Below are 51,897 nucleotides of genomic sequence, written 5' to 3'. Positions count from 1 at the left end.
AGGACACCGCCCTTTCACGGCGGTAACAGGGGTTCGAATCCCCTAGGGGACGCCACTTCGCTGCACATTCTTAATCATCACACATTTGCTAACAAACTCATCCTTGAGTGTTTAGCTATTCTGTTTCAAACTCCGCCAACAGTTTACCAACAAATTCGCTAATCTGCGGTTGCGCTTTGCTGTTCGGATGTATGCCGTCCTGTAACATCAGCTCGCTGTTAATCGCTATGTTATCCATAAAAAATGGCCATAGTGTTATTTGGTGTTGTTCTGCCAGTTGCGGATAAATATTGCTGAATTGTTGGCCATAACGTGGTCCATAGTTTGGTGGAATGCGTATTTGCATCAGTACCGGCGTGGCATTATGCTGCTTTACTAAGGTAATAATCTCGCTCAGGTTGGTTTGTATTGATTTAACAGTAAAGCCTCTTAAGCCATCATTGCCTCCCAATTCTATCAAGACAGCGTCTGGCTTGTGTTGGCGTAGCAATTCCGGTAGCCTGGCTAAACCACCGGCAGTGGTTTCACCGCTGATGCTGGCGTTGATAAGTTGCCATTGTTGCTGTTGTTGTTGCAATAAATGCGGCCAGCCCTGATGTTGCTGCATACCATAAGCAGCACTTAAGCTGTCGCCGAGAATAAGCAGTTTTTGCGCAGCGGCGGCCTGACTGAATAATCCAATTAACAGAAGTAAGATAATACGCATGATTAAAGCACCTGAAGTTCATATAAAAGCGACTAAGCTGGCTAAGAGTGTCAAAGTCACTGATGGTTCCTTAACTATCCTGCATGATATCAGTTTGACGATCAATCGTGGTGAGTCGGTTGCGATAGTCGGTGCGTCCGGCTCGGGTAAATCTACGTTACTCAGTTTGTTGGCCGGGCTTGATACGCCAACGGCCGGCGACGTGTATCTGGCAGGACAGGCTTTACATGATTTATCTGAAGATCAACGCGCGGCGATAAGAGCCAAAGATGTCGGCTTTGTATTTCAGTCGTTTTTACTGCTGCCGGGATTAACTGCTCTGGAAAACGTGACGCTGCCGGCAGAGCTGGCTGCAGATAAGCAAGCTAAGCAGCGAGGCCTGGCGTTATTGCAACAGGTTGGCCTGGCAGAACGGGCGGATTTTTTCCCGGCGCAGTTATCCGGCGGCGAGCAGCAGCGGGTTGCTATTGCCAGAGCCTTTATTACCAGCCCTGCGGTGCTATTTGCCGACGAGCCTTCTGCTAACCTGGATGCGGCGACCGGGCAGAAAATTGAAGACTTGCTGTTTAAGTTAAACAGCGAGCAGGGCACCACACTTGTTCTGGTGACCCATAACACCGAGTTGGCTGCGCGTTGTCAGCGTCAGCTGCGGATGCAAGCGGGGCGCTTTGTTTACGACGATGTAAAGGATATGGCTGATGTGGGCTAGTATTGCATGGCGTTTATTTTGGCGTGAGCTAAGCCGTGGTGAACTCTGGGTTATCGCTTTTGCGTTATTTCTGGCAGTTGGCTCTGTTGTCAGCTTAAGCGGCATTACCGAAGGCGTAAAAAGTGCATTGATGCAGCGCAGTGCCCAGTTTAACGCGGCAGATAAAGTACTGCGATCCAGTCAGCCGTTTGACCCGGCAGTGCCTGAACTTGCGCAGCAAAATGGCCTGAGCACGGCACAGCAAATGCAGTTTGACTCTATGCTGTTTGCCGGGGATGCAATGCAACTGGCAACGATTAAAGCCGTCAGCGACAGCTATCCGCTGCGTGGCAACCTTGAGTTAAAACGCTCTGCCGACCTTGTTTCAGGTGAGGAGGCGCAGTTAGCGCAAGGCCAGCTGTATTTCGAAGCCAGATTATTCGATTTACTCAATGTTGCCCCCGGCGATACTGTTGAGCTTGGTGTGGCGCGTTTTACCGTAGCGGGGGTGATTGTCAAAGAACCGGATGCACCGTTAAGTGTGTTCGGTGGGGCGCCAAGAGTGATCATGCATTTGGCTGATGTGGCTGCAACGCAAATTGTGCAGCCGGGCAGCCGTATTGGTTACCGGTATTTGTTTGCCGGCGATACGGCGGCTCTGCAGGCGTTTGAACAACAAATGACAGCAAAGCTTACAGTGCATCAGCGCTGGCAGGATATGGATAGAGAATCTGCTATCGGTGGCGCTTTAGAGCGTGCTGAGCGTTTCTTGTTGTTAGCCGGGCTGCTTGGCATAGTGTTGGCCGCTTGCGCCGCCGCAGTAGCCGCCGGCCGCTATAGCCAGCGCCATACTCAGGCGGTAGCTATTATCAAGGCGCTGGGCGCCACCAGGGGGCAAATCCGCTTGATTTACGGCAGTCACTTATTGCTGGTGGTGCTGTTTAGCTTACTTTGCGGTGCAATTGCCGGTCAGCTAGCCATTGAAGCTGTGCATTGGGGCATTGGCTTTTATTTCGCCGATTACCGGGCGGATTTCAGTTGGCGGCCATTATGGCTTGGCAGCTTAACCTGCCTCGTCTGCGCCTTATTGTTTGCGGCTCGTCCCATGTGGCGGTTGGCAAATACCGCGGCCATTGATGTACTGAAACAACCGGCAGTTAACTTGCCGCTGGATAAGCTGCAATTGTTGTCCGGCAGTGTGGCTATTTGGGGTCTGATGTGGTTATTCAGCGGCGAGCTTATACTCAGTATCGGCCTGTTTTTACTCTGTGCCGCTTTTGCCGGCATACTGTTAGCCGGTGCGGCTTTACTGGTGCGCTTTGCCAAACCGGTGGCGGCCGGGCAAAGCAGTGCCAGACGGCTGGCGCTGGCTAATTTACGCCGCCGGCTTTGGGCCAACAGTTTTCAGCTGATTACCTTCAGTTTGGCTATTTTCCTTGCGTTGTTGCTGTACTTTTTACGCGCTGAGTTAATTGGCCAGTGGCAGCGCCAAATCCCGCCGGGATCGCCCAACCAGTTTCTGGTAAATATCACCGGGCAACAACGCACTGTGCTGCAAGCCTTTGCCGCGGATAATAACCTGGAGTTAGGCCGGTATTATCCTGTGGTACGGGGCCGGCTGACATCTATCAATGATGAGCAACTGCTGCAGGAAGCGACGAAGGAAGATCGCACAGAGCAGCGTGTTGGTGTCGGTCGCGAGCTTAACTTAACCTGGTTGTCAGAATTACCGGCAAATAATCAGGTGACGGCAGGCGACTGGCTTAATACTGACGTTGCACAGGTATCGGTGGAAGCCGAGATTGCACAGCGACTGGACGTAAATTTAGGCGATACTCTGACATTTTCTATCGGCGGCCAACAGCTCAGCGCTACTGTCAGCAGTATCCGCAAAGTAGACTGGAACAGCTTGCAACCTAATTTTTATATGATTTTAAGCCCCGATCTGCTGGCAGAGTTTCCGGCCACCTATATTACCGCGTTCTACCTGGCACCGGAGCGCAGCTTGTTGCTGAACCAGCTGGCCCGGTTGCTGCCAACGGTAAGCGTGATAAGCGTGGATAATATAATTAATCAGGTGAATGATATTATTGCTCAGGTAACGGTGGCGCTGAGTTTTATTTTGCTGATTATTTGCCTGGCTGCCGGTTTAGTGTTGGTTGCTCAGGTGCAGGCAACGTTGGAGCAACGTGAGCAGGAGCTGGCAATATTGCGCACTCTGGGGGCGCAGTATCCGTTTTTACGCAATGCCTTGCTGCTGGAATTTACGCTGTTGGGGGCGATGGCCGGGCTGTTTGCCACCATTCTGGCCGAAGCGATGCTGCTGGTAGTGCAGCAGCGGGTGTTTGAGTTGCCGTTTCAGCTGCACTACAACTTGTGGTGGATGGGGCCTGTTATCGGCATGCTGTTGGTTACCGGCTTAGGTTGGTGGCAATTGCGCCGTTTACTGCAAATCCCGGGGGCGCAGCTGATGCGTAAAGTGCTGCAGGGCTAAGTTGCCTGCAGCGCCTTTAATGCCGGCTGCAGAGTGTTAAATTGAAACTCAAAGCCGGCTTTGAGCAAATTAGTCGGAATGACGCGCTGGCCGGTTAACAGTAAATCGGCCATTTCGCCAAACAGCAAGCGCAATACAAAGGCCGGCATGGGTAGTAGTGCCGGCCGGTGTAACACTTTGGCCAGGGTTTGACTGAACTCTGCATTTGTAACAGGTTGCGGCGCGGTTGCGTTAAAGGCACCGTTTAAAGTAGGGTGCTGTAGCAAAAAGTCAATCAGCCGCAGCATGTCATTAATATGGATCCACGACATAAACTGCTCGCCTGTGCCTATTTTCCCGCCCAATCCGGCTTTAAACGGCGGCAGCATTTTTTGCAAAGCGCCGCCATTGTTGGCCAGTACTATGCCGGTGCGCAGCACACAAACCCGGGTAGCAGGGCCGCTTGCGGCTAATGCCAACTCTTCCCAGCGCTGACACAACTGCTGCGAAAATTCGGCATGAAAGTTACTGAAGTCCTCGCTGATCAGCTGGCTCTGCTGGCGGCCGTAAATACCCACTGCAGAGCCACTCAGCAGCACCTTGGGCGGTGTTTGTGCCGCCTTTATCGCGCTTACCAGCTGTTCGGTAATGTCCCAACGGCTATGGCACAGCCGCAATTTCTGTGCTTCAGACCAACGTTTACCCACTATCGGCTCGCCGGCCAGGTTAACTACTGCATCAACAGTATTAAAATCTACGTCAGCCAGCGCTGTAACCGCTTGTACGCGATCAGAAAATAAGGCTTTAACCTTTGCAGCAGAGCGCGACAGTACGATAAGCTTATGGTTATCGAGCCATTGGTTTACCAACGCTGAGCCAATCAGACCGGTGCCACCGGTCAGTAAAATCTTCATAGTGATTTACCCGTAGTAAAACAGCCGCAATACGCACAAGCACTAAGTATAGAGCTTATTTGTTTATCGACAGTGTCATGGACACCGAATCGGCAAAACGCAAAGCGTGCGGCTTATCAATCTCGACTTCAGCGTAGCGCACCGACGGATGTTCTGAGGCGATGGCCAGCACGTCTGAAGTCATTTTCTCCAGCAACGAGAAGCGTTGGTGTTCAACCAGGGCAATAATCTTTTTGGTGATGGTTCGGTAGTTCAGCGCATTGTCCATATTGTCGGTGTTAGCAGCATCTGTGGCACTGTAATGGATGATGGCGTTAATAATCACGTCTTGTTTGTTGTTAATTTCATCGTCTTTAATGCCGATAAAAGTGCGTAAGCGCAGATTCTTAATTTTAATTACCGCAGGGTTTTTCAGTTCCATTAATAGCATTCCGCAAAAAGTTATGACAAAAGAGTTGTTACTACGCGAGTGAAGGGCGGGGCGATCAGTCGCAGCAGCTCTGGCTGCGACACTGAGGTTATTGAAACAGCAGGCTAAAACGTGCTCCGCCTAATTCACTGTCATCCAGTTTAAGCTGTCCGGAATAAGATTGCACCAATTCAGCCACTATCGCTAAACCCACACCATGGCCTTCATGGTAGGTGTCGAGGCGGGCACCGCGTTCAAATAGTTTTATGCGTTTGTCGGCCGGTACGCCCGGGCCGTCATCTTCGATACACAAGGTAAGCTGATTTTGCTGTGTAATGGTTACTTTGACGTTGTGGCGGCAGGCTTTACAGGCGTTATCCAGCAGGTTGCCGAGAATTTCCATTAAGTCGGTTTCATCGCCGCGGAATACGCAGGTTTCGGCGCATTCTACGTTGATCGCGACATTTTTATCACGATAGATTTTGCTCAGTGCAGAGACCAGCTTATCAAGTAATGGCTTGATATTAATTTGCTTTTTCCAAACATCCTGGCCTGAGCTGGCAGCCCGTTTCAGCTGATGTTCAATCATAGAGGTAATGCGATCTAACTGCTCTTTCAGCTCCGGCTGTTGGCTTAATGCCGAGGTTTGTAATACCGCAACCGGGGTTTTCAGCGCATGGGCCAAATCACTTAAATGGTGACGATAACGCTGCTTTTGCCGGTTTTGGTTGGCCAGTAGCAGGTTCAGGTCTTCCTTGATAATCGACAACTCAGCCGGATAGCGACCGTTAAGCTGCTCCTGGCTGCCATTTTCAACACGACGGATCTCATGGTCGAGTTTCGACAGCGGTTTGGTAGTCCAATAATATGCCAGTAACATTAACAACAGCAGCATCAAACCAATGCCAATAAACCACTGGATCAGCGTAGCGCGAAAGGCCAACTGCGGCGCCTGCAACCGCGTATCCGTTTGCACGACATGCACAGTGAGCGGCCGGGTATAGTCTTCAGCATCAAACAGCAGTGCGATAGACAGCACCCAAAATTGCCCGCCAGGCTGATTGACCATGCGGAACAAATGCTCACCTTGCGGTAGGGCTGTTGCCGGAGGGGTGAATTGCTGGTTAAGTGAGGAGTCTGATTGCCACACTAAATCCTGCTCATGGGTAATATAGGCGCTAAGGCCGGAATCCGGCCGGTAGAAGTCAGGCGCGAGGGCGTTGTTCAGTAACTCCACTTTATCCACCGAAACATTTAACTCAGACAAAATGGCGTACATGTGTACTTCCAACTTCTGCTCTGTATTTGTCAGAAGTTGGGTATAAAAGGCCCTGTCGATAGCAACAAAAGAGCTGGGCAGCAACAGCAGCAGCAGAAAAACACTGATCAACAGCTGCCGCAGCTTCAGAGATAACGCCATATCAGGCTACTGACAGCGTGAAACGGTAGCCCCGGCCTCTTAGCGTTTCAATCGGTTTGGTCTCGCCGTCCGGATCCAGCTTCTTACGCAGGCGCAGTACAAAAACCTCGATCACATTGCTGTCTAAATCGAAATCCTGGTCATAGATGTGCTCGGTCAACTCAGTTTTAGAGATGACTTTATTCGGGTTCAACATAAAGTACTCCAGCACTTTATATTCATACGCCGTTAAATTGATCTCTGTTTCACCCAGCCATACTTGCTGTGTGCGGCTGTTAAGTGCAATAGGGCCGGCAGACAGGGTTGGTTCCGGTTGACCGGCAGCGCGGCGGATCAGCGCATTACAGCGGGCCAGTAGTTCTTCAGTGTGGAAGGGCTTTGTCAGGTAATCATCAGCACCGGCATCCAGGCCTTCTACTTTGTCCTGCCAACTGCCGCGGGCGGTTAACACTATGATAGGGGTTTTTAAGGCTTTTTGCCTGGCGTTGCGAATTAACGTTAAGCCATCCATTTTAGGTAAGCCAATATCAATAATAGCTAAATCGTAGGGATACTCAGACAGCTTAAACCAGCCATCGTCACCATCAACGGCGACATCGACACTAAAATTTTGCTGCTGTAATTGTTCTTTGATCTGCTGCGCCAATAAGCTTTCATCTTCAACAACAAGTAAACGCATTAATTTCCATCCCTTTGCACGCGGCCTGACTGGCCATCAACTAACACTGTAACTACGCGGCCATCTGCCTGCAGCACTCTGATGCGGTAACGCTGTTGTTCAGTTTGTACTTTAACAATCTTGCCCGGATAACGCTGTTGCGCCAAAGCGGCCGCCTGTTCTCTGCTGATCTGTGGTTTGTCGCTGATGACTTTCGCATCTGATAACGCACTGAACAGGAGTGCTATTGTTAGCAGTAGTACCCTTGTGGCTGGCATTGTTCTCTCCATATGATATCAGCGGTACTTTACCGAACTATTAATTCGGCAGCAATCGTCTGTAATGACACTTTTCAAACTAACGTCAGTGTGAAACCTGAGTTACGGCTTTTATTTACGCTTCAAGGGTAGTGCGCTCAGACTTAATTAGCGCTGAATAGCAAACAATAAAGATAAATAAAAAGTTAATATTAATTTGCATATGTAAATATATTGACTAATTTAAATGAGTTGGCGCTAAAAACTCTCCGATACTGATTGTGTGGCTTGCTATTTGGTGCAGCGCCAACCCGATACAGTCAGGCAGTAGTCAAGGCAGTAATCAGGGAACGAGGGCGATATTTTAAGGACGATAAAATGAAACAAATATGTTTTGCACTGGGTATGGCTGCACTGACATTAACCGCAAACCAATGTTTGGCTGACACTAAGCCGGCAATGCAAATCAGCAAAACTGCTGCTGCCGCTAACAGTGTGCAAAAGGTGCCGCTAAATACTGCGACCTTAGCACAATTAGATGCCATTCCGGGCTTGGGCGAAAAAAAGGCTCAGGCGTTACTGGATTATATCGCTGAACATGGTCCTATTAAAGACCAGGCACAGCTAACTCAGGTGAAGGGCATTGGTGAGAAGCTGGCGGCTAAAATCAGCCCCTATTTAAGCTTTAACTAAGCGCAAATTATCTTTTAATACAGCACAGCCCCGGGGTTAATCTCCCAGGGCTTTCATTTGTTCATTGGCCCATTGCACTGCGGTATGATACGCATCCGGCACTTTATCGGCCGGTAGCGTTAGATTATGTATTGCCTGGCTGGCTTCCTGCCACTGTGCGGTTTCATAAAACTGGATCAAGGTAATATAATCCGCCAGCACCCCTTGTTTCTCTACCAGGGCTTCTTTTATTTCCTTTGCCAGCGGCAGCTTGTCCATCACTGCATCGATAGGCTCATCTAAAATAGCATCCATCAGGGACATTAAACCGGTAAGGAACGCCTTGGCGGTATCTATCTTGCCATGTAATCCGGCAATGCCCTCAGCAAAGCGGGCCCGGGTCATTGACATACGCATCAATTCTGCTGGTTTGTCACTGCTGATCTGGGCAGTAAATAACAATGACAAGAAGCGTTTCAGTTCACTTTGCCCCAGTACCACCAGAGCTTGCTTAATAGTCTCGATTTCTGCGCGGCGCTTAAATACAGTGGAGTTACTGTAACGCAACAGCTTGTAAGACAAGTGCACATCGCGCTCAAACACTTTGGTAATTTTAGCCAGGTCCATATCAGCTTTGGACGTTTCGTACAGCAACTCTGCCAGCGTCATTTGTGCCGGAGACAGTGACTTACTTTGCATCATCTCAGGCTTGGAGAAAAAGTAACCCTGGAAATAGCTGAAGCCCATATCCATAGCGGTTTGAAACTCTTCGTTAGTCTCAACCTTTTCTGCCAACAGTTTAATATGAGCGAAGGGCGCGACTGCGGCTTTTATCTCATTGATGGTGTCGATAGAGGTAGAGCGGAAATCAATTTTGATAATATCAATAAAGGGATAAAAGTGGCGCCATACCGGTTGGTGAATATAGTCATCCAGCGCCAGAGTATAGCCTTGTTCTTTCAAATGCTGGCATTCGGCTAACAGGCGTTTGCCAGGCTGTACCGTTTCTAATATTTCTATCACGACTTGTTCTTTCGGCAACATGCCGGGGTACTTTTTCAGCAGGGTGTCGAGCGTAAAGTTAATAAAGCCCGGCTTATCACCAAGAAAATCATCCAGGCCAAAATTGAACTGGCTACCCTCTATCATGCGCGAGGTAGCTTCATCCCCGTCTATTTCCGGAAATGCGTTTTGCAAGCCATCACGAAACAGTAACTCATAAGCATAAAGTTGTTTGTTGCGGTCGAGGATCGGTTGGCGGGCGGCATAAAAATACATAGATGTTCTATCCAAAATGAACACTGAAACACTAATTTAGCAAAGAAGCTGATACAGGGGGTACAAGTTTTTTCACCCCCTGTATTTCTTTGCGCCGGCCCGGCCGGAACTACGCTTGTTTTAACTTATGCAACATCTGACTAAACATCTGTTGTACATCATTTGACGGTGCGCGTCCCAATTTACTAACCAACACTATGGCAAGAGTGCTGACGATAACGCCGGGTACTATTGCATAAACTACACTGTTTAACGTAGCACCATTTTCCAGCACCGGGGCATAAATCCAGAATAATACTGTAATGGCACCGGATACTATTCCGCTTAGTGCGCCGGCAAAGGTCATATTGCGCCAGTACAGGCTCAACACGACCAGTGGACCGAAAGCCGCACCAAAACCGGCCCAGGCGTTACTCACCTGCTTCAGAATAGAGCTGTCTCTGTCATACGCCAAAATTATAGCGACCACCGCTACCAGCAATACCGACAAACGGCCGATTAACACCAACTCACCCTGGCTGGCATCACGTTTAACAAAGATTTTATAGAAATCCTCGGTTAATGAACTTGATGTCACCAGCAACTGAGAGGAGATGGTACTCATAATAGCGGCCAAAATTGCGGCTAACAAAAATCCGGATATCAGCGGATGGAACAAAAATTGCGAAAATACGATAAAAATTGTTTCCGGGTCGCTCAGCGACATTTTAGTGTTGGCGACATAAGCTACGCCAACCAGACCAGTGGTAACAGCGCCTACCAGGGTAATAAACATCCAGCTGATACCGATGCGGCGTGCGGCTTTTATGTCGCGTATGCTGCGGATGGCCATAAAACGTACGATAATATGTGGCTGACCAAAATAGCCAAAGCCCCAGGACAACAGTGAAATAATACCTAATACAGACAGCGCCACACCGGTTTTGGCATCGATAAAAGGATTGAGCAGTGCCGGGTCAATACTGTTTACCTGGGTGACAACGGCACTCACACCTCCCAGGTGGTCCAGTGCCACCACCGGCACCAGAACCAGCGATACAAACATAATGCAGCCCTGGACAAAGTCGGTAATGCTCACGGCAAGAAAGCCACCAAACATGGTATAAGCCACCACCACGCCGGCGGTAACATACAGCCCCAACTCGTAGCTCAGGCCAAAAGAGCTTTCAAACAGCTTACCGCCGCCGACTACGCCGGACGAGGTATACAACGTAAAGAAAATAACAATAACCAGCGAAGAGACTACCCGTAGTATGCGGGTTTTATCGGCAAAGCGGTTTTCAAAGTAATCCGGGATGGTAATAGAATCGTTGGCAACTTCGGTATATACCCTTAGCCTTGGTGCCACAATAATGTAATTAAAAAATGCGCCGATTAATAAGCCGACAGCCATCCAGCCACTGCTGATGCCGTTTAGATACATGGCACCGGGTACCCCCATCAGCATCCAGCCACTCATATCTGAAGCCCCGGCAGATAATGCAGTAACACCCGGCCCTAGTTTGCGGCCACCGAGCATATAGCCGGACACATCACTGGTAGAGGTCCGGTAGCCGTAAAGCCCGATACTGAGCATGACAATAAAATAGATCGCAAGTGAAATAATAGTGCCTGTTTCCAAAACAGTTTCTCCTTGTATAAACAGCCGGGCTTTGTTTAAGCGCACCTTAAGCAAAAACCGGTGTAAAAAAATACCCGACACAGGTCAGGTAGAAAAATAGCAGCCTCATGCTAACAAGTTGCACGGGTGGTTACCAGCGCAACAATGCAGTTGTCAAAGTAGGGGGACTTAAGTGGGGTAGAGTGGTAACAAATCAGCTGCTTGGTTACTGTTGGCTGCGGCAGGTTGGCGCTGTAACCATTTTTGCCAGAAATCGGCGCCTTGCCAGCTGACATCAGCGTTGGCATACAGCGCAGCGTTGAGTTGTTCCAGCTCAGCTTTCATGCCGGCAAAGCCGGGCAAGGCGGCAAGTTCAGTTAATGAACTGCAGCGTTGATCCAACTGCTGGTGGGCAAAACGCAGCAGTTCAGCTTTAGCCTGTGATGCATCGTTGCGCTGACAGGCTTGCTTTAACAGCGCGCTGTTAAACTTTACCCGGCTGCTTGTGGCTACGGCTTGCTGTGGCGCAGGGCGGCGTTGCCATAGCCAATACGCGCTTAACAGCGTAGCTAGCCATAATGCCAGCAATATGCTGCTGATATGGTTCCAGCGCCAGGCGTCGCTCTTTTCCGGCGTAGGCGTAACCGCGGCATCAGCATCAGGCCGCGGTATCGTTGCGGTGTTATTAACCGGCGCGTCTGCAATTGCTTCCACCGTGAGTGTACGTGCCGGTAAGGTAGCCCATGCCAATTGTCTGGTTTGGCTGTTCCACCAGGGTAGTTTGACTTCCGGTAACACCAGTTCACCGCCTTTAGTGGCAATAACGGCGGTGGTGAAAATTTTCTGCGCTACCAGCCGGCCGTTACGCTCGGCACTTTTGGCTTGTGGTTGCTCCTGATACAGCCGCAGGCCGTCCGGAAATGCCTGTACCAGCTCCGGCAATTGGTTTTCTGCGACATCCACTGCCGACAGCGTTATGGTGCGCGTAACGGGTTCACCTTGCTTTAAGCTGGTAATGTCCGGGCTCCATTCTTCATTCAGGGTTACCAGGCCGGCCACCAGCCAACTGCCGGGGAAACTATCCGGTACGGCGCGCACTTCAATATCAATCGGCTCGGCTTGCTGTACCACGGTTTTGGTGCGGGCAAAATAGTTGTAGCGGGCGTTATCGCGGTCAATCATCTCACCGCTGAAGGTGGGGGGCGCTATGGTGAAATTGCCGCTGCGCTGCGGCGTAATGGCATAACGTCGTGTAATGGTGCGGTAGCGGATGCCATTAACTAATTCAGTACCTTCGCTGTCCTGACCAACCTGCTGAATACCGGCACCTTCCAGTTGTGGCTCTGATAACGAGCCGCGCTGTAAGTCGCCGTCAAAGTAAATGGTAACCTGATAATAGCTTAGCTGCTGTACATACAGCTGCTGCTGGTCGATGCTGGCTTGCAAAAACAGCTCGCGGTTTTTGCCGGCGGTGTTGCTTTGCACCGCATCCAGTACCTGTAACTGAATCGGTTTGGTGCTGAGCCCCTGCAGCGTAAACGCCGGAATAGTAAAATCGCCGCTGCGTTTGGGTAACAACACCACTTTCCAAATCGTGCTTTGGCTGGCTTCGCCATTGATAATGCGCGTGCTTTGACTAACAGAAGGTACCATTACGGTAAAGTCCTGCTCCAGCACACGAAAGTTAATAGCATCGGCAGCCGCTCTGGCATCGGCTTGTAACTCCAGCGTGATGGACTCGCCGCGCAGGGCCGGGTTTTTGTCGACACTGGCCGTTAACTGCGTTAGCGCCTGCAGCGGTAAACACAGCAGCAAAGTGGCAAGCAGCAGAATACGGATCACCATTGTTGCTCAACTCCCTTGGGTAAACGTTGTTGTTGGCGTTTTAAATACTCGAGATACATTTTATTGCGTAGTAATAAGGCCGGATCATCCTGCACTTTACGCAGCAAATTATCCAGTTGTTGCTGCTCTTCGGGCGTGGCGTTGGGCCAGGCTTCTCTGATGGCTTGCAATTGTTGCTCTTCAGCAGCGTCATCTTGCTGTTCCGTCTCCGTCACCGCTTGTGGTGCTTGCTGTTCAGACTCGGTTGGCTCTGCTTGTTGCTCAGCACTCTGCTGTTGTTGCGCTTCGCTTTGGCTGTCACTGTCACTTTGCGCTTCGCTGTCACCGGACTCGTCACTTTGCGACTCGCCGTCCGCATTCTGCTGTTGCTGCTGATCCTGGTTATTTTTCTGCTGGCTGTTTTGTTGCTGTTGTTGTTCCTGCTGTTGCTGTTGCAGCAATTGCTGCATCAGAGCGGCGTTTTGTTGGGCGGCACTGAAGTCGTTATCCTGTTGCAGCGCTTGCTGATAAGCATCTAACGCCTCGTCATAGCGCTGTTGTTGCGCCAGGGCATTGCCCAGGTTATGCAGGGCATCGGCTGTCGGGTTTTGCTCAGCTGCCTGGCGAAAGGCTTGTTCGGCAGCGCTATAGTCGCCGCTGCGATAGGCGGCATTGCCTTGCCACAGCGGGTCGGTAAATTTTTGCTGCGCCGCTCTGTAGTCGCCGGCGGCATAGTCTTGCTTTGCCTGTTGTTGTTTGGTTTGCCACAGGTCGCGCCATTCAACGGCATCGGCATAAGAGGGCAGCAGCAATAATGCCCCGATACTGAGCAAACTGCTGTACTTCCGCTGCAACAGCAGCAGCGGCAGTAACAACCACACCAGATAAACGGCATTGTCCTGCCATTGGTCGCCCTGAATTTGCTTTGATTGATCGGCTTGTTGCAATGCTGACAATGCCGGCAAATTAACAATATCAGCCAGCACATCGCCGCTGATGCCGGCTTTACGGTAGATGCCACCGCCCCTGGTTAGTTCCGCCAGTTGCTGATGCGGTACCTTGGGGATCACTACTGCGCCTTGCGCATTCTTTAACAGTTCACCGCTTTCCAGCTTTACCGGCGCGCCCTCGTCGCTGCCAAAACCCACGATCGACAAGCGGTGCGGCCAATTATTCAGCAAATCCTGGATCTGGCGGTAGCTGTTGCGATCAAAGCCGTCGGTAAACACCACCACGTCGCCTTGCGGATACCCGGCCTGGCGCAGCAATTTGTCGGCTTGTTGCAAGGCGGAGGCTAAGTCTGAACCTTGGGCCGGCATTATTTCCGGCTTTAAATCGGGGATCAACAAACGAATATTATTATGATCCGGTGTTAGCGGCGAGATGACAAAAGCATCACCGGCAAAACTCAGTAGCGCCAGCTCGCCTTCTTTTAATTGCTCAGTAAAGTCCAGCGCGGCAAAGCGCAGCTGGGTCAGTCGATCCGGAGCCATGTCCGTTGCCCGCATCGACAGCGACATATCCACTACCAGCACGGTGGCCTTTTTCAGCGCAAAGGCCGGTTGCGGTAGTTTTTGCCAGCTGGGGCCGGCCAGTGCCAATGTAGTTAGCAGCCAGCACAGCAGCAACAGCGGCAAAGCAAAGGGTTGCTTTTTCAGTAGCAGATGCCCGCCCAGCAACACGCCTTGCAGGTGCGGGGCAATAAGATTATGCCAGGGACTGTGCTCGCGGCGGTAGTAATACAGCAGCACACTGAATATCAGCACGGGAACTAACGCCAGTAACCATAACGGTCGTAAAAAATGAAAATCAGCCAGCATGTTTCACCACTTCGCGCCAATGCACCTTGTGTGCAGCCAGAATAAATGACAGCAGCAACGCCAGCGCTAACGGCCAGTGCAGCAAGCTGCGCTGCGGCCGATAGGTCAGGCTGTCACGCTCTATGGGTTCAAGTTGATCAATTAACTGATAAATCTGCTCTAACTCGGCTAAATTACGGGCACGGAAATAGCGCCCGCCGGTATCTTCTGCTAACTGTGTCAGCAAGCCTTCGTCCAGGTCTTGCGACGGGTTAACCGTGCGTCGACCCAATATGCTTTGTTGGATCATTTGCTCGGCACCCACACCCACGGTATGAATTTTCACCCCGGCAGCTTTGGCCAGTTGCAGCGCCTCCAGTGGCTGAATATTACCGGCGGTGTTGGCGCCGTCACTGAGTAAAATCAGCACTTTATTTGAGCTCTCATAGGTATTCAGTCGTTTTACCGCCAAACCGATGGCTTCGCCGATGGCGGTGCGGGTGCCGACTAAACGCAGTACGCTGTCATCGAGCATCTTTTGTACGGTAATTAAATCAAAGGTTAACGGTGTTTGCTGATACGCCGCATCGGCAAATAAAATCAGCCCGATACGGTCACCCTGGCGGCGCTTAATAAAGTCGCTTATTACCAGCTTTACCGCATCCAGCCGGTTCATGCTCTGGTTTTGATACTGCATATCGGCAATTTCCATCGAACCGGATAAATCCAGCGCCAACATCAGATCGCGGCCTTGCTGCGGCAAGGTTACCGGCTCACCCATCCAGCGCGGTTGGGTGGCTGCGGTGACCAGCAGCAGCCAGATCAGCATAGCCAGCGCAGAGTGCAGGCTAAACCAGCTTCGTTGTGTTTGTTGCTCAGATGAGGCCAGTTTGGCCAGCGCCGGCAAGGTTAGGGCCGCGTCAGATGCTGTTTGTCGTTTCAGCCGCAGCAATAAGGGTGCCAATGCCAGCACTGCCAGCCAGGGGTAGCCAAAATCAAGCATTGGCCGCCTCCGGGGTATTTGTTGGTATAGCGGCTTTGCCGCGGTACTGCGCCAGCCAGGCTTTGGCAAACTGATACAGCTGCTCTGTGGCGTCACTGTCAGTATCGGCACGGTACAGCAGGCTGGTTAAATCCGGCAGCGGTGCACTGTGCTGGGTGGCCAGCCAGTGCTGCCATTGCTGGGTTGGCAGGCTAAGTGCGGGGTGGCCCGGTTGATAATGTTGCAGTACGCGTTTAATTAACTGATTAATCTGTACTGCGGCGCCGGGTCTGGCCCAAAGTTTATCCAGCATTTGCTGCGCCTGGCGTTTGGCGGCGAAATAACGCCGGCGTGAATAAGCCCACAGTAGCAGATAAATTATCGTAGCTAACAACAAGGCTGCCAACAGCCACCATAAGGGCGCTAACGCAAAGCTCAGCTGTAAAGCCGGTTCACTGATGTCGGCCAGTTGCTCTAATGCTGTATCAGCCATACCACTTTCTCTCTAATTGGCTAAGCACCGGCTCGGCAGCGCTGACCGGTAGCCACTTGCAACCAAGCTGGTTGATATGTTGCTTTAATTGCTGTTGCTGCGTTTGCTGCTGCTGCGCGTAACGCTGGCGCAGGCTGCTGCTGCCAAGCTCGACATAACCGGTGTGTTGGCCATCACTGATGGCAGCCAGGCCGTTGCCGGATGCCGGCAACATTAAATCTAACGGATCTGTGATCGGGCAACAGGTGACTTCGTTGTGCTGGCGTATAGCACGGATATGGCGCAGGCCATCGTCAGTAAAGCCGGCAAAATCGGATAAAATGTACACCAGGCTGCCGGGGCGCACCAAACGGCGTAACTGGCTTAATGCGTCATTCAGGCTAAGACCACGGTTTCCTTGTGTGGTGTGTTGCACTTCGGTCAGGGCATGAAAGTAGCGTAATACGCCGTGGCTGCGGCTTTGCGGTTTTAGTTCAAAATGTTGCTGTTGGCTGAATACCAAACCACCGAGTTTGTCACCGCGTTGTTTTACATGCCAGGCAATTAGTGCGGCTAAATGCGCGGCCTGCACCGACTTAAACAGCAAGGCTGAGCCAAACTGCATACTGCTGCCAAGGTCGGTAAGAATAAATACCGGCCGCTCTTTTTCTTCACGAAACAACTTGGTGTGTACTTTACCGGTACGGGCAGTAACGCGCCAGTCGATGGTGCGCACGTCATCACCGCTTTGGTAATGGCGTACTTCATCAAACTCCATGCCGCGACCTTTGCTTTTGGCCAGATAAGTGCCGGCCAGTTTGCTGTGGATCGGCATGCGCGGCGTTAAATCCAGTACCTTAGTGTAGCGTTGATACCACAAAAGCTCACTCAGGCCTAAGCTAACGCCGTCAGCACCGCTTTGTTCAAGCCAGTCAGATTCAAACCGCATGCTGTCCATATCAGGCAGACGGCACCAGGCGCAGAATTTCACTCAGCACATCATCAGTGCTGATACCTTCAGCCTCTGCTGCATAGGTAAGGATTAAACGGTGGCGCAGCGCATTATGAAACACGGCCTGGATATCATCCGGTGTGACAAAGTCGCGACCGGCCAACCAGGCTTTGGCTCGTGCACAGCGTTCCACAGCGATAGTGGCACGCGGGCTGGCACCGTAACCAATCCAACTGGCCAGTTTGGCACTGTAGGCTTGAGCATTACGGGTGGCCATAATCAGTTGCACTATATAGTGCTCAAGGCTGTCGGCCATATGCAGCTGCAAAATGGCTTTGCGGGCGGCAAAAATATCCGCCTGGCTAATCGGGGTTACCGCGGCCTGCGCTCCCGACAGTGCTTCACCACGGGTAAGCTGCAGTATCGCCAGTTCAGTGGCGGCATCCGGGTAGTCTACTTTTAAATGCAGTAAAAACCGATCCAACTGGGCTTCCGGCAGCGGGTAGGTGCCTTCCTGCTCTAACGGGTTTTGTGTTGCCATCACCAGAAACAGCTCCGGCAGCGGGTAAGTGTTGCGCCCTACGGTCACTTGTTTTTCTGCCATGGCTTCAAGCAGGGCAGACTGTACCTTGGCCGGGGCACGGTTAATTTCATCGGCCAGAATAATATGATGAAACAGCGGGCCGCTTTGAAATTCAAACTGGCCGGTTTCCGGCCGGTAAATGTCGGTACCGGTTAAATCGGCCGGTAGCAGATCCGGTGTAAACTGAATGCGGTGGAACCGACCTTCAACACCATGCGCTAACGCATTGACGGCACGGGTTTTGGCTAAACCCGGCGGGCCTTCGACCAATAAGTGGCCGTTTGCTAACAATGCCAGTAATATACCTTCAGTAAGTTCGGATTGACCCAGTACCTGACTGTCGAGATAGGCTTTTAAGCCACTGAACGCGTTCACCATAATATTATCAGTCTTAATTAGTTGGATTTATTGGTTGTTTTATCGCCACAGACCATTAAAAACGGTCCAGGCTAAGACGTTATAACCTATATAAGGTTCCGTTGGCATTAAAACAAGTGTTTTAATTTTCAGCGACTGTCGTTACAATCGGCTGCAATAATACAGGTCAGACCTGTAACTTTGCTAATAAGAGGAACACTATGAGCTCGCCAATTAACCTAACCACCCGCCAGGGCGATCGTATCGCCATTGTCTCCGGCTTGCGTACGCCTTTTGCTAAACAAGCTACTGAATTTCATGGTGTATCGGCGCTGGATTTAGGCAAGCTGGTAGTAAATGAGTTGCTGATCAGAAGTGAGCTGGACGCCAAACTGATTGAACAGTTGGTGTATGGCCAGGTAGTACAAATGCCGGAAGCGCCGAATATTGCCCGTGAAATTGTGCTGGGTACCGGCATGAATGTACACACCGATGCCTACAGTGTTACCCGTGCTTGTGCCACCAGCTTTCAGTCGGTGGTCAGTGTGGCGGAGTCGATGATGGCCGGCATTGTGCAAATTGGTGTTGCCGGTGGTGCCGACTCCAGCTCAGTGTTGCCGATTGGTGTCAGCAAAAGGCTGGCCCGCGCGCTGGTCGATTTAAACAAGGCGCGTACTTTTGGTCAGAAACTGGCTATTTTCCGCCGCTTAGGTTTGAAAGATTTACTGCCGGTACCGCCGGCGGTGGCCGAATACAGCACCGGGTTATCGATGGGCGACACCGCAGAGCAAATGGCGAAAACCCATGGCATCAGCCGTGCCGACCAGGACGCACTGGCGCACCGCTCGCATACCCTGGCAACACAGGCATGGCAAAGTGGTGTGATGCAAAACGAAGTAATGACCGCTCATGTTGAGCCTTACTCGCGCTTTTTAGATATGGACAATAATATCCGCCAGGACTCGAAGTTAGAGTCTTATGCTAAATTAAAGCCGGTATTTGACCGTGTACATGGCAGTGTTACCGCCGCCAATGCTACCCCGTTAACTGACGGCGCCTCAGCAGTACTAATGATGACAGAAAGCCGTGCTAAGGCGCTGGGTTATACGCCGCTGGGGTACATCCGCAGCTACGCTTTCGCCGCGATCGATGTGTATGACGACATGTTAATGGGGCCATCTTACGCCACGCCGATTGCACTGGACCGTGCCGGCATGTCGTTAAACGACTTAACCCTGATTGAAATGCACGAAGCCTTTGCGGCGCAAACCCTGGCCAACGTAAAAATGTTTGCCAGCAAAAAGTTTGCCGAAGAAAAGTTAGGTCGCAGCAGCGCTATCGGTGAGATTGATATGGCCAAATTTAACGTCCAGGGCGGCTCGCTGGCTTATGGCCATCCGTTTGCTGCTACCGGCACACGCTTAATTGTACAAACATTAAATGAATTAAAACGCCGCGGTGGCGGTATTGGTTTAACTACGGCCTGTGCGGCCGGTGGTTTGGGTGCGGCAATGATAGTGGAGACAGAATAATGACCAGCAAAACCTTTAGTTTACAGGTACGTGACGACCAGGTTGGCGTGATCACTATGGATATCGCCGGCGAGTCGATGAACGTATTAAAAGCCGCTTTTGCTGATGAAATTGCCGCACTGTTGCTGGAAATTAAAGCCAATACCACGCTTAAAGGCCTGGTGTTTATCAGTGGCAAACCGGATTCCTTTATCGCCGGGGCTGATATTTCTATGCTCGACGGCTGTAAAACTGCTGACGAAGCGGCGGCTATCGGCCGGATGGGTCAGCAAATGTTTGACCAACTGGAGCAACTGCCCATTCCTCTGGTAGCTGCTATTCACGGCCCTTGTCTGGGTGGTGGTTTAGAGTTGGCGATGGCATGTCATGCCCGTGTGGCCAGCTCAGACAGTAAAACGGTACTGGGTCTGCCGGAAGTGCAGCTGGGTTTACTGCCCGGCAGCGGCGGTACCCAGCGTTTGCCGCGTTTGGTTGGCTTACAAAAAGCGTTAGACATGATCCTCACCGGTAAACAGCTGCGTGCGTCCCAGGCAAGAAAAGCAGGGTTGGTGGATGAAGTCGTACCCAACAGCATTTTGTTAGAGGCCGCAGTAAAGCGGGCGTTAAAAGGCAAGCCACAGCGTGAGCAGCCAAAGTTAAACCTGGTGGGTACAGCGCTGGAGCGCACTGCGGTTGGTCGCAATGTACTGTTTAGCCAGGCGCGTAAGCAAACGCTGAAAAAAACGCATGGCAACTATCCGGCACCACTGAAAATTTTAGATGTGATTAAAACCGGTGTTGATGATGGTATCCGCGCCGGCCTGGAAGCCGAGGCCAAAGCCTTTGGTGAGCTGTGTATGACGAAAGAGTCTGCTGCGCTGCGCAGTTTATTCTTCGCTACCACCCAGATGAAAAAAGAAAGCGGCGCCGGTGATACCAAGCCAAACCGTGTGCGTAAAGCCGCGGTGCTGGGCGGCGGCCTGATGGGCGGTGGCATAGCTAATGTTACTGCGACTAAGGCCGGCATACCGGTGCGGATCAAAGATATTAATGCACAAGGTATCAGCAACGCGTTGAAGTACAGCTATTCGCTGCTGGAGAAAAAGTTTAAGCGGCGCTTTATCAGCAAAGCAGAAATGCAAAAGCAGTTGTTGTTGATCAGCGGCACCACCGATTACAGCGGTTTTCATGATGCCGATATCGTGGTGGAAGCGGTATTTGAAGATTTAGCCTTAAAGCAGCAAATGGTGGCTGATATTGAGCAGCACTGCAGCGAAGCTACCGTGTTTGCCAGCAACACCAGCTCATTGCCGATAGGCCAGATTGCCGCCAAAGCAGCACGGCCGGAAAATGTGATTGGCCTGCATTATTTTTCACCGGTGGATAAAATGCCGCTGGTTGAAGTTATAGCGCACGAGACCACATCGGCGCAAACCATTGCTACTACAGTCGCTTTTGCCCGCAAGCAGGGTAAAACACCGATAGTGGTAAAAGACGGTGCCGGTTTCTACGTTAACCGCATTTTGGCGCTGTATATGAATGAAGCAGCCAACATTTTGCTGGAAGGTGAGCCGGTAGAGAAAATAGACAAGGCGCTGGTGAAATTTGGCTTCCCGGTCGGGCCCGTTACGCTGTTGGATGAAGTGGGCATTGATGTTGGCGCTAAAATTTCGCCGATTTTAGCCACTGAGTTGGGTGAGCGTTTTGTTGCTCCTGCTGCTTTTGATAAGCTGTTAGCTGACGGTCGTAAAGGTAAGAAGACGGAAAAAGGCTTCTATCGCTATGGCAAAAGCGTGAAAAAAGGCCAAAAAGTGGTAGATGAAAGCGTCTACACCGTGCTGGGGGTAACACCGGCGCCACGGCTGAACCAGGACGAAATCAGCAGCCGCTGCATGGTACAAATGCTGAACGAGGCGGTGCGCTGTCTGGACGAGGGCATTATAGCCTCGGCACGGGATGGTGATATCGGTGCCATTTTTGGTATTGGTTTCCCGCCGTTTCTCGGTGGCCCGTTCCGTTATATTGATCAGTTAGGTGCAGCGAACTTAGTGGCGCAGTTGCGTAACCTGCAAAGCCGCTTTGGCGAGCGCTTTGCGCCGGCAACTATGCTGGTGACCATGGCAGAGCAACAGCAGAAGTTTTATCCATAACCGTGTTTAACCCGGTTGCCGGGTTAAAATTCAACTAACGGTTAACAGTAATCCATGTGATAGGCCGGTATAATTACCGGCCTTTATTGTATTAGCCGTATTAGCCGGGGGAGCTTCCGTGTTAGTGTTACCTGTAGTGTGGTTGCTTAGCGCCGCCACTGTTTACATTGCTGCGCTGCGCAGTGGCATGAAAGCGTTAAGATGGGCCCTGGCAGCCTTAATAACCGGGCCTTTACTATTGCCGCTATTTAACAGCCACAAGCGCTTATTGTTGAACAAAGTGCGTGGCCGCAATACCATGTTGTTCCGGCCCTGAGTGTTTACTGGGGCTATTTACTGCTGCTGTGCAGCAAATTGCGCAGCAGTACAACAATATCGCTGATCTGGCTGCGCTGTGCGGCTTTGGGTAGCGACACTGCAAACAGCTCACGTGTCATCACCGGCGCATCGTTAATCAGGCGCAAACCGGCATCGGCCAGCAGGCTTTTTACCATGGTTTCAGGCAAGTAAGCCGAGCCGCCACTTTGTTGCATCAGCTCCAGCGCAATCCTGGCACTACCGGTACGCAAATACGGCGGTGGTAAGTCGGGGAAATAACGCGCATGCTGAATATCAAACGCCGTGCCCCAATCTACCAGGATGTATTGCTTACGCATGGCCTCTGCCGCGCTGTTGTCGCTAAAGGTGGTTACCGGCAGTAGTTTGATATCGCCCAGCTTATCAATTTGCATCTCATCGACTTTGGGCGCATCAAACAGGATCGCCAGATCCAGATGCCGCTCCAGTACCTGGCGGGCGATTTGATCTTTACCCATAGATTCGGCGCGCCACGATAAACCCGGCAAGGCTTGCTGAATATTAATAAAACCCTGCAACAAGAAGGCATCCCACACATTCGCCGTGGCGGCAATAGACAGCTGTAGCGCTTGTTCTGCACTTACCGCCACATCTTGCTTAGCGCGTTGCAGCGCAGTCAGCATGGCCTCTGCATGCGGCAGCAGACGTTCTCCGGCCGCTGTCAGCTGAATATTATTACGATAACGGCTAAACAAGTTAACACCAAGTTGCTGCTCCAGCTGACGAATACGAAAGCTTACTGCGGACTGGGTCAGGTAGAGATTTTCGGCCGCTTTACCAAAATGCCTTGTACGCTGAACTTCTATAAAGGTTTTGAGCAGTTCGGTATCCAAATCGAATCCTTGAATATATTTATGGTGTCGATAAAAAATATTTGTTTTACGACAGGAATTTTGTTAACCATACTCCGCACAGTTTAAACAGGCTGGCTTGATATTCAACGAGATTAGAGGAAAAAAGTGATGCAGCAAAGTTTTGTCGCTAACCGTCGCTTTTTCGATGACCGTAATTTCCCCCGGGGATTTACGCGGTCCGGGCGCTTTACTCTGGCAGAAGGTAATATGCTGGAGAAACATGGGGTGGCAATGCAGGAACTGGAGCAGGGTAGTCGTGCCCCGGTGAATGATGAAGAAAAACGCTTTTTACTGGTGTGTAAAGGTGAAGAGCCTGCTACTACAGCTTATGAAAAAACCTGGCTGAAGTATAAGCAACGGTTAGCTGAGAAACGTAAGTTTCATACGGTATTTGGTAAAAAACGCATTGCCGATGGCAGTGACGATTTTTCTTACGTCGAAACCGATTCGGACTAACCAAAAGCCCCTGCACAGGGGCTTTTTTGTCGCTGGTGATGGCGGTTTGGCCGTTGCTTACAGTATGGCCGGTACGGCTGTCAGTTTAGTACGCTGCTGTTTCTGCTGTAGTAAAAACTGCTGGAATTGTGCACCTGACAGCGGCTTGCTGTAATAGTAACCCTGCATTACGTCGCAGCGCAGCTTACGCAGCATATCCAGTTGCTCCGGTTGTTCCACCCCTTCGGCTACCACATTCAAGCTTAAGTTGTGTGCAATCGTTACTATGGTATCTACCATATTGCGGCCACGCGCGGTGTTCATATCATCAATAAAAGCTTTGTCGATTTTTAACGTGTTAAGCGGAAATTGCTTTAAATAGGCCAGCGACGAGTAGCCGGTGCCAAAGTCGTCCATTGCCAGATGAATGCCGCGCGCGCGCAGTTTTTTCATCGTTTCAATCGCCAGGGTAGGGGATTGCATAACGGTACCTTCGGTAATTTCCAATTCCAGATGGTAGGACGGCAATTCGGTTTGCTGTAAGGTATCGTCTATCTGCTCACATAAAAACGGCAGGCTGAACTGGCGTGACGATAAATTTACTGCCACCCGGCCCTGAAACAAGCCCTGATCTATCCAGCGCTTCACATCAAGGCAGGCTTTACGCAGCACCACTTCACCAATCTCAATGATCTGGCCGGTTTCTTCTGCCACCGGAATAAAAATGGCCGGGCTTATCACGCCGCCTTTTGGCGTAATAAAACGCACCAGCGCCTCCATCCCGACCAACTGGCCACTGACGATATCCATTTTTGGCTGATAGTAGACAGCAAAATAATCTTCTTTTAAACCGTGGCGGATCAGGTTCTCTATTTGCAGCCGCTTTACCGCTTGCTTGTTCATTGAATCATTAAAAAACAAATAGCGGTTTGCGCCCTGGCTTTTGGCATGATACATCGCGGTGTCGGCGTTACGCAGAAGGGCCTGCGGGTCGGCGCCGTCGTCCGGAAACAACACTATGCCGATACTGCTGGTAATGGCCAGCTCGTGCTGGTTGACCTGCATTGGCTGATTAATCAGGCTTAACAGCTCTTTGGCCAGTGAGGTGATAAAATGCAGATCGTTGGTTTGGTCCAGCAATACGGCAAATTCATCACCGCCCAGCCGGTACAGCTTGTCGCGGTAGCGGCTGTAGCTGCTCAGGCGCTGTGATAACGCCAGCAGCAAACTGTCGCCCAGTTCATGGCCCAGCGAGTCGTTAATCTTTTTAAAGTTGTCTAAATCGAATACCAGCAGCGCATGTTCGGTTTTGCTCTGTACCAGTTTGGCTAACTGTTGCATAAATACTGCACGGTTTGGCAGCCCGGTCAGGGTATCGCTGCTGGCCAGCCGGCTAAGCTCGGCCTCGCGTTGTTTACGTTCGGTAATGTCGGAGAGTACGGCAACATATTGGCTAACGTTACCTTGCTCGTCTTTAATCTGATCGAAGGTCAGCCCGGCCTGATAAATTTCGCCATTGTGGCGCTGTTCGCGGATCTCGCCGCTCCAGTTGCCGTTCTGCTGCAGAGCGCGGCGAATCTCATGCATAAAAGCAAGCGGGTACAGTGTCAATTCAAAGCGCTGTTGCAATACTTGCTGCCGTTGCTTGCCGGTTAGGCTGCTAAAGGCGGGGTTTACTTCAATAATGTTGAAGTCGGTGTCGCAAATGACGACCGCATCGGAGATGTTTTGTAAGCAACGGGCAAACAGTTGCAGTTGCTCTTCGGTTTGCTTCAGTTGCTGAATGTTTTTTAACGTACCTGTCATCCGGCTTGGCTTACCATTGGAGCCAAAGGCCACGGCTTTGCCGCGATCGAGCACCCAAGTCCAGTCGCTGTCGCTGGATTTTAAGCGGTAAGTGGCTTCAAAGTGCGTGGTTTTGCCATCGAGGTGATCTTGCAATAACTGCGACACCCGGGCTAAATCCTGTGGGTGCATCTGTTGCTTGTTCGGCGGAAAATCGGACGATTGCGGTACCGGCGCTAACGGCGTTTGCCATGAGCTGGAACGATACAACTCGCCACTGCTGATTTTCCAGTCCCACAGTTCATCGCCGCTGCCCCACAGCGACAGGCGTAAACGCTCTTCGCTGTGCTCCAGCCGTAATTGGTAGCGGCGCATTTTTACAATGCTGACATGGGCCAGCATCAGGGCGGCAAATGAGCACAGCAGCACTGCAGTTAGCACATAAGGCTGCAGAGTGTTCCAACCGTTAGCGTAAAGGCTGAAAGGCAAAATACCCAAAATTACAGCGCTGATTATTATTATTATTTTTTGTTTTAGTGTCACTTACAACAGCTACTGAGCAATAAGAATCACCACGTTATATAACTTTATCGGTACTGTCAAAAGCAATTTCGGTTTGCCGCAGCCGCAGCTTCAGGCTGGCGGCATCGCTGAACTGCAGATGGCTGTGCTGTGGTTTACCGTCGGTGGCGAGAAAAATCGCATCATAGTGTGGCAGCAGCAGTTGTTGCAAAAAGGCAACGAAGTGCTGCGGGGTTAACCGGCGTAACGCCTCGGCTATTTGCTCATTCAGGGCAAAGTGGTAATCCTGTTGCCCCAGTGCCAACCAGTAACGCTTAGCGCGGGCACCCAGGCTGTTATCGCGTTCATGTAATTGCGCCAGTAAGCCTTGTGTTATCTCAGCAAACTCTGTCGCGGTTAAGTTTTCGCTGTCGGCGAGAAAGCTGCGGAAAAACATTACCGTGGCTTCATACAGCTGCTCACAGCCGGCATTCGGCGATTGCACATAAAACGCTATACCCGGCAGCGTATTAATCGGCACATAGCCAGTGCCAACCAGGTAGCCCAGCTGCTGCTCGGTACGCAGTTGATGGAAATACTCGGGTGACAACACATGATTGGCTAACATAAACAGCGCCATGTCGTGCGGCGTCGCTTGCTGAGCCGGCAAATAAATAACCAGCGCATGGTCGCTGTGTTCCACATCCAGTTGCAGCCATACCGGGCCTTGCCCCTGCAGTTTAAATGCCGGGTTAATCAGCTGCGGCCCGGTGCTGTGTAACTGTGCCTGCCAGTTCTGCAGCACTGTGGTCAGTTGCTCTGCATGTGCCGCCGACCAGTTACCCAGCAGCAGGCTTTCAATATGCACCTGTTGCAGCAAGCGCTGATGAAACTGCATAAATTGCGTAAAACTCAATTGGTCCAGCGCATCGGCCAGTTGGTCAATTTCCGGGTTAAGCGGTTGTAACAGCGCAGATAGTTGGCTGAACAGCCGCGCGACCGGCTTGTTTTTACTGCTGTTACGCCAATGCCGGCTTAGCTGGCGCTTCAGCTCAGCAAAGCGCTGCTCACTAAACTGCTGCTGCAACATCTGTTGCAGTAATTCCTGCAGTAACAGCAGTTGGTTGCTTGCCAGGCCGCTGGTATGCAGACTGATACCCTGGCGTTGTACATGCAGGTTATACATCAGGCCAATAGTGGTAGCAGCGTAAAACTGCTGATTAATATTGTCCTGAAATAACTCAACCCACAGCCTGGTGGCTGCCAGTTGCCGGCAATCACCGATACTGTGCGGCAGGCTCAGCTGGACAAAAATATGGCCTTTGGGGCTGGCAAAATCGGTATCGGCTTTATGCCAGACACTTAAGCCGGCATCATCATGTACCTTGTGTGGGGTGGCCATATGCTCAGTGGTCGACAATAAACGAATATCGCCGTCCAGGTAGGGGTTAGGTCGCGGCAGGTAAATCTGCGGCAGTGGCGCGGTATCGTTCAACTGCTGCAGTAAGGCCGGTTGCAGCGGCGTTATACTGTACGGCGTGTGATACCAGCGCGCTTCGCGGTCAGTTTTAACCTCGGGTGCTATCAGCATCAGGCGCATATTGTTACTGTCAAAATAGCTCAGTATTTGCTGATACAAGGCCTCTTGCGGCAGCTCCATCCGGTAATCGCCGAAAATCACATCCCGGATCGGGTAGTGCTGCATACTTACCGACAAATGGTTCGCCGTTTGCAGCGCCGTTGATGGCTCCTGATATAAGTAAGCCCAGTGTAATAATTTTTGCCGCTCGGCAAACAGGGTTTCAGGCAGCGGCTGACTTTTTAACCCGGCCAGGGCGCTGAATAACGCCTGTAGAATCACATCACGCTGCTGCAGACCGCTGTCGGTTAATTCAAAGGCAATGGTAAAGTCTTTGTAGTTGCTGCCATCTATACCGCCGCCGGCACTGAGTTGATTCACCAGCCCCAGTTGCTTCAGGTAACTAAGCAGCGAGCCCGGGCCCTCATCACCCAGCAGATGGGCAATAAAGCTGATCAGTTTATGCTTATACCATTGCTGTATATCCGGCATGGCAAAACTTACCACCAACTTTTGTGTATGGCGATGCGGTTGAATATTCAGCTGAATGGCCTGGTGTTCGGCTAAATACAGCGGCACGGTTAACGGCGTTTTGGCCGGCAAATGCGCCGGCAGGGCAGCAAAATTATCAGATACCAGCTGCTGTTGCTCTGCCAGGCTTAACGACGATACCAGGGTCAGTGTCATGCGGCTGGCACTGTATTGTGCGGCAAAAAAATCTTGCAGCGCCTGCTGCAGGCTGCCATCGGCCGTATCTGCCAGGGTGCTGAGGTTGCCGACCGAAAATTTAGCAAACGGGTGCGCCGGGTTAATGCTTTCTTTGTGTACCTGATAAATCCGCCGGCCGTCGTCTTTTAATTTCAGCGAAAATTCCGCTTCAATGGCATGGCGCTCTTTTTCGACGTAATCGCTGCTAAACAGCGGCCGGCTGAACATATCGGCAAACCGGGCCAGCGCTTCGGTAAAAAATGCGGTGTCGATATCAAAGAAAAAACCGCTGTGCTCAGTGCCGGTCCAGGCATTGTGGCTGCCACCATGGTGATTAATAAATTGCTGGTAATCGCCGGCTTGCGGGTAATTTTCTGAACCCAAAAACAGCATATGTTCTAAAAAGTGGGCTAAACCCTCGCGTGGCAGCGGATCATCAAAGTGCCCGACATTAACGGTCAGGGCCGCAGCACTTTTTTCACTGTCAGCCTGATGTACTAATAGCACTGCCAGCCCGTTCGCCAGGGTCAGATATTGATAGTGGCGATGATCGTTAGGGCTTTGCAAAATTTGACTATTTTCCAATCTGATTACCTTTTTTGGCTATGGTTAAGCGGATAGACAACAGCAGTGTCATAGCGATAAGTAATAAACAGCTTATGTGTTATGCGTTATTGGCAGTTACTCTTAGCGGCAACTTTCATTATCATAGCGCACAATTTTTACCCGGCGTAATGTTATCTGCCCACATCAGTTAACAGGGAAGCTTGAGCAGTATGGTGTTAATTAAATGGTAAATCTCGTTATCATGCGTCACGGTGAAGCGGAGCCGATGTCAGCACAGGACAGTCAGCGTCAGCTTACCGCCAGAGGCCGGCATGAAGTAAACCAGATGGCGCTGTGGCTGCAACAACACTATGCCGCTTTCGACCAGGTATGGGTAAGTCCCTATTTGCGTACCCGGCAAACGGCTGAGCTAATGTTAGCCAGGCAAGCGCCGTTTAGCCAGCTGGAGATTATGTCTGAGCTGGTGCCGGACGGCGATGCCGCCTTATTTAAGTCTTATTTTGATGCCCGCATCAGTGAAAAACCGGATGCCAGGGTGCTGTTGGTTTCGCATATGCCATTGGTAAGTTTTCTGGTGGAAGCCTTCACTGTGCCTGGCCAGGCGCCGGTGTTCAGCACAGCGCAGTTGGCGTGTATCGACTACCGGCCACAGCAGGGCGGCCGTTTGCTGGAGCGGTTATCACCGCAAGAGTTGGCCCTGCTGAGCTTTTAACCTCAGCCGGCTGTTTTAAGCAATAACAATAGGGCGCCGTGCTTGCCCCAGCTTTTCGGCGCGGTATGAAACGCCCGCACATTCGGGTGCTGAATAAGCCAGTTAGGCACTTTTTTCGCCAAAATGCCCAGGCCTTTACCATGCACTACACAAGCGCAGTTAAATTGCTGCTTTTCGCAATAAGCCAGTAAGCCGGCTAATTCAACTTTCGCCTCTTGAGTAGTCATACCGTGTAAGTCCAGCACCACTGCCGGTTGCACTTCGCCACGGCGCAAGCGCCCGGCCAAATGCGGATCGTCGCCGCTTTGTACCCAGCTCAGGCTGCTGCCTTGCGGCAGATAACCTTCGAATTCATCCGAGAACCAGAACAAATTTTCATCAAGCTGTTTGCTTGAGACGTCTGTACGTCTTTTTTTCTTGCGGGGGGGCGCAACTGGCGGTATCTTGTCCTGCGCAATAGGCCGTGCGCCCGTTATCGACTGGCGAAACAGCTGGCTGTCTTCGGCACTGATGCCGGTTGATGCTACACTAACTTTCTTTTGCATGGCGCAAGTCTACTTAAACTGACCGGTTATTACAAAAAGAGCTTAAATCCATCATGTCCGACACTGGCGAAAATCTGTTTACCCCACAACTGATCAGCGATGCCCTCGCTGAACTCTTTACTGTACATGACTGGCTGCGGTTTGCTGTTAGCAAACTGAACCAGGCGCAGGTGTATCTTGGCCATGGCACGGATAACCCGTGGGATGAAGCGGCGGCGTTACTGTGTCATGTGCTGCATTTACCGCCGCTAACCGATGAAAAATTGTTTACGGTAAGGCTAACCCACAGCGAGCGGCAGGATTTTATCAGCTTGTTGCAACAGCGCATTGAGCAGCGCCTGCCGGCTGCCTATTTAACCCATCAGGCCTATTTTGCCGGTCTGCCGTTTTATGTTGATGAGCGTGTACTGGTGCCGCGCTCGCCTATTGCTGAACTGATCGGCGCTAAATTTATTCGTCAACTGGGCGGCAAAACCCCGCAGCATATTCTGGATTTATGCACCGGCTCCGGCTGTATTGCTATTGCCTGTGCTTATGCGTTTGAAAACGCCGAAGTTGACGCCGTGGATATCAGCGAAGATGCGTTGGAAGTGGCACAGCTGAACATTGAAAGCCATGGTCTGGAACACCGTGTATTTCCGATCTTATCAGACGGCTACAGCGCCTTGGCCGGCGCGCAGTATGACTTAATCGTGACCAACCCGCCGTACGTGGATGCCGAAGATATGGCCGATTTACCGGACGAATATCGCCACGAGCCTGAGCTGGGCTTAGCCTCCGGCGACGATGGCCTGGCACTGACACGGCGTATTTTACGCGAAGCGGCAAGCCATTTAACCGATGGTGGTGTGCTGGTATGTGAAGTAGGTAACAGCATGCTGCAACTGCAGCAGGATTTCCCGGATGTGGCGTTTGACTGGCTGGAATTTGAGCACGGTGGTTTGGGCGTTTTTGCCCTTAGTAAAGCCGAACTTGAGCGCTGTCAGCATTTATTTAACGACTAGCTGTCAGCATTTATTTAACGACTAAAGGTATTAAGGAGTAGCTATGGCCGGTAACAGCATAGGGCAATTGTTTAAAGTCACCACTTTTGGCGAAAGCCATGGCCCGGCCATTGGTGGTATTGTTGATGGTTGCCCGCCCGGCATGGCCTTAACCGCTGACGATTTACAGCTGGACTTAGACCGGCGTAAACCCGGCACGTCGCGTTACACCACGGCGCGGCGCGAAGAAGATGCGGTAAAAATTCTGTCCGGGGTGTTTGAAAATACCACTACCGGTGCCAGCATAGGCTTGCTGATTGAAAACACCGATCAGCGCTCACAGGACTACTCTGAGATTAAAGAGCAGTTTCGCCCGGGCCATGCTGATTACACCTACTGGCATAAATTTGGCATTCGCGATTACCGTGGTGGTGGCCGCTCATCGGCGCGCGAAACTGCCGTGCGGGTAGCCGCCGGTGCCATTGCCAAAAAATACCTGTTTGAGCAATGCGGCATTGAAATTCGCGGTTATTTAGCCCAGTTAGGCCCGGTAAAAACGGAGCTGGTCAGCTGGGATGAAGTGCATAATAATCCGTTTTTCTGCCCGGATCCGTCTAAGCTGGAAGCGCTGGATGCGTATATGCGTCAGCTGAAAAAAGACGGCGACTCTGTCGGTGCGCGGGTAAATGTGGTGGCAAGCAATATGCCGGTAGGCTGGGGCGAGCCGGTGTTTGACCGGCTGGACGCCGATATTGCCCATGCCATGATGAGCATTAACGCGGTAAAAGCGGTAGAAATCGGCGACGGTTTTGCTGTGGTGGAACAGCGCGGTTCAACTCACCGCGATGAATTAACGCCGCAGGGTTTCAGCGCTAACCATGCCGGCGGCGTGTTAGGCGGAATTTCGTCCGGTCAGGATTTACTGGTCAGTATCGCGCTTAAGCCCACCTCCAGTATCAGTATCCCGGGTAAAAGCATTAATACCCGCGGCGAAGTGATAGATATCGTTACCAAAGGCCGGCACGATCCCTGTGTTGGTATTCGCGCAGTGCCCATTGCTGAAGCCATGCTGGCAATAGTACTAATGGATCATTACCTGCGCCACCGCGCGCAAAATATGCATGTGCAGGTCAGCACGCCTGATATTGCCCGCAACAGCAGAGATTAACCCGCCCTATGTTTAGTGTTTCTGCCCGGCCAGCCTTAGTGCTGGCTTATTTCACTTATTTTGGTGTGCTGGGCATCTTTGTGCCGTATTTCGGCTTGTTTCTCGATGGCCGCGGCTTAAACTCGGCCGATATCGGCCTGCTGCTGGCCATTGTTACCGCCAGCCGTATTGTCGGGCCCTCGGTGTGGGCTCTGGTAGCAGAGCGCAGCGGTAAGCCGCTTACGGTAATGCGTGTTGGCGCGCTGCTGGCGGCTATTGGCTGGTTAAGCAGCTTTGCCGATTACGGCTTCTGGCCGCTGCTTTATGGTTTTGCCTTGTTCAGTTTTTTCTGGACCGCCATTTTGCCGCAGCTAGAAGTGTCGGCATTCGCGTTTTTAAATGACGATACCCAAGCCTACGGCCGCATACGCACTGCCGGCAGTGTCGGTTATATTGTATTGGTTATGCTCGGTGGCTGGCTGTTTGAGCGCTATGGCAGCGAATTTTTGCCGTTATCGGCGCTGCTGTTTTTACTGTTGTTGTTAGCCAGTTTATTTTTACTGCCCAAGGTAACAGTAAGCGCTGAACTGAGCAGTGAAACAGTGTCGTTTAGTAAGTTGATTAAAAACAGCGTATTGCTGCGCTTTATGCTGGCGGCTTTATTATTGCAAATGAGCTTCGCGCCGTTTTATGGCTTTTTTACCCTGTACAGCCGTGATCTGGGTTACAGCGGCACGCAAACCGGGTTGTTTATCGGCCTGGCAGTAGCCGCCGAAATCGTGGCGTTTTATTTTGCCGGCAGCTTAATGCGCAACCGCAGCTACCGCACACTGTTAACGGTGTGCTACGGCTTAACCGTGCTGCGTTGGTACCTGCTGGCTACAGTGGCCGATAATGTCTGGCTGCTGTGTTTCAGCATGTTGCTGCACGCCGGCAGTTTTGCTATTGCCCACAGCTGTGCCATGCAGTTTATTCAGCAGTTTTTCCCGAAAAAACTACGCAGCCGCGGCCAGGCCATGTACGCCGGGGTGATCTTTGGCGGTGGCGGTGCCATTGGCGCATATTTTTCCGGTGTGTTATGGCAAAACGGCGACGGCGCGGCCTTAACTTTCAGCATTGCCGCGCTGCTGGCGCTGGCGGCAACCTTGCTGGCACTGACTTTGCCGGGCCTTAAACGGCCGGTATAGCCTTACCAGTTGAAGGTTTTACTGACGCTAAGCAGTAATGCCGCATCGCCCCAGCGCTGTTTCAGGCTGGTATCATGATAGCCAAAGGCGATATCCAAACCGCGGTACTGTGTTTGCAACATTAGTTGCCAGTGTTCAAAGCTGCTGTCGCCTTCCCAGTTGTATTTGTCGGTATCGGTTGAGGTAGAGCGGTCTACACCTAATAACAACGACCAATTATCACTGAGCGTTATGGTTTTGTTCAGCATAATGACATAGTGGCCGCCGCCGAAACCGAAGTAATCGTAGCTGTACCACAGGTTAAGGTTAAAACCAGCGTAGGCCAGCTTTAAATACAGCTCGGGGAAGTTTAGTTTGTCGCTGTCGCTCATACCATGGTAGGTATATTGGGCAAAACCGGCATCAATACCCAGGCCGTTTGCCAGTTCTGTGTAGTAGCCGATATAGGCATCCCATTCCAGTTTGGTACCTTCACCAAAATCAACGTTTGATGCCCAACTGCCGGCATAAAAGCCGTTACCGGCGTCCCAGTTTATGCCGGGTTGCAATGCCGGGTTTTTATCGGTTTGGCTAACGCCGTTAAACAAATAGTTGCTGGCCCCGGTCAGGGTAAAGCTCCAGCTGCTGTCGGCCACTGCATTACCGCTTAGCAGTAATAATGACAGAATAAATTTATGCATTGCCGGCTCCTCTGTGGTTTAGTCGCAGTAATGGCTTAGTCACAGCGTAGTTTGCTTAACTGACCATCGATACGGGCGGTAACCGTGTCAATAGCATTGCTGATCTGCAGGTTTTGCTGCGCCAGGGTTTCCAACTCGCGTGTGGCGTCACCAATGGCGGTGATATTACGGTTAATTTCTTCACTAACCTGGTTTTGTTGCTCTGCCGCGGCTGCCACCTGAAAAGCATTATCGGCGATGGTCGACATACCGGCCGTAGCGTGTGATAGCTTGTCGTAGGCGACTTCGGCTTCGGTTACGGTTTTATCTACGCTGGCGGTACTGACACTGATTTGCGCCACGGTGTCCTTCACCTGACGTTGCAGGCCGTCAATCAGCTTTTTAATTTGATCGGTTGAACTGTGGGTGCGGGCTGCCAGCGAACGTACTTCGTCTGCTACCACCGCAAAACCGCGGCCTTGCTCGCCGGCACGGGCGGCTTCTATGGCGGCATTTAATGCCAGTAAATTGGTTTGCTCGGCAATGGCCTGGATCACTTCAGTGATCTGGTTAATTTCCTGGCTGCTGCTGGCAACGGCCGCCACTTTCTGGCTGCTGCTGTCAAAGTCCCGTGCTACGCCTTTAAATTCCTCCACGGTGTTTTGCAACAGGCGGTTGGCTTCATCCAGTGCCGCTATCGACTCCTGGGCACCGCTGGCGGTGCTGCTGGCCAGGTTGGCTACTTCATTGGCGGTGGCGCTCATCTGGTGCATGGCTGTTACCACATTTTGAATTTCGCTGGCTTGTACGGTCGTCGACTGGCTGGTTTGATCAATAGTATTAACCAGCTGCCGGCTTTGTTGTTGTAACTCGCCGGAAGCGCCTTTTAACGAGCGGATCATGTCGCGCAGTTTGGCGGCAAAGGCATTAAAACCGTCGGCCATCAAATTCAGTTCACTGTGGCTGTTGGCAGAGAGCTGCACGGTTAGATCGCCCTCGGCGCCGGCCAGTTGGTGCATCAGTTTGCTCATACTGCCGATGGGCCGCGTGGCGGCATTTAGCCAAATGGCCAGCAGTGCCATCACTGCCAGCAGCAACAGCACGCCAAAGCCAACCATAGTCAGGGTGGTACTGCGACCATCTGCGGCCAGTTGCGCCGACAACTCGTCGGCCGCTTGCAGTGCCAGTGCTTTGGGCACGGCTATGACACTAAACCACTCTGAGCCGGAAGCCTCGATACGGATCGGGCTTTTTATTATCAGCTGTTGTTCAAATTCAAATACATCGCTGCCGGCTTGCTGCAAACGCTGATATAACGCATTATCCAGTGCAGGCATGGCGCTGCCGATTCTATCGGCAAAACGGTTGCTGGCCAGTAGCATGCCGCGGCCGGTTAACAGGTACAGTTCGGCTTTGCCGTTATACAAGGTGCCGGCTTGCTGCATCAGGCCCTGCTGCAGCACCGGCAGGTTCATATCTACCCCGGCTACACCGCGAAACCGGCCATTGCTTACTACCGGATACACCAGCGAGGTAAGCAGCGCACTGTTGCCAGGCTCAATTTCAAAGATGTAGGGCTCCATCAGGCAGGGTTTAAGCGTATCGCGGCTGCACAGGTACCATTCGGCTTCGCGCAAGCCCAGCTCGTTGCGCTTATCCAGATACTTAATGCCCGGGTCTTCTGTTTGAATAAACTTCAGGCCTGAGGCTTCACGGATCCAATACACCTCCAGGGTACCGTCTTTTGAGCTATGCGGATTGGCAGCATCAAATTCGCTGTCGCGGTTATCATAGCCGTTTACTTCGTATTGGGTGTAAATAGAAGATATGCCGGGATTGGCTTGCAGCAAATGGCCGGCTAATGCCTGCACCTGCTCACGGTTGTAAGGTGTTTGGCCACTGCCGTGGGCGGTATTGGCCATCAGGCTGGCGAGGTTTTTAGCCACATCGTAGTTACGGTTCAGCAGGGCGGCCGTTTCCAGCGCGGTAATGCGGGCTTCTGCCGCTAAAATAGTTTGCGCTGTTTGTCCCAGCGACTGGCGCACATTGTTAACCGCAGACTCGCTGGAGCTGCTCATCGAGTACCAGCCTATCAGTGTCATACTGCCGATACTGATGGCGATTAATAGCGCTACCCCGGCAGTTAGTTTAAATCTTAGGGAATTCAATAACATCGCTTTACCTCTGATAGAAAAACTGTTTTACCGGTTATGTTAATCAGTAAAGCTGACAGGTGAAGCTTATGCAATTTTGTGGTTGAAATACCGCCGCTTTAACGCAGTTTCTTACCGCGAGGCAGTTGCAGGGCTGGGAAAGCCCGGGGGAAGGCATTACAATAGCGGCCATTTTTGCGGTAAGGAATGGCAGTATGGCAAATCTGTTCCGGCTTGGGTTGATCATTAACCCGCTGGCCGGCCTGGGTGGCAGCGTGGGTTTAAAAGGCTCCGATGGCCAGGCTGAACAAGCCCTGGCGCTGGGCGCTACGCCCCAAGCCATGAACCGTGCCCAAACGGCGCTGACAGAATTGCTGGCGCAGCGCGGGCAGTTTGAAGTGTTTACCGTAGCCGGTGATATGGGCGAGACTGTCTGTGCCCAGCTAGGCTTGCAGCATCAGCTGCTGTACCGGGCCGCGACCACCCCCTCTACGCCACAAGATACCGAAACCGCTGCCAAACTGTTGGCAGAGCATGGCGTTGATTTACTGCTGTTTGCCGGTGGTGATGGCACAGCGCGTAATATCTGCGCCGTGGTAGGTGAGCAAACAACAGTGCTGGGTATTCCTGCCGGGGTAAAAATTCACTCCGGTGTGTATGCTATATCGCCGCAGGCGGCCGGTAAGCTGGTAGCGAAGTTAATAGCCGGTGAGCTGGTGTCGCTGGCAGAAGCGGCGGTAATGGATATCGACGAACAGGCATTTCGCGACGGTGTGGTTAAAGCGCGCCGCTTTGGTGAAATGCGCATTCCGGCGCAATTGCGTTATGTGCAAAGCGTAAAAATGGCCGGGCGCGAGTCAGAAGAGCTGGTACTGGCCGATTTAGCCGCTTATGTTGCCGTACAAATGGAAGACAACGTGCGCTACGTAATGGGCTCCGGCTCTACCGTGGCGGCGGTGATGAGTGAGCTGGGGCTGGATAACACCCTGCTGGGCGTAGATGTGGTCGAAAACGGCCAACTGATTGCCAAAGATGTTACCGCCGCGCAATTGCTTGAATTGGTACAGGGTTACCCCAGCAAATTGGTGATCACCTTAATTGGCGGCCAGGGCCATGTGTTTGGCCGCGGTAATCAGCAGTTATCGCCGGCGGTGATCCGTGCGGTGGGCCGCGACAACATTATATTGCTGGCCGGCAAAGCCAAACTGCAACAACTGAACGGCCGGCCGTTACTGGCCGACACCGGCGACAGCGCGCTGGATAAACAACTTACCGGGTTAATCAATATAGTCACCGGCTACAACGACTACGTAATGTACCGTTTAGGTTATGACGACGAGGAATAATATGACAGCAGTATCAGTACCGGACAGCTTTATCGACGCCGTGGCCGGCTTATTTGATGCCTTAGTGCCGGTAGCCACCGATGATGAATTGTTCGCTTCGGGCTATTTACGCGGCCATTTCGATTTAGCCGTCGGCACTTTGGAAGTTGCCGCTGAGCCGTTTACCGCCGCCGATGTGGTCGCACAGGTTAACTGCACCCTGACGCAAGCCATTGAAAATGGTGAGCTGGGCGAGCAAGATCAGCAACACGTTAATGCCATCTGGTTGCGGGTGCAGCAACTGGCCGCCTGAGTTGGCAAGACATTCGCGCGTTTTTGCGCTAGCATAAGCGCACTTTTAACCAGAAGCGATGGGGAACGCAACACCATTCGCTTCGTCAGCATAAGTGGAACTCATGTCAGATAAATACACAACGCTTGAACAGCACGCCAGCTATGGTATTGGTTTACAAATGGGCCAGCAACTGGCCGACAACCCGTTTGACGGTTTAGATATTGATGCCGTTGCTGCCGGTGTTATCGCGGCCTATACCGAACAAGAGCCTGCGGTAACCGACGAGCAAATCCGTGCAGCCTTTGGCGTGATCAGCGAGCGCATGCAAGCCGAGCAGGCTGAAAAAGCCGAATTATTAGCCGGTGCCGGCGAAGCCTTCCTGGCAGAAAACGCTAAGCGTGCTGAAGTTACCGTAACCGCATCAGGCCTGCAGTACGAAGTGCTGGTTGCCGCTGAAGGTGAAAAACCATCACGCGACTCAACCGTGCGTACGCACTATCACGGTACCTTAATTGACGGCACTGTGTTTGACAGCTCTTATCAGCGCGGCGAGCCGGCAGAATTCCCGGTATCAGGTGTTATCGCCGGCTGGACAGAAGCGCTGCAGCTGATGTCACCGGGTGCTAAGTTACGTTTATATATTCCGCACAACCTGGCCTACGGCGAGCGCGGTGCCGGTAACGCTATAGCGCCGTTCAGTGCACTGATTTTCGACGTAGAACTGTTAGCTATCCTGTAACAGCAGCTGCTAAGTTAACTAAAGCCCTGCATTGCAGGGCTTTATTGTTTTATAGTTGTGCAAAACATCCGGCATAACATACTGTGCAGTAAGCATGTAGCGTAGCCGGCAATAACAGGTGAACTATGTACCAGATCCGTTCTTATCAACCAGGCGAAGAGCCGCTGCTGCGCGAGCTGTTTTACAACACTGTGCACAATGTCAATCAGCGCGATTACACGTCAGAGCAGCGCGATGCCTGGGCGCCACAGCGTTACGACGCCAATGTTTGGGCGGCACGCCTGGCGCAAAGCGAGCCTGTTGTTGCTCTGCACAATAATGAGATTGTCGGCTTTGCCGATGTGCAAAGTGATGGCTATATCGACTTTTTCTTTTGCCACCAGGCGTATCAGGGCAAGGGTGTGGGCAAAGCCTTAATGAAACACCTGTTAAAAACCGGCAAACGCTACGGCGTAAAACGCTTCTATGCCGATGTCAGTATTACCGCTAAGCCGTTTTTTCAACACTACGGTTTTGAGGTGCTAAGGCAGCAACAAAAAGAAGTGCGCGGCGTGGTACTGACGAACTTTTTAATGGAAAAACGCCAAGGGTAAGCATTGCACTAGCCGTTATTCGGCGCAATGCCATATTCCGTTTGACAATACCCCGCTCGGTTTTATAAGTTCATAATTTATAAGGTTATTGCTTGGTTAAAGGGCATTTTTATAAACAGGGTGGCAGGATGCTACGCTGATTTGAGCGAAGACTGCCTCAGTGAAGTAAAAGACCTGCAGTTTGGCCGCTACTTGCTGCATGATTTAGAGCCACAGTACAGCCAGCGGAAGATAACGGCATAGGCGAGGGCGGCTTAGCTCCTGCTGCCAGCATCAAGAATTTCGAGTTCCAATTCGCAACTGTTTGTTGAAACAACGTATGCCATAATCGGAGGAAACCGTGCTAAAAATTGACCTCAAAAAGGAGTTAAAGCATCTCTACAAACCATCCGCGAAGGAAGTAGTTCAGGTTGAGGTTCCTACGTTTCAGTTTCTGATGATCGATGGCCAAGGTGATCCCAACGGGTCTCAAGCTTACGCTGATGCTGTGGAAGCTTTATTCTCAGTTTCTTATACGGCTAAGTTTATGATGAAAAAGAATGCGCAAGGCGTGGACTACGCAGTGATGCCACTCGAAGGGCTTTGGTGGTCAGATGATATGTCCTCTTTTATCAGCAACGACAGGTCGAAGTGGCAGTGGACAATGATGATTATGCAGCCCGATTTTGTCGGGGCAGCAGTCATTGACGCGGCCATAGCAGAGGTTAAGCGAAAGAAGTCGCTGCCGGCAGTGAATGACCTCAGGTTAGAACATTTTACTGAAGGGCGCTGCAGCCAGATACTTCATATAGGTCCTTTTAGCGAAGAAGGACCTACCATACAGCGGGTTCATCAATATATTGTTCAGCACTCTGGCCTTACCGGCAAACACCATGAAGTATACCTGAGTGATATTCGACGGGCTGATCCGGCTAACTGGAAGACCATTATTCGTCAGCCTATGAAGTGATTACCAATATCTGCAGATGTTGTCACTACGCTGACAAAGCTCGTTTTTCAGCACACTTAATAACCAGGCTGGATTTGAGCAACTGGAATGATTATTGGCGTTTTACAAATCCCGATTTACTTTAAACCCCGCCCTTGAAATGCCGTTGCATTAACCCTATATATCGTTCTATCGCGATATTTAAATTTAACGATGAATGACAAATGACACTGACCCCAAAACAGCTGGACGACATTATTAAGGCGCTGGCGCATCCGGTGCGGCGTGACATTTTGCACTGGCTGAAAACGCCGGAGCAGTATTTTGCTGATCAGGAGCATCCGCTTAGCCTGGGTGTTTGCGCCGGCAAAATAGAGCGGCAAACCGGCTTGTCGCAAAGTACGGTATCGGCGCATTTGGCTACCTTGCAGCGTGCCGGTGTGATAAGCAGCCAAAAAGTGGGGCAGTGGCATTTTTTTAAACGTAATGATGAGCTTATCGGCCAATTTTTATCGCAGATAAGCCACGAGCTTTAACGCCTTCTTTTATTAACGCACAGGACAACACTATGCCAACCTTATTCGATCCTATTCAAATTGGTGATTTACAGTTAGCCAACCGCATTATTATGGCGCCGTTAACCCGCTGCAGGGCCAGTGCGGGCAGGGTGCCTAATGATTTAATGGTGGAGTATTACACCCAACGCGCCGGTGCCGGGCTTATTTTAACCGAGGCTACCTCGGTAACCCCGATGGGCGTGGGTTACCCCGATACGCCGGGTATTTGGTCTGACGAGCAAGTGGCCGGCTGGCGCAAAATAACGGCTGCGGTGCACCAGGCCGGTGGCCGCATTATGCTGCAGCTGTGGCATGTGGGCCGCATCTCCGATCCGCATTATTTAGATGGCCAGCTGCCGGTGGCGCCCAGTGCTATAGCGGCAGAGGGCCACGTTAGTTTAATGCGGCCGAAAAAAGCCTATGTTACGCCGCGCGCGCTGGAAAGCGACGAAATTGCCGGTATTGTCGAAGCCTACCGTTTGGGCGCAGAGAATGCGAAAAAGGCCGGTTTTGACGGTGTGGAAATTCACGGCGCTAATGGCTATTTGCTTGACCAGTTTTTGCAGGACAGCACTAATAAACGTACCGACAACTACGGTGGCAGCATTGAAAACCGTGCCCGCTTAATGCTGGAAGTCACTGATGCGGTGGTATCGGTTTGGGGCGCCGGCCGTGTAGGTATGCATTTAGCACCGCGCGCCGATGCGCACACTATGGGCGACTCGCACCGTGCCGATACCTTTGGCTATGTGGCGCAGCAACTGGGTAAGCGCGGTATTGCTTTTATTTGTGCCCGTGAAGCCCGGGGTGACGATAGCCTGGGCCCGCAACTGAAGCAGCAGTTTGGTGGGGTGTATATTGCCAATGAAAAATTCACTAAAGCCTCTGCTGAGGCGGCGCTGGCCGCGGGCACGGCGGATGCGGTAGCCTTTGGTATACCTTATATTGCTAACCCGGATTTGGTGCAGCGTTTTGCCAAAGATGCGCCGTTAAATACGCCTAAACCAGAGCTGTTTTATGCCAGCGGGGCAGAGGGCTATACCGATTATCCAAATCTTAGCCAATAGGTATTGAATACCAACTAATATGAGAATCGACTTGCCCTAAGCCAACCGTTGAAGGCATGGATGCCTGAGTCGAGCCCCCATGGATGGGTTCACGGCGCGTTGGCGTGGGCAAGCCGGTTCGTGTTTATTAGCCCCGATATGGGTTATTGCTGATGCGGGCAAACTGCGACAGCAACAGTATTGCCGCTACAACGGCATAAGCCCACAGCGCAACCGCACTCCAAAACGCCATACTTTGACCAAAAAACTGCCAACTGGTATCGCCACAGCTACCGGTAGGCTCAAACACCGCCGGTAACCATTTATCCAGCGGTAACCATGTCGGAAACTCAGCAAAGAGGGCACAACTGAAAAAACCGCCTTCAGCCAGCAATTGTTCTATCTCAAGCAGTTCGTGCGCCTGCATGATGCCAAATATTGCTGCCGCCAACATGCCGGCCAGCGCAACAGTGCGCAGCAGAGTATTTTTTGCGGTAAGCAAGCCAATAATGCCGGCCAGCAAGACACCGGCAAAGGCAGTGCGGACATAGATGCACTTAATGCAGGGCTGCATATTCAAACCGTACTGAAAATACAGTGCTGTGCCAAGCAAGGCCAGGCAAGACAGTACCACCAGGCCCCAACCCCAAGACTGCATAGATAAACGTTTGATTCTTTGAAGCATTTTATATCCTTCTGACGGGAGTTTTTTATCTGCCAGCGTTAATCTACGGCATTTGCTGTTAATGTACAATCGGGCTGAGCGGCAGCGCTATTTTAGGGCGGTGACTTGTTAACTGGCAGCGCTCTGGTACAATCAGTCCAAATTTTTTTGACCAAGAAGACGGACAGATCCGCATGACTAATCTGATTAAAGCGCAAAGCCCTGCCGGGTTTGCTGAAGAGTATATAGTTGACTCTATCTGGAACGGTAAATTTGCCCCAGGGTCTATTTTGCCTGCAGAGCGCGAACTGTCTGAGTTAATCGGTGTTACCCGCACCACCTTGCGTGAAGTATTACAGCGTTTGGCCCGTGATGGCTGGCTGACTATTCAGCACGGTAAACCAACCAAAGTGAACAACTTTTGGGAAACCTCGGGTTTAAATATTCTGGAAACCCTGGCGCGGTTGGATGAAGATCAAATGCCGAAACTGGTAGATGATTTATTGTCGGCCCGTACTAATATCAGCGCCATTTATATTCGCGGTGCGATAAAAAACCATTCACCCCAGGTGATCGAGCTGTTTGCCGGGGCAGAAGCGCTGGAAGATACGCCGGAAGCTTTTGCCGAGTTTGATTACAACCTGAACCATGAACTGGCACGTTACTCAGAAAATCGCATTTATGTGCTGATTTTAAACGGCTTTCGTGGTTTGTATAACAAGATTGCACGGTTTTACTTCTCGCACCCTAAGGCGCGTGAATTGGCGCGTAAGTATTATCACCAGATTAAACTCTATGCTGAGAACGGCAAGTTTGACGAAGTGGTATTGGCGGTGCGTAAGTACGGTAAAGAAAGTGGTTTGGTGTGGTCAGAGTTACGGCCGCAAATTCCGAAAGATTTGGTTGAATAACCTGCTGTAAACAAACCGCCTTCGGGCGGTTTGTTGTTTCCGGTCGTTGAGCAAGGCGCCGCGGCCTTGAGCTTAGTCGTATTGCCGGTTATTATTGCGAGGAATAAGATATTCTTTTGAGTTATAACGGGAGCCGGTAATGTCCAGCCAGTCGCATCGCGAAATTTACCTCGATAATAATGCTACTACCCCGGTGTTACCGGTAGCGGCAGAGGCCGCCATGCATACTATGCAGCGCGGTTTTGGTAATCCCAGCAGCAGCCATGCAACCGGTATTAAAGCCAAGGCTGAACTGGAACGCACGCGCGCGCTGGCCCGGCAGCTTATCGGCGCCGACACCGGTGATATAGTGTTTACCTCCGGTGCTACCGAAGGTATTCAAACCTCTATTGTGTCGGCGTTATTAGCCGCGCGTGAACGCGGCCTTAGCGGCGCGGATACCCTGCTGTTATATGGTGCTACAGAGCACAAAGCCGTACCCGAAAGCCTGAAACACTGGAACAAGGTGTTGCAGCTTAACGCCACGGTGCAGGCTATTCCGGTGGATCAGCATGGCCAACTCGATTACAACTTTATCAAAACGGCCCTGCCACAGGCGGCAATGATTTGCACCATGGCCGCGAACAATGAAACCGGCGTGAAGCAGGATTTATGGGCGCTGGAGCAGCTGATCCGCAGTGTTAACCCGCACGTATACTGGATGGTAGATTGCGTACAGGCGCTGGGCAAAATGGCATTGCATATTGCTACCACCAGCATTGATTACGCGCCTTTCAGCGGGCATAAACTGTATGCACCCAAAGGCGTGGGGTTTTTATATGTGCGTAAAAACGCGCCTTATCAGCCGTTTATTGCCGGTGGCGGCCAGGAAAGCGGCTTGCGCTCCGGCACAGAAAACCTGCCGGGCATAGCGGCGCTACATGCGGTGTTTACTGAACTGGCCAAAACCACCGGTTCGGCGTTTCAGCGCGAAGAGGTATTGTGGCAATACCGGCATGACTTGCTGGCGGCGTTAACGCAGGTATTTCCGGGCTTGGTGCTGAACAGCGATGTGCCGCATGTGGTGCCCACTACGATTAACTTCTCGGTGCCCGGCTTTTACAGCAAAGATATTATGGACTTATTTGACGCCGCCGGTATTCGTGTCAGCTCCGGCTCGGCCTGCAGCTCTAAAGTGCCCAGCAGCTTTGTGCTGGATGCAATGGGGTTGGAGAGCTGGCGCTCGCAGGGCGCTATCCGGCTGTCTTTTGGCCCGGCGATGACAGCGGCAGAATGCCACCAGGCCTGTGAGGCCATCCGTGCACTGGCTGCTGTGGTGTCAAAGCACTGTTTGGTGTTAACCGATGCTACGCCCACGCTGGAAATTCATGCCCGCGGTTTGTTGCAATTAAAGCACGAAGCATTGTGCAGCTATGTGCTGATTTGCCCGCACAGCCGTGAAGCGGTGGTCATTGACCCGGTATTGCCACTGGCCGGCCGTATTGCCAATATTATTCAGGGCCAGGGCTTAGCGCTTAAAGCCGTGCTGGATACGCATTTGCATCGCGACCATGTATCGGCGCGACAGGAGCTGTTGGTGTTGCTGGGTAACCCTTGCGGCCAAACACCTTGTGATGTGTTGGGCTGGCCACAGCACAGCGAGGCTGTGGCTTGTGGCCAATACCGGCTGACAAAGCTGGCAACGCCCGGCCATACGCCGGAGGCGGTAAGCATTTTGCTACAGCGGCAACAGCAATTAGTCGCGGTGTTTAGCGGCGATGTATTGCTGCCGGGCGGGGTTGGCCGTACCGATTTAGCCGGTGGTGATATAGCCGCTCTGGCCGGCAGCATTCGCTTGTTGGCGGCTAATATCAATGCCGATACGCTGATCTTGTCCAGCCATGATTATGCCCAGCGCTTTTTTACTCATCTGACATTGGCGCAACAAGAACAACCCTTGTTGCAGGCCTTGCTGCAAAACCGCGCCGACAGTGATTGGCAACCACAACTGCAGCAGCAGGCGATTACGTTACAGCAGCAACATCAGCATCTGTGCGGCTTGGTGGCAGTGAGTTTATCTGATGCCACCGATGTTATAGCGCCGGAGCAACTGGCAGCTTTTATGCAACAGTGGCCGCAGTTACATATCGTAGATGTGCGCGAGCCGCACGAACAAAGCGCCGGTGCATTAACACAGTACCTGGCGCAGCCTTATCCGGTATTGGAAATTCCGCTGTCTAAACTGGCCGATGCTTTGCTCAATCAGTTATTGCAACCGGCACAACCGCTGTTGCTGGTGTGCCGCTCCGGTAACCGCAGTTTGGTGGCCTGTAAAGTGCTGGGCCGGATGGGTTTTAGCAAGGTGTTTAATCTTAAAGGCGGTACAGCGCTGCTAAAGTAACTGACAACGTAATACCGTAAAAATACGCCGGCAAATGCCGGCGTGAAGTACTTCCTGCTAAGTAAAACAATGTTGCTCAGTAAAAGAACTGTTGCAAAGGGTTGAGTAATCGCGTCAGGCCTTTTTTAAACTGCAGCGGGGCGCTCAGTACCGACAAACATAAACAGTCCTCGTCCGCCAAAGTACGCGGCGTGTGCGTATCATCGGGCGAATTAATCAGTAAATCGCCGGCGCAGTACTCGCCGTTTTCATCGACAATTTTACCGGCCAGCACCAGCGTCATTTCCAAACCCAGATGGGTATGCTGCGGCACTTCCGTATCTTTGCTGATGTAAAGCAGCGACACATGATGCTCTGCACCGGCCGGCAGTTTTGCTGTGGCAATACCGCCTAAATGCAGCCATTTACCATGATTAGCCGCAAGGCGTTGCAGGGCACGGGGCAGCAAAAATTCACGTTGATTCACCACTATAGGCTGCGGGGCTGCCGGCATAGCGGGACGGGGTTTGGCTTGCTGCGGCTGGGCCGTAATAGCCGCCAGCATGTCGCTCCAGTCGTCAGTACCGGTTTTCACCGGTTGTTTTTCCAGTTGTGCTGCCAGGTCAACGGTAATATCGTGGCTTAAACGCTGGCAATGCGGGCACAAATCTATATGGGCAGCAACCGCCAGCGCCACATCGGCCGTTAAAGTGCCTTCGGCATATTGTTCCAGCAATGACATGCCCGGGTGATATTTAATTGCGTGCGCCATCTAATGCCTCTCTTAATCTGTCCAGCGCCAGGCGGATACGTGACTTTACCGTGCCCAGTGGAATGGCCAGCTCGTCTGATACTTCCTGATGTGTTTTTTCCTGCAGGTAAACTTTTTCCATTACTTCACGCTGCGAAGGTGGCAAGCGGTTAAAGTGTGGCGCCAGTTTTTCTGTCAGCAATTGATTGTCCCATTGCCCGGCATCACTGTCAGACTCCGGCTCGGGGTATTCACCGTTGAGCCATAAATCGTCGGCACTGATATCGTCTTTGCGGCTTTGCTTTTTGCGCAACATATCAAAACGTACGTTACGCGCTATGGTAAAAATCCAGGTGGAAGCGCAGCCGCGCGATGCATCAAATAAGGCGGCTTTTTTCCATACATTCAGCATGGTGTCCTGCACCATTTCCAATGCCTGCTGTTCATTACCAAACATTTTCATGCCAAAGGCTTTCAGCCGTGGCGCAAAGTAACTGAACAAATCAGCATAGGCGCTTTTGTCGCGTTGCAAGGCGACAAAGGTCAGAGCGTCTTCCCATTGCGTATTGCTGCTTTGTTGCTCTGTCATAGCGGCCGGAGTATCCGTAAGAGGTTTAAGTCCTCTATCATGCCTTGGTACGCTGACTGACTTCAACATGTTTCATGTTCCCGATTAGGTCGCTCAACGACGTGAATGCTGCATTGTGCTTTATTTACGCTCTGCCACAGGCAGTGGATTGGTTATTTAATAAATTAAAAAATAGAAAGATATGTGCGTTTTAATCTGATTTTCATCCTAAAAAATTACTTTATTATAAAGCTAACTGAAAAGCAGGAGATGATGATGAAACAGATTTTAGTAATTAACAGTTCTATAAACGGTGATAAAGGCCATTCAGCTCAGTTAGCGCAGCAATTTATTGCACAGTTACCGCAAGGCGGTTTTAAACTGGATACGCTGGATTTAAACGCCACCCCGATACCACACCTGGAGATGGCAGAGATGGCCGCCTGGATGACACCGGCGGAGCAGCGCAGCAGCACTCAGCAGCAGCTGGCCGCCATCTCAGACGATATTATTGAGCGTATTAAAGCGGCTGACGTGATTATTGTCGGTGTGCCGATGTACAACTTTGGCGTACCATCGCAGTTAAAAGCTCTGCTGGATCGCGTTGCCCGCGCCGGCATCACTTTTAAATATACCGAGCAGGGCCCTGTAGGCTTGCTGGATGATAAACCAGTGGTGATTTTCGCAACCCGCGGCGGTGTGTATCAGGGTACCGGCCTGGACAGCCAAACGCCGTTTTTACAGACCTTCTTTAACTTTGTCGGCTTAAAAGATCTACACTTTGTTTATGCCGAAGGACTGAATATGGGAACTGACGCACAGCAGGCGGCACTTACCGCAGCCAGCGCGCGTTTAGCGCAGATCAGCGCTAATATAGCGGCTTAACTTCTCCACAGCTGTTCGAATACCTGTTATTCACGCTGTTTTTTAGCCGGCCCGGTTTGGGCCGGTTTTTTTATGCCGCTTAATCTTATCTGCTCTGCTGTCAGCCGCATTATTGCACTGCTGTGTTGCGTTAAAGCGCCGGGCTTTGTATAACAGGGCGTCTTTTATCACTATAAGAATCTTGCTATGAACATGACCCGTCATTCTGTGCTGGCTGTGGCAGTGTGCAGCCTGGTGCTGGCCGGCCCACTGCAGGCAAAAAAAGCCGAACCGCAAACCTATACTACCACCAGCATCAGTGTGCCTGCTGTGCATCAGGCTGATAACAGTATTCAGCTGACCATGGAACAAATTATGGCAGACCCGGACTGGCTTGGCCGCCAGCCGGAAAGTGCGCACTGGAGTGCAGACAGCAGCCGGGTGTACTACCAGCGTAAGCGCGAGGGCAGTGAACTGCGTGACTGGTATGTCAAACCTGTTGCAGCAATTGATAGCGGGGCAAATGGCAGCATAGATAACGGCACTGCTGTAGCGCTGGCTAACTTGCATGAAACCGGCAGCGCTCAAGCGGTATATAACAAAGATCGCAGCCTGCAGGCGTGGATCTTTGAAGGCGATGTGTTTGTTCGCACCATGAATAACGATTCGGGCGCGGCTGCCGTTACGCAACTGACCCGTGACAATGCTGTACAAAGTGCGCCGCAGTTTTTGCTTGATGGCCGGCTGGCCTACCGCGAAGGCTGGACCTTTTATGCGCAGGATATAACCGGCGGCACGCGTACAGAGCTTGCCAGCCTGAAACTGGCCGATAAACCCAAAGCTCCGGCCATCCCGGGCGGTTATCTGGCACAAGAGCAGCATAAGCTGATTGAATTTGTTGCATTGCAGCAAAACACCGCACAGCAGCGGTATCAGGCTAAGCAGCAATTACAACAGCAAAATGCCAGCCTGGCACCAACGGCATTTTATTTAGGTAAAGATATGCAGGTGGTAGCTGCCAGTTTGTCGCCTAAAGCCAACTATTTAATGGTCGCGGTACGCAAGGCTACCAAGCGTAACGACAAAGACATTATGCCGAACTATATTACCGCCAACGGTGATATTGCGGCTGAGCCGGTGCGGGCACGGGTACATGATGTAACACCACAACCACAGCGTATTTTATTGTTGAACCTGCAGGATGGCAGCCGTGCAGAGCTGAGTTACACCAGTTTACCGGGTTATAACGAAGATGTGCTGGCAGAGGTAAAAGCCGAGAATGCCAAAGCGCGCGGCGAAAAATACAAGTCGGCCAAAGTGATCCGCGATATTGGCCTGATGACCGACTGGTACTGGAGCCAGAGTGCTATGCGCTGGCACAGCTCCGGCGACCAGGTGGCGTTGATGTTAAAGGCGCTGGACAATAAAGACCGCTGGATAGCGACGGTAGACTTAGCAAAGAAAACCCTGGTACCGCAGCACCGGCTGCACGACACCGCCTGGGTTAACTATGCCTTTAATGACTACGGCTGGTTAAATAACAGCGATAGCCTGTATTACCTGTCAGAAGAGAGCGGTTACTCGCATTTGTATGTTAAACCGGTAAAAGGTAAAGCTAAAAAGCTGACCAGTGGCACTTTTGAAGTAAGCGATCCGGTGCTGAGCAGTGATGATCAATTTATTTATTTTAAAGCCAACGTAGCGCACCCGGGTAACTACGAGGTATACCGCGCCGTGCTGGCCGATGGTAAGACCGAACAGCTGACGCAATTGGGCGGCAACACTGATTTTACGCTGTCGCCGGATGAGCAAAAGCTGCTGTTAAATTTCTCCACTAACTTACTGCCAAACGAGTTATATCTGGCCGATGCCTGGCCGGGCAGCGCTATAACACGCCTTACCGATACTATTTCAGCGCAGTTTAAACAGTTGCCGCTGGTTGCTCCGCAGGTTGTTGCGGTGCCATCCAGCCATGGAGAGCAGCCGGTATTTTCTAAAGTGTATTACCCGGCAGATTATCAGCAGGGCGAAAAACGCCGTGCCGTTATCTTTAACCATGGCGCCGGTTATCTGCAAAACAGCGATTTAGGCTGGTCGGGCTATTTCCGCGAGTTTTTGTTCCACAACTTACTGGCACAACAAGGCTATGTGGTGATGGATATGGATTATCGCGCCTCTAAAGGTTATGGCCGTGATTGGCGTACCGCCATTTACCGGCGCATGGGTACGCCGGAAATTGAAGATTTAGCCGATGGCGTAGATTGGCTGGTGGCTAATGCCAATGTTGACCGTAACCGTATTGGTACTTACGGCGGCTCTTACGGTGGCTTTATGACCTTTATGGCGTTGTTTACCCGGCCGGATTTATTTCAGGCTGGTGCGGCGCTGCGACCGGTAAGTGATTGGGCCTACTATAACCATGCTTATACGTCGAACATCCTTAACACTCCGGCGATTGACCCTATTGCTTATGAGCGCAGCTCGCCGATTTACTTTAGCCAGGGCCTGAAAAAACCATTGCTGATCAATGCACCTATGGTAGATGACAATGTGTTCTTCCAGGATGTAGTGCGGTTGGTACAGCGTTTGATTGAGCAGGAAAATATTAATTTTGAAACGGCGATTTACCCGGTAGAGCCGCATGGCTTTCGTCAGCCCAGCAGCTGGCTGGATGAATACCGCCGGATTTATAAGTTATTTGAGCAGAATTTGTAAAGCACAGATAAAACTGCGATGAGGCAGGAAACCCGATTTTGTCGGCGCAGAGTGTCTGAGCCCTGCCGCAGGCAGTAGGGCGAGTTGCTGCGACGAGCCAAATCGGGTATTGCTGCCGCAGTCTTCGGGCTGTGATAAATAAAAAACGTCTCCCAAGGGAGACGTTTTTTATCCAACCGACATAGCTTAAGTGATATTACGGCTTTTTCAGCAAATCACGAATTTCTGCCAGTAATTTAATCTCTTCCGGCACTTCAGCTACTGCTGCTGGTTTGGCTTCTTCTTTTTTCTTCATCGAGTTCATTGCCTTAACGCCAAAAAATACAGCAAAAGCAATAATGATAAAATCAATAATAGTTTGTACAAACATGCCGTACTTGATCACTACCTCGGCTTGGGTTTCTGTTGCTTGCTGAATTACCACTGCCAGATCGCGAAAGTTAACGCCGCCTAACAGTACACCAATCGGCGGCATAATAACGTCATTGACAAAGGACGATACAATTTTACCAAAGGCGGCACCAATAATAATGCCCACCGCCATATCCACTACATTGCCACGCATGGCAAAAGCTTTAAACTCGTGCAGCATACTCATTGCTAAGCTCCTGTTTTATTATCGTTATGTAGCGCCGGTTGGGCGTAATCGCGCCGCTCAGCAGCTTAAAACACTATAGCTGGCAAAATACAATTTACCATTGCCACTGCCGGCAATTTTGTTGCTGCTTCAGGGTATTAGCTCAGGGTATCAGTACACCTTGGGCGCTGACAAAATCGCTGTCGGCGTCAAAACGCAGTCTGCTGCCGTTATACGGCTGGTTCAGCTCCAGGCTGGCAGCATGCAACATCAGCCGCGGGGCTGCAGCTAAGGCCTCTGGCGTGGCATAAAACGCATCACCCAAGATAGGGTGGCCAAGCTGCAGCATATGCATGCGTAACTGGTGCGAGCGGCCGGTAATCGGGGTTAATTCCACCAGGGCACGGTCGGCCAGTTGTTGCAGTACTTTATAGTGGGTAATAGCCGCCTTGCCGGCGCTAAAGCAGACTTTTTGTTTCGGCGGGTTGTGGCTGTCGGCGAGCAGCGGTAAATCGACAGTGCCTTCGGCCGGTACCGGCTTACCCCACACCAATGCCAGATAACGTTTACTTACCCGGCGTTCGGCAAATTGCTGCTTCAACGCCGCTTCGGCTTTGCGTCGCAGCGCCATCACCACGATGCCGGAGGTGGCTAAATCCAACCGGTGTACCAATAATGCCTGTGGATACTGTTGCTGCACGCGGCTGAGCAGGCAATCGGCCAAATGCGCGCCGCGGCCCGGGTTTGTTAATAAGCCGGCGGGCTTATTCAGCACAATAAGGTCTTTATCCTGGTACAGGATATTCAGCGGGATGCCGGTGGGCGGGCGGTAAATAAAGGCGTCAGTCATGGCGTGGTAAACTTAGCAATAAAGTGAGTAGCTTAGCTGAATTTATCCGGCAGACGAAGGGCTTTTACGGCATAATGGCCGCTGTTTATCCAGCGGAGAGCCTTATGAGTGACAGTGCAGAAGAATTGGTAGTATTGTCTGCCAGCAGCGAGCCATACCAAATAGTGTATGAAGATGATGTCCTGCTGGTGGTGAATAAACCGGCTAAGCTGTTAACGGTGCCCGGCCGCCATCCGCAAAATCAGGATTGCCTTATCCGCCGTGTAAAGCGCGAATTT

48 protein-coding genes (1 of these 48 running past the window's edge) are annotated in these 51,897 nt (G+C 51.5%); 23 read left to right on the top strand and 25 right to left on the bottom strand.

The features are described 5' to 3' along the window. Positions 1 to 115: 115 nt before the first annotated feature. Complete coding sequence (locus ACTZWV_RS16830) at positions 116 to 706, bottom strand: arylesterase (protein WP_444787652.1); 591 nt, start codon at positions 704 to 706, stop codon at positions 116 to 118. Between ACTZWV_RS16830 and ACTZWV_RS16825 the strand changes: the two genes are divergently transcribed. Together ACTZWV_RS16825 and ACTZWV_RS16820 are read left to right on the top strand one after the other, a co-directional pair. After that, positions 705 to 1,415, top strand: coding sequence for an ABC transporter ATP-binding protein (locus ACTZWV_RS16825; protein ID WP_444787651.1), 711 nt, complete (start codon positions 705 to 707; stop codon positions 1,413 to 1,415). The genes ACTZWV_RS16830 and ACTZWV_RS16825 overlap by 2 nt on opposite strands. After that, positions 1,405 to 3,888 (top strand): ABC transporter permease, encoded by a 2,484-nt coding sequence (locus ACTZWV_RS16820; protein WP_444787650.1) that lies wholly within the window; start codon positions 1,405 to 1,407, stop codon positions 3,886 to 3,888. Before ACTZWV_RS16825 ends, ACTZWV_RS16820 begins: the two co-directional genes overlap by 11 nt. Here the strand turns inward: ACTZWV_RS16820 and ACTZWV_RS16815 are convergent. The 5 genes from ACTZWV_RS16815 to ACTZWV_RS16795 all read right to left on the bottom strand — a co-directional run bounded on the left by ACTZWV_RS16815 (position 3,885) and on the right by ACTZWV_RS16795 (position 7,546). Continuing rightward, entirely contained in the window at positions 3,885 to 4,781 is an 897-nt protein-coding gene (locus tag ACTZWV_RS16815) for a TIGR01777 family oxidoreductase (protein ID WP_444787649.1), read from the bottom strand. The genes ACTZWV_RS16820 and ACTZWV_RS16815 overlap by 4 nt on opposite strands. A gap of 55 nt (positions 4,782 to 4,836) precedes the next feature. After that, entirely contained in the window at positions 4,837 to 5,202 is a 366-nt protein-coding gene (gene folX, locus ACTZWV_RS16810; RefSeq protein WP_444787648.1) for a dihydroneopterin triphosphate 2'-epimerase, read from the bottom strand. 97 nt (positions 5,203 to 5,299) lie between these two features. Further along, positions 5,300 to 6,610: an ATP-binding protein gene (locus ACTZWV_RS16805; protein ID WP_444787647.1), complete on the bottom strand. Its 1,311-nt coding sequence runs from the start codon at positions 6,608 to 6,610 to the stop codon at positions 5,300 to 5,302. A 1-nt stretch (position 6,611) separates the two neighbouring features. Further along, positions 6,612 to 7,289: a response regulator transcription factor gene (locus ACTZWV_RS16800; protein ID WP_305554212.1), complete on the bottom strand. Its 678-nt coding sequence runs from the start codon at positions 7,287 to 7,289 to the stop codon at positions 6,612 to 6,614. Continuing rightward, on the bottom strand, positions 7,289 to 7,546 hold the full coding sequence (locus tag ACTZWV_RS16795) for a PepSY domain-containing protein (protein ID WP_444787646.1): 258 nt from the start codon (positions 7,544 to 7,546) through the stop codon (positions 7,289 to 7,291). Before ACTZWV_RS16795 ends, ACTZWV_RS16800 begins: the two co-directional genes overlap by 1 nt. Positions 7,547 to 7,903: 357 nt before the next feature. On the opposite strand from ACTZWV_RS16795, the gene ACTZWV_RS16790 reads away from it, so the two are divergent. Continuing rightward, positions 7,904 to 8,218, top strand: coding sequence for a ComEA family DNA-binding protein (locus ACTZWV_RS16790; RefSeq protein WP_444787645.1), 315 nt, complete (start codon positions 7,904 to 7,906; stop codon positions 8,216 to 8,218). 36 nt (positions 8,219 to 8,254) lie between these two features. Here ACTZWV_RS16790 and ACTZWV_RS16785 read toward each other — a convergent pair whose 3' ends face one another. From ACTZWV_RS16785 to ACTZWV_RS16750, 8 genes are all read right to left on the bottom strand, one after another. Continuing rightward, on the bottom strand, positions 8,255 to 9,490 hold the full coding sequence (locus tag ACTZWV_RS16785) for an EAL and HDOD domain-containing protein (protein ID WP_444787644.1): 1,236 nt from the start codon (positions 9,488 to 9,490) through the stop codon (positions 8,255 to 8,257). A 94-nt stretch (positions 9,491 to 9,584) separates the two neighbouring features. Continuing rightward, positions 9,585 to 11,096 (bottom strand): sodium/proline symporter PutP, encoded by a 1,512-nt coding sequence (gene putP / locus ACTZWV_RS16780; protein WP_444787643.1) that lies wholly within the window; start codon positions 11,094 to 11,096, stop codon positions 9,585 to 9,587. A 168-nt stretch (positions 11,097 to 11,264) separates the two neighbouring features. Further along, entirely contained in the window at positions 11,265 to 12,920 is a 1,656-nt protein-coding gene (locus tag ACTZWV_RS16775; protein ID WP_444787642.1) for a BatD family protein, read from the bottom strand. Further along, complete coding sequence (locus ACTZWV_RS16770) at positions 12,914 to 14,719, bottom strand: VWA domain-containing protein (protein WP_444787641.1); 1,806 nt, start codon at positions 14,717 to 14,719, stop codon at positions 12,914 to 12,916. The genes ACTZWV_RS16775 and ACTZWV_RS16770 overlap by 7 nt, the downstream gene beginning before the upstream one ends. Beyond that, positions 14,709 to 15,701 carry a vWA domain-containing protein gene (locus ACTZWV_RS16765; RefSeq protein WP_444787640.1) on the bottom strand — a complete coding sequence of 331 codons (993 nt, stop codon included), beginning with the start codon at positions 15,699 to 15,701 and terminating at the stop codon, positions 14,709 to 14,711. The genes ACTZWV_RS16770 and ACTZWV_RS16765 overlap by 11 nt, the downstream gene beginning before the upstream one ends. After that, positions 15,694 to 16,173 carry a DUF4381 domain-containing protein gene (locus ACTZWV_RS16760; RefSeq protein WP_444787639.1) on the bottom strand — a complete coding sequence of 160 codons (480 nt, stop codon included), beginning with the start codon at positions 16,171 to 16,173 and terminating at the stop codon, positions 15,694 to 15,696. Before ACTZWV_RS16760 ends, ACTZWV_RS16765 begins: the two co-directional genes overlap by 8 nt. Beyond that, on the bottom strand, positions 16,166 to 17,101 hold the full coding sequence (locus ACTZWV_RS16755; protein WP_444787638.1) for a DUF58 domain-containing protein: 936 nt from the start codon (positions 17,099 to 17,101) through the stop codon (positions 16,166 to 16,168). The genes ACTZWV_RS16760 and ACTZWV_RS16755 overlap by 8 nt, the downstream gene beginning before the upstream one ends. Positions 17,102 to 17,111: 10 nt before the next feature. Then, positions 17,112 to 18,065 (bottom strand): AAA family ATPase, encoded by a 954-nt coding sequence (locus ACTZWV_RS16750; protein WP_444787637.1) that lies wholly within the window; start codon positions 18,063 to 18,065, stop codon positions 17,112 to 17,114. Between the two features lie 200 nt (positions 18,066 to 18,265). Between ACTZWV_RS16750 and fadI the strand changes: the two genes are divergently transcribed. The 3 genes from fadI (at position 18,266) to ACTZWV_RS16735 (ending at position 22,021) form a co-directional block, all read left to right on the top strand. Continuing rightward, positions 18,266 to 19,576 (top strand): acetyl-CoA C-acyltransferase FadI, encoded by a 1,311-nt coding sequence (fadI, locus tag ACTZWV_RS16745; RefSeq protein WP_444787636.1) that lies wholly within the window; start codon positions 18,266 to 18,268, stop codon positions 19,574 to 19,576. Further along, entirely contained in the window at positions 19,576 to 21,705 is a 2,130-nt protein-coding gene (gene fadJ / locus ACTZWV_RS16740) for a fatty acid oxidation complex subunit alpha FadJ (RefSeq protein ID WP_444787635.1), read from the top strand. The genes fadI and fadJ overlap by 1 nt, the downstream gene beginning before the upstream one ends. Positions 21,706 to 21,823: 118 nt before the next feature. Continuing rightward, positions 21,824 to 22,021 carry a hypothetical protein gene (locus ACTZWV_RS16735; protein WP_444787634.1) on the top strand — a complete coding sequence of 66 codons (198 nt, stop codon included), beginning with the start codon at positions 21,824 to 21,826 and terminating at the stop codon, positions 22,019 to 22,021. A 13-nt stretch (positions 22,022 to 22,034) separates the two neighbouring features. Here the strand turns inward: ACTZWV_RS16735 and hdfR are convergent, their stop codons facing one another. Further along, the gene (hdfR, locus tag ACTZWV_RS16730) at positions 22,035 to 22,895 is read right to left on the bottom strand and encodes an HTH-type transcriptional regulator HdfR (protein ID WP_444787633.1); all 861 of its coding nucleotides are present in this window, start codon (positions 22,893 to 22,895) and stop codon (positions 22,035 to 22,037) included. Positions 22,896 to 23,024: 129 nt separating this feature from the next. On the opposite strand from hdfR, the gene ACTZWV_RS16725 reads away from it, so the two are divergent. Beyond that, complete coding sequence (locus ACTZWV_RS16725; protein WP_444787632.1) at positions 23,025 to 23,372, top strand: DUF413 domain-containing protein; 348 nt, start codon at positions 23,025 to 23,027, stop codon at positions 23,370 to 23,372. Between the two features lie 57 nt (positions 23,373 to 23,429). On the opposite strand, the gene ACTZWV_RS16720 is transcribed toward ACTZWV_RS16725, so the two are convergent. After that, positions 23,430 to 25,577: a putative bifunctional diguanylate cyclase/phosphodiesterase gene (locus ACTZWV_RS16720; protein ID WP_444787631.1), complete on the bottom strand. Its 2,148-nt coding sequence runs from the start codon at positions 25,575 to 25,577 to the stop codon at positions 23,430 to 23,432. Positions 25,578 to 25,713: 136 nt separating this feature from the next. Further along, positions 25,714 to 28,509 (bottom strand): insulinase family protein, encoded by a 2,796-nt coding sequence (locus ACTZWV_RS16715; RefSeq protein ID WP_444787630.1) that lies wholly within the window; start codon positions 28,507 to 28,509, stop codon positions 25,714 to 25,716. Between the two features lie 205 nt (positions 28,510 to 28,714). Between ACTZWV_RS16715 and sixA the strand changes: the two genes are divergently transcribed. Continuing rightward, positions 28,715 to 29,203, top strand: a complete 489-nt coding sequence (gene sixA / locus ACTZWV_RS16710; RefSeq protein WP_444787629.1) for a phosphohistidine phosphatase SixA — start codon at positions 28,715 to 28,717, stop codon at positions 29,201 to 29,203. Between the two features lie 2 nt (positions 29,204 to 29,205). On the opposite strand, the gene smrB is transcribed toward sixA, so the two are convergent. Further along, positions 29,206 to 29,748: an endonuclease SmrB gene (gene smrB, locus ACTZWV_RS16705; protein ID WP_444787628.1), complete on the bottom strand. Its 543-nt coding sequence runs from the start codon at positions 29,746 to 29,748 to the stop codon at positions 29,206 to 29,208. A gap of 53 nt (positions 29,749 to 29,801) precedes the next feature. On the opposite strand from smrB, the gene prmB reads away from it, so the two are divergent. Genes prmB through ACTZWV_RS16690 form a run of 3 tightly spaced genes read left to right on the top strand, consistent with a single transcriptional unit; the run spans position 29,802 to position 33,065 of the window. Then, positions 29,802 to 30,752, top strand: coding sequence for a 50S ribosomal protein L3 N(5)-glutamine methyltransferase (gene prmB / locus ACTZWV_RS16700; protein WP_444787627.1), 951 nt, complete (start codon positions 29,802 to 29,804; stop codon positions 30,750 to 30,752). Between the two features lie 43 nt (positions 30,753 to 30,795). Further along, the gene (aroC, locus tag ACTZWV_RS16695; RefSeq protein WP_444787626.1) at positions 30,796 to 31,899 is read left to right on the top strand and encodes a chorismate synthase; all 1,104 of its coding nucleotides are present in this window, start codon (positions 30,796 to 30,798) and stop codon (positions 31,897 to 31,899) included. 8 nt (positions 31,900 to 31,907) lie between these two features. After that, a complete protein-coding gene (locus ACTZWV_RS16690) occupies positions 31,908 to 33,065 on the top strand; it encodes an MFS transporter (protein ID WP_444787625.1) in 1,158 nt (385 codons plus the stop codon). A gap of 2 nt (positions 33,066 to 33,067) precedes the next feature. Here ACTZWV_RS16690 and ACTZWV_RS16685 read toward each other — a convergent pair whose 3' ends face one another. Then, a complete protein-coding gene (locus tag ACTZWV_RS16685) occupies positions 33,068 to 33,745 on the bottom strand; it encodes a TorF family putative porin (RefSeq protein WP_444787624.1) in 678 nt (225 codons plus the stop codon). 35 nt (positions 33,746 to 33,780) lie between these two features. Beyond that, entirely contained in the window at positions 33,781 to 35,898 is a 2,118-nt protein-coding gene (locus tag ACTZWV_RS16680; RefSeq protein ID WP_444787623.1) for a methyl-accepting chemotaxis protein, read from the bottom strand. Between the two features lie 194 nt (positions 35,899 to 36,092). Between ACTZWV_RS16680 and ACTZWV_RS16675 the strand changes: the two genes are divergently transcribed. The 7 genes from ACTZWV_RS16675 to ACTZWV_RS16645 all read left to right on the top strand — a co-directional run bounded on the left by ACTZWV_RS16675 (position 36,093) and on the right by ACTZWV_RS16645 (position 41,381). Continuing rightward, entirely contained in the window at positions 36,093 to 37,223 is a 1,131-nt protein-coding gene (locus ACTZWV_RS16675; RefSeq protein ID WP_444787622.1) for an ATP-NAD kinase family protein, read from the top strand. Position 37,224: 1 nt separating this feature from the next. Next, on the top strand, positions 37,225 to 37,515 hold the full coding sequence (locus ACTZWV_RS16670; RefSeq protein ID WP_444787621.1) for a YfcL family protein: 291 nt from the start codon (positions 37,225 to 37,227) through the stop codon (positions 37,513 to 37,515). A 103-nt stretch (positions 37,516 to 37,618) separates the two neighbouring features. Continuing rightward, positions 37,619 to 38,236, top strand: coding sequence for an FKBP-type peptidyl-prolyl cis-trans isomerase (locus ACTZWV_RS16665; RefSeq protein ID WP_444787620.1), 618 nt, complete (start codon positions 37,619 to 37,621; stop codon positions 38,234 to 38,236). Between the two features lie 125 nt (positions 38,237 to 38,361). Then, positions 38,362 to 38,829 (top strand): GNAT family N-acetyltransferase, encoded by a 468-nt coding sequence (locus tag ACTZWV_RS16660; protein WP_444787619.1) that lies wholly within the window; start codon positions 38,362 to 38,364, stop codon positions 38,827 to 38,829. A 340-nt stretch (positions 38,830 to 39,169) separates the two neighbouring features. Then, the gene (locus ACTZWV_RS16655; protein ID WP_444787618.1) at positions 39,170 to 39,778 is read left to right on the top strand and encodes a GyrI-like domain-containing protein; all 609 of its coding nucleotides are present in this window, start codon (positions 39,170 to 39,172) and stop codon (positions 39,776 to 39,778) included. 203 nt (positions 39,779 to 39,981) lie between these two features. Next, positions 39,982 to 40,293 carry an ArsR/SmtB family transcription factor gene (locus ACTZWV_RS16650; RefSeq protein ID WP_444787617.1) on the top strand — a complete coding sequence of 104 codons (312 nt, stop codon included), beginning with the start codon at positions 39,982 to 39,984 and terminating at the stop codon, positions 40,291 to 40,293. 32 nt (positions 40,294 to 40,325) lie between these two features. After that, positions 40,326 to 41,381 (top strand): alkene reductase, encoded by a 1,056-nt coding sequence (locus ACTZWV_RS16645; protein WP_444787616.1) that lies wholly within the window; start codon positions 40,326 to 40,328, stop codon positions 41,379 to 41,381. 127 nt (positions 41,382 to 41,508) lie between these two features. Here ACTZWV_RS16645 and dsbB read toward each other — a convergent pair whose 3' ends face one another. Beyond that, on the bottom strand, positions 41,509 to 42,045 hold the full coding sequence (gene dsbB / locus ACTZWV_RS16640; protein ID WP_444787615.1) for a disulfide bond formation protein DsbB: 537 nt from the start codon (positions 42,043 to 42,045) through the stop codon (positions 41,509 to 41,511). A 173-nt stretch (positions 42,046 to 42,218) separates the two neighbouring features. On the opposite strand from dsbB, the gene fadR reads away from it, so the two are divergent. Next, positions 42,219 to 42,935 (top strand): fatty acid metabolism transcriptional regulator FadR, encoded by a 717-nt coding sequence (fadR, locus tag ACTZWV_RS16635; protein WP_305551311.1) that lies wholly within the window; start codon positions 42,219 to 42,221, stop codon positions 42,933 to 42,935. Between the two features lie 139 nt (positions 42,936 to 43,074). Further along, entirely contained in the window at positions 43,075 to 45,315 is a 2,241-nt protein-coding gene (locus ACTZWV_RS16630; RefSeq protein ID WP_444787614.1) for an aminotransferase class V-fold PLP-dependent enzyme, read from the top strand. A 76-nt stretch (positions 45,316 to 45,391) separates the two neighbouring features. Here ACTZWV_RS16630 and ACTZWV_RS16625 read toward each other — a convergent pair whose 3' ends face one another. Next, the gene (locus ACTZWV_RS16625; protein WP_444787613.1) at positions 45,392 to 46,066 is read right to left on the bottom strand and encodes a ChrR family anti-sigma-E factor; all 675 of its coding nucleotides are present in this window, start codon (positions 46,064 to 46,066) and stop codon (positions 45,392 to 45,394) included. Continuing rightward, entirely contained in the window at positions 46,050 to 46,634 is a 585-nt protein-coding gene (locus ACTZWV_RS16620; RefSeq protein ID WP_444787612.1) for a sigma-70 family RNA polymerase sigma factor, read from the bottom strand. Before ACTZWV_RS16620 ends, ACTZWV_RS16625 begins: the two co-directional genes overlap by 17 nt. Before the next feature lie 255 nt (positions 46,635 to 46,889). Between ACTZWV_RS16620 and ACTZWV_RS16615 the strand changes: the two genes are divergently transcribed. Continuing rightward, entirely contained in the window at positions 46,890 to 47,498 is a 609-nt protein-coding gene (locus tag ACTZWV_RS16615; RefSeq protein ID WP_444787611.1) for an FMN-dependent NADH-azoreductase, read from the top strand. A 186-nt stretch (positions 47,499 to 47,684) separates the two neighbouring features. Next, positions 47,685 to 50,192 carry a prolyl oligopeptidase family serine peptidase gene (locus ACTZWV_RS16610; RefSeq protein WP_444787610.1) on the top strand — a complete coding sequence of 836 codons (2,508 nt, stop codon included), beginning with the start codon at positions 47,685 to 47,687 and terminating at the stop codon, positions 50,190 to 50,192. 196 nt (positions 50,193 to 50,388) lie between these two features. Here the strand turns inward: ACTZWV_RS16610 and mscL are convergent, their stop codons facing one another. Together mscL and ACTZWV_RS16600 are read right to left on the bottom strand one after the other, a co-directional pair. After that, positions 50,389 to 50,790, bottom strand: a complete 402-nt coding sequence (gene mscL / locus ACTZWV_RS16605) for a large-conductance mechanosensitive channel protein MscL (RefSeq protein WP_444787609.1) — start codon at positions 50,788 to 50,790, stop codon at positions 50,389 to 50,391. Positions 50,791 to 50,932: 142 nt separating this feature from the next. After that, a complete protein-coding gene (locus ACTZWV_RS16600) occupies positions 50,933 to 51,619 on the bottom strand; it encodes an RluA family pseudouridine synthase (protein WP_444787608.1) in 687 nt (228 codons plus the stop codon). 104 nt (positions 51,620 to 51,723) lie between these two features. Between ACTZWV_RS16600 and ACTZWV_RS16595 the strand changes: the two genes are divergently transcribed. Then, positions 51,724 to 51,897 carry the start of an RluA family pseudouridine synthase gene (locus tag ACTZWV_RS16595; protein WP_444787607.1) on the top strand. It continues 501 nt past the right edge of the window, so only the first 174 of its 675 coding nucleotides appear in the window; the start codon lies at positions 51,724 to 51,726; the stop codon falls past the right edge of the window.

This window comes from Rheinheimera sp. NSM, from assembly GCF_052380015.1.
In the GTDB taxonomy this organism is placed as follows: domain Bacteria; phylum Pseudomonadota; class Gammaproteobacteria; order Enterobacterales; family Alteromonadaceae; genus Alishewanella.
Note: the sequence above shows the minus strand (reverse complement) of the source record. Positions and strands in the feature narration are given on the sequence as shown.

Coding starts and splice junctions, on each gene's coding strand:
- aroC (WP_444787626.1), top strand. CDS start 30,796: ATGGCCGGTAACAGCATAGGGCAATTGTTTAAAGTCACCACTTTTGGC.
- ACTZWV_RS16675 (WP_444787622.1), top strand. CDS start 36,093: ATGGCAAATCTGTTCCGGCTTGGGTTGATCATTAACCCGCTGGCCGGC.
- ACTZWV_RS16690 (WP_444787625.1), top strand. CDS start 31,908: ATGTTTAGTGTTTCTGCCCGGCCAGCCTTAGTGCTGGCTTATTTCACT.
- ACTZWV_RS16610 (WP_444787610.1), top strand. CDS start 47,685: ATGAACATGACCCGTCATTCTGTGCTGGCTGTGGCAGTGTGCAGCCTG.
- ACTZWV_RS16805 (WP_444787647.1), bottom strand. CDS start 6,610: ATGGCGTTATCTCTGAAGCTGCGGCAGCTGTTGATCAGTGTTTTTCTG.
- fadI (WP_444787636.1), top strand. CDS start 18,266: ATGAGCTCGCCAATTAACCTAACCACCCGCCAGGGCGATCGTATCGCC.
- fadR (WP_305551311.1), top strand. CDS start 42,219: ATGACTAATCTGATTAAAGCGCAAAGCCCTGCCGGGTTTGCTGAAGAG.
- ACTZWV_RS16600 (WP_444787608.1), bottom strand. CDS start 51,619: ATGACTGACGCCTTTATTTACCGCCCGCCCACCGGCATCCCGCTGAAT.
- ACTZWV_RS16620 (WP_444787612.1), bottom strand. CDS start 46,634: ATGACAGAGCAACAAAGCAGCAATACGCAATGGGAAGACGCTCTGACC.
- ACTZWV_RS16815 (WP_444787649.1), bottom strand. CDS start 4,781: ATGAAGATTTTACTGACCGGTGGCACCGGTCTGATTGGCTCAGCGTTG.
- ACTZWV_RS16685 (WP_444787624.1), bottom strand. CDS start 33,745: ATGCATAAATTTATTCTGTCATTATTACTGCTAAGCGGTAATGCAGTG.
- folX (WP_444787648.1), bottom strand. CDS start 5,202: ATGGAACTGAAAAACCCTGCGGTAATTAAAATTAAGAATCTGCGCTTA.
- ACTZWV_RS16615 (WP_444787611.1), top strand. CDS start 46,890: ATGAAACAGATTTTAGTAATTAACAGTTCTATAAACGGTGATAAAGGC.
- dsbB (WP_444787615.1), bottom strand. CDS start 42,045: ATGCTTCAAAGAATCAAACGTTTATCTATGCAGTCTTGGGGTTGGGGC.
- fadJ (WP_444787635.1), top strand. CDS start 19,576: ATGACCAGCAAAACCTTTAGTTTACAGGTACGTGACGACCAGGTTGGC.
- ACTZWV_RS16725 (WP_444787632.1), top strand. CDS start 23,025: ATGCAGCAAAGTTTTGTCGCTAACCGTCGCTTTTTCGATGACCGTAAT.
- sixA (WP_444787629.1), top strand. CDS start 28,715: ATGGTAAATCTCGTTATCATGCGTCACGGTGAAGCGGAGCCGATGTCA.
- ACTZWV_RS16765 (WP_444787640.1), bottom strand. CDS start 15,701: ATGCTTGATTTTGGCTACCCCTGGCTGGCAGTGCTGGCATTGGCACCC.
- ACTZWV_RS16650 (WP_444787617.1), top strand. CDS start 39,982: ATGACACTGACCCCAAAACAGCTGGACGACATTATTAAGGCGCTGGCG.
- ACTZWV_RS16825 (WP_444787651.1), top strand. CDS start 705: ATGATTAAAGCACCTGAAGTTCATATAAAAGCGACTAAGCTGGCTAAG.
- prmB (WP_444787627.1), top strand. CDS start 29,802: ATGTCCGACACTGGCGAAAATCTGTTTACCCCACAACTGATCAGCGAT.
- ACTZWV_RS16760 (WP_444787639.1), bottom strand. CDS start 16,173: ATGGCTGATACAGCATTAGAGCAACTGGCCGACATCAGTGAACCGGCT.
- ACTZWV_RS16755 (WP_444787638.1), bottom strand. CDS start 17,101: ATGCGGTTTGAATCTGACTGGCTTGAACAAAGCGGTGCTGACGGCGTT.
- ACTZWV_RS16775 (WP_444787642.1), bottom strand. CDS start 12,920: ATGGTGATCCGTATTCTGCTGCTTGCCACTTTGCTGCTGTGTTTACCG.
- mscL (WP_444787609.1), bottom strand. CDS start 50,790: ATGAGTATGCTGCACGAGTTTAAAGCTTTTGCCATGCGTGGCAATGTA.
- ACTZWV_RS16750 (WP_444787637.1), bottom strand. CDS start 18,065: ATGGTGAACGCGTTCAGTGGCTTAAAAGCCTATCTCGACAGTCAGGTA.
- ACTZWV_RS16625 (WP_444787613.1), bottom strand. CDS start 46,066: ATGGCGCACGCAATTAAATATCACCCGGGCATGTCATTGCTGGAACAA.
- ACTZWV_RS16680 (WP_444787623.1), bottom strand. CDS start 35,898: ATGTTATTGAATTCCCTAAGATTTAAACTAACTGCCGGGGTAGCGCTA.
- ACTZWV_RS16645 (WP_444787616.1), top strand. CDS start 40,326: ATGCCAACCTTATTCGATCCTATTCAAATTGGTGATTTACAGTTAGCC.
- ACTZWV_RS16790 (WP_444787645.1), top strand. CDS start 7,904: ATGAAACAAATATGTTTTGCACTGGGTATGGCTGCACTGACATTAACC.
- ACTZWV_RS16665 (WP_444787620.1), top strand. CDS start 37,619: ATGTCAGATAAATACACAACGCTTGAACAGCACGCCAGCTATGGTATT.
- ACTZWV_RS16660 (WP_444787619.1), top strand. CDS start 38,362: ATGTACCAGATCCGTTCTTATCAACCAGGCGAAGAGCCGCTGCTGCGC.
- ACTZWV_RS16830 (WP_444787652.1), bottom strand. CDS start 706: ATGCGTATTATCTTACTTCTGTTAATTGGATTATTCAGTCAGGCCGCC.
- ACTZWV_RS16820 (WP_444787650.1), top strand. CDS start 1,405: ATGTGGGCTAGTATTGCATGGCGTTTATTTTGGCGTGAGCTAAGCCGT.
- ACTZWV_RS16800 (WP_305554212.1), bottom strand. CDS start 7,289: ATGCGTTTACTTGTTGTTGAAGATGAAAGCTTATTGGCGCAGCAGATC.
- ACTZWV_RS16770 (WP_444787641.1), bottom strand. CDS start 14,719: ATGCTGGCTGATTTTCATTTTTTACGACCGTTATGGTTACTGGCGTTA.
- ACTZWV_RS16795 (WP_444787646.1), bottom strand. CDS start 7,546: ATGCCAGCCACAAGGGTACTACTGCTAACAATAGCACTCCTGTTCAGT.
- ACTZWV_RS16670 (WP_444787621.1), top strand. CDS start 37,225: ATGACAGCAGTATCAGTACCGGACAGCTTTATCGACGCCGTGGCCGGC.
- ACTZWV_RS16630 (WP_444787614.1), top strand. CDS start 43,075: ATGTCCAGCCAGTCGCATCGCGAAATTTACCTCGATAATAATGCTACT.
- smrB (WP_444787628.1), bottom strand. CDS start 29,748: ATGCAAAAGAAAGTTAGTGTAGCATCAACCGGCATCAGTGCCGAAGAC.